Source organism: Pacificibacter marinus (assembly GCF_018860505.1).
In the GTDB taxonomy this organism is placed as follows: Bacteria; Pseudomonadota; Alphaproteobacteria; order Rhodobacterales; family Rhodobacteraceae; genus Celeribacter; species Celeribacter marinus_B.
The window spans coordinates 1-56938 of sequence record NZ_JAHKPU010000026.1 but is presented as its reverse complement, the minus strand read 5'-3'; the positions used below and the strand labels follow the sequence as shown (position 1 = coordinate 56938).

Genomic DNA, 56938 nt, shown 5'->3' with positions numbered 1-56938 from the left:
AACATGGCCCACCGAGGGTCGCCCTAAACTGCCGTCGATGTGCGAAAGGGTGGCGTCAAGAAAGCGTTTATTCCTCTGAGCGCCCTGTTCTGGTGGGGCTTTCACTTGCCTTGTAGCTTAAATCACCTTGAGGTCGAACGGGACATAAACACATTACGCGAGCCGCCGGCGCTATTGGCCATAAAGCCCGTCGCATTGTTGTTATCGTAGAACAGGAAACCGCCCCAAGATTTTTGCGGGCCGCTGTTAACCTGCCAGTAATAGCGAGGTAAATTTGCACAACCATTCAGACTCTCCGCGTCACCATCGGTCATCTCCGTTGGCGTCAGGGCTTCCATCGACATGTCGAATGGTGCGTCACCGTCTTCGCTTAGATTGTAGCGGATCGGATGCAGCGGCGCGGTCATTCCTTGTCCGCTCAGCATCAAGGTCTCGCTTGCATCGTCCCATGACAGTGTGACGTTCATCACATTTACACCGAGCGTCAGCCCCGTGCCATTTGCCGACATGCCCCAGTTGCCCGACAGGAAACGCCCCATATCCTCGTGGGTTTGGCTCGCGCCACCTTCCAGCCCGTCCTGACACACGGACAGCACAACGGCTTTTTGCGCAAGTGCGGGTGGGGCGAATGCGAGGAAGCTCGCTGTCATCAGGCAGGCAGTGCGGCGTGTCATGGAAGAGTTCCTTCTTAGGTCATGCGGTTGATGTCATTTCCAAGTCTGGAAACTACGGCATCTCGGAAAGTGTTGCAGGGTCAAGCCCCTTTGCAATCAGGCCATTGTCGATAGCGCAGCGGATCATGTGCCCGAAATAGAGCGCGGCGTTGTCAGTGCCTGTACCCGTCACATCAACGAGGTAGGAACCAAGCAGTGTGGTATGCCCACCGTAAGGCAAGATCGGGTAGCCATAGGGGCCATCGGTCAACAAAGCGGCGCGCATATTCGGGTCCGTAAACCCAATTCCAAATGTGACAGCCGCGGCAGGGTCTGCGTTGATCGTAATTGTTACACTTTGCTCGCCGGCGTAAACGTCGTCACCCTGACCGTCATCCGACGCATCAAAAGTGACATAGCTGACCTCGACAAAAGTGTCGGTGATGTTGGGCGTTTGGACCGCGAGCGTCTCGCTGCGTAAGCCCCACCCATCCATGGGCGGCGGCACAAGGCTCAACATATCTGTGCACGTTCCATAGGGCCAATTGACCTGTTGCAGGATTGGATCGCTGCGCACAAAGGCTTCGAGCGCGCCCTCATACTGGCTAAACCGCGTCATCTGCTCTGCGGCGGCCGCTTTGCTGCGCGCCGTGGCCTCCGCGATGCCCGCCATCAGGCCATCCACGACATAGGCTTCGGAGAAAACGGGGCGGTTGGGTACATCTTGGGCGGCAACGCCGGGAGCGCCAAGGATCAACCCGCATAGGGCCGCAATCGCAGTGGAAAAACTTGACACTCTAAAATCTCTTTTCTGGGTCATTGCGACATGAACGCCGTAAACGCGTCATAGAGGCCGCTATCCTTCATCGCCTGTGCATTCAAAGCGACAAGGCCGCATGACATGGATGCCTCTAAATAGAGATCGCTAGGCTGGAGCATATCAATGAATGGCTCGTGCTCCGCCAACGTAAGTATACTGAAGTCTGGGTGCGCGTATATGTAGTCGATAGATGCCTGCATGCTGGAAAACATCGCATTTGCCTCACCGAGCGCGTCTTGTTCTTTGAGGTGGTCATAGAGGCACCCGTAGGTCTCGACGTAGTCATCGGTCCACTTAAACGGCGGCACAATCTCGGCAAGGGACGGGTCAACGCGCGCATAAAGTTGCATGCTTGGCTCCCATCCAATGTTGAGAGCCTCTTCGTGCTTGTCGATAAACTCCGACCTGCTGAGTTGCGTGAAATCGACGGCCTCATGCATGGGCGAGTCTAAAGGCTCATCGGATTGCGCAAAGCTGGTGGCGGGCAGGAACAACGATAGGGCTACAGCATAACGAATTTTCATAAAAAGTCTTTCGATTGAATAAATTAAGGGCATAGAGCCGCGAATGGGTCATCCCCGCGCGCACAGCGCGGGCGCTCCGCAAGCTGTGATATTTGCCAGCCCACTGGATCATCTTGAGCGTTCCAAATGTAGATCGCACGGGTGATCATTGCGCTGATCGCATCATCTTCAACCGGCACTTCGAAATCAACAATCATGCGCTGAATGCTGATCTGGCACCATGTCTTGGACGCGCGGCTCACGTTGCCCGCTACAATTTCGTTGGTGATTGCCGTTTCGATCGGAGATGTCACGCGGACAACATTGCTGTCGGGCAGATCAAGATATGCGGTCGCGTCGAGCGGAGTGAATCCGTCAAGCGGATCGCCCATAAACGGTGCACAGGATTGCGCAAATACAGGCGCTGCAAAGCTGAGGCCCATGAGGATGACAACGGGTTTAAGCATCTATCTGCCCCTTATTCTTTGGCTAGGGCAAGCTTAACGGCATGTGCACTCCGTTTCTTGAACAAATCGGACAAACGCTTGATTTATACCTTCGCGACAAGACTGCGCAGCGTGCCATCGCTATCAATTTCAACTTTCGCAGGGGTCGTGCGCATATATTGTTTGAACATGCGGGTCAGGTGCGATTGGTCTGCAAAACCTGCGGCATAGGCCACATCGCTAATGGGCATATCTGGGGTTTGGGTACGCAGCTTGAGCGCCGTAAGAACGCGCTGACAAACAGCAAAGGTTTTCGGCGGCATTCCGACAATGCGTAGAAATTGACGGTGGAAATGTCGGTCACTCATTCCGAGGTTCTGTGCCAAATCTGCGATGCTAAGGGCACCGTTTCGAGCTTCGATCTGGCGAAGCGCCTCGGTGATTTGAGGGGGCACGATCACGGTCGAATCCTGCGTGAGGCGTTCAAGAATGGCCTCAAATGCGCGTGTCGTTGGCTGTTGTGTGATCTCTGATCCAAGCATGATGGCTTGGTTGCGTAGCGCGCCGATGTCTCGATCAAGAATGGAGAACGCCGCACTGCCTTGCAGTTCTGCCAAGTAATGCACGGCGGGGCCTGTCAGCGTGTATTCGGTATCAAATGTGGTCAGTTGCCCCGAAAAATGCACCGCCCCCGAAGCATAATCGTAGGCTTGATCATTGGCCGTCGCCATACCCGTTCCCTGCGCCAGCCACCCGATATAGGTAAATCCCGTCGGACGCGCGGGAACCGTTTCAGACACGGTTTCCCGTATCTGCGCACAAAGGATGCGCCGAACAAAGGGGCGTAGATGTGCCGGAACCATAATGTCATCATAATATGGCATGAACGTGTTCCTTTGTTCTAAGTGCAAAAATCAATGTATGTAATAATTGACATGATACCGCCTTCGCAGGGTTCCACAATGACGTTGTATCATCCGCATAGCAGACCTATGCGCCTATAGCTGCGAAAATCAGATTTGCGGCCGTTGCTGTCAAACCCCATTGTGTTTCGTTGTTACGGGCTAGGGGATGTGTTCATCTGTGCGGGGCATCCCCCATTTTTAAAGAGGGCCAGCCGTCGAATTCACGCGTGCAGGCGAAAGATCACGACGCATCGGGACACAGATGTGGCTATGAACGAGGATTTAAGCCTCGCGCAAGAAAATAACCGGATGCGCCGCGAGTATCATGTTCTCAAGACAGAAAGGGAGATCTTTAAAAACAACGCAGCTCTTTGCTGCTTAATTCGCAGTCTTTGGCACGTTCACTTCAAGGCCGTCAAATTCAGGGGTCAACAAGACCTGACACGCGAGACGCGAGGCGCTGCTAAAATCGGGAAGACAGTCCAATAAGTCTTCTTCAAAGTCTTCGGCTGGACCGACGGCGTCTTGCCATTTTTCGCAGATTTTAACATGGCATGTGCCGCAAATTGCACCGCCGCCACATTCGGCGGCAATGCCATTGATGTTATTGGCCAAAGCGACTTCCATCAGCGATTGACCGGCCAGAGCCGTCACTGTTTTGCTTTCGTCTTGGGTTTGGAAGGTAACTTTCATATTATGCCTGACTGTTGGCCAAGTTTGCGTCGCAAACTGGGAGGGAATGTTGGGTGTTCAAATATGGTGCGCGCATCAAGAGCCTTGTGGAGTTAACTCGCTGCTTTCTTGATGCCGGGGTAAAGATAGACTTTATCATCCGCATAATCGAAATCGGGGTCGTCCCAAGCGATCATCTTGCCAGGGTTCAGCAACCCCTTGGGGTCGGTTTCTTTTTTGAAGGCTAGCTGCAATTCATCAGTCTGTTTCATCCCGCCTTCTTCCAAAGTGTAGCGGTGCGGGTTGAACACAGGCACGCCCGCCTCATCATGTTGGCGCATAATTTCATTCAGGCGCGCATCAGTGGAATAGCGCACCATAGACAGGCCAAAGCAGGTGACATTGCCATCAAAGCGCAGGAACTCGAGGTGATGAGGGACTTCATCGCCAAACATCTCGAAGGTCTTGGCGACCAGATCTACTTGATTGGGGTAGGGGTAGAGAGACTGAATATAAGTCATGCCAGGTGCGACTTTCATCGCGCGCAAAGTGGTGTGGTTCCAGCTGAGTTCAAAGACAGCAGGAATGCCTTTAAGGTCATCAACCTCGTCACTGCGAAAGGCGATATGTGCGGGGTAATGTGCGGTGAAGGCCAAAAGGGGCATCATGGCATGAGGGGCGGCCATCAGCAAAACGACATGTTTGCCCTCGGTCATGAATTTTTGATGGCGCTTAAAGGTTTGAAATGGAATTGGGGCGGCAATGACTGAAATCAGTTTCGTCAGAATGCCATCTTGGCTGCCTAAGTCATTGGCGTATTTTGTCGCTTCAATGAAATCATCGAATTCAACAATCATATCGACCCAGTCATAAGCGGTGGCCAGTGGCATCTCGACTTCTGTGATGATCCCATTGGTGCCGTAAGCATGGGCGACTTTTTGCAAATCATCGCCGTGTAAATTGATGATACGCGGCTCCGCTTCCATCGTGATGATGCGCAGGCGGATAATATTGCCCGGATCGCGCAAACCGCCCCATTGGATCGATCCGATACCTGAGGACCCGCCCGCCACAAATCCGCCAATCGTGGCCGTATGCGCCGTGGAGGGATGCATGCGCAGTTCTTGCATAGAATGCGCGCGGGTCGCCTTGTCGATGTCGGATACAATGGCACCCGCTTGTGCCACCACGCGTCCCGGAGCGATTTCGCGAATCTCGGTCAGCGCGGTGAGATCCAGAACAACGCCGCCAGACAAAGGCATGGCTTGGCCGTAATTGCCTGTACCGCCGCCGCGCACCGTGATGGGGACATCATGGGCAAAACAGGCGCGAATGGTTTTCAGTATGTCTTCTTCTGTGTCTGGAATGACCACCAAATCGGCGATGACATGGTCCAGTTCCGGTTTCAAAATAGGTGAGAAATAAAAGGCATCTCGGCTTTTCAAGCGTACTAAATTTGGGCTGTCGATGATGTTCAGTCCGGCGAGATCGGCCTTTAGGGATTCAATGTTCATTTGAGGACTCCATGAGTGCGTCGAGGTCGCTGTAATCGGGAAGGGTGGTGTCAATTTGTGTGCCGTCGCGCAGGACGATCCGGTCGCTTTGCGGACGCGACAAAAGCTCGGTCCAACTGCGCGCACGAAACATGATCATATCTGCGGGCGCACCTGCTGCGATGGTCGGGGGAGCAATGCCCATCACACGGGCGGGGGCGGCAGTCATGGCAGCGGGCCACTGACCGACAGGATGGTCCAGATGTAAAACCCGCGTTGCCATGCGGTACACTTCGACCATGTCGAGATCGCCGTAAGCGTAAAACGGATCGCGGGTGTTGTCTGAGGCGATGGCCACATTAATGCCGCGTGCTTTCATCTCATGAACCAAGGTCGTGCCGCGCCAGCGCGGCGTGGTTCCATCATGGCGGCGGTCTTGCAAGTAAAGATTGCACATCGGCAAGGTTGTGATCGATAGGCCCGCCTTTGCAACAAGATCAAGGGTGCCAGATGCTATGTCGCCAGATTGACGCGCGAGCGAGCAGCAATGGCCGACGTTTATGTGGCCTGTGAACCTGTGGCGCAGTGCGGCTTGAGCGATAAGATGCAAGGAAACGGCATCGGGGTCGCCTGTTTCATCGGCATGAAAATCAAGATCCAACCCGTATTGAATGGCTGTCGCGAAGGCCTGATCGATCAATGCCTCGATATCGGGGACCATATATGTGACAGCCCCAAGCACACCGCCTGCTGCCTGAACACGTTTTGCGAGCGCGTCAAATGATGCCGTTTCGCGCAGGGCTTCGATCCCAACAAGACAAACAGCTTGCAAGGTGATGCGTCCAGCCCAAGCCTTTCGCAGAGTTTCAAACACGGGCCATGAAATACCGTCTTGTGGTGCTTGGGAATCGATGTGGGTGCGCAGGGCGCTGGTGCCATGGGCGTAGGCGCAGCGTAGGCTGAAATCCATTCTCGCCATCAGGTCATCGGCAGACCAATTTGCCACCGTGTCCGTCGCGACAGCCGAAAGCGCGCCACCAAAACTGCCATCTGGGTTCGGCTGGCGCGGCCAGATGTGCCCTTTGTCCAAATGGGTATGACAATCGATGAAGGTGGGGGTGATGATGCGACCCGCCAGATTGGTTGTCTCGCCCTCAATAGTGTGGACATCAGCCGTCACTTTGCGGATTTTCCCGCCTTGCAGCGTCACATTGACCTTGTGAAAGCCTCCGTCATCTGCCGGACCCGTTGGATGCGCCAAATGGGTGGCCAAATGGGTGGCATGAACGCGCGCGTTGGTGAATGTCATGGGGGAGTTGAAACGGGTCACAAGCACGCCTCTTGGGGTGAAAAAATGTCATCTGGATTGGTTTGCAACATATCTTGCAACAGGCTGCAAAATCCTTTGGCTGCCCAATTCGCACTGGCAGCCCCTTTGTCCGCGCTGGCAATCGCAGCATTTCCGATGGCACCCGAGGGGTTCAAATCTGCGGCAATCCAGCCGAATCCATGGGGGCCTGTGGCATTGAGGTATGTGTTCGATTGGGCGATTTTTGCATTCAGGGAGACAAAGTTTTCCGCCTGTTTCATATCAACCAAATCGGGACGAAAGTGCAGCATCAAAGATGTTTCGATATCGCCGCCGTGAATCCCGTGTTTAAGTTCGTGGCTGTCGTACAACCCAGCGGGATGGCCAAAGCGTAGCCAACTGGTTTTGGCAACAAAAAGGCCATGCTGTACACGCAAGCCGCGGGCAACAATGCCCATGATCTCTTCATTGCCACCATGTGAATTCATGATGATAAGTTTGCGGATGCCTGTGCGCGCCACCGCATGACCGAGCGCCATCCATGTGTCTATCAGAGCATGCGCGTCATAGCTTAGCGTCCCGCGTGCAAAGAGATGTTCGTCAGATTTTCCAATCCGTTGAATGGGCAAAACACGCAGATCGACATCGGCAGGCAAGTCTTTTGCAACGGTATCGATCATACCTTTGGTCAGTGCTGTATCCGTGCACAATGGCAAATGCGGCCCGTGCTGTTCTGTGGCGGCAATGGGCAGCATCGCGATCGTATTCTGTGGGTCAATAGTGTCGAAATCCCGCGTGGAAAAGTCTTCCCACCAAATGCGTCGCTTTATCATGCTGTCACCTGCTGCGCGGCAACGATTTCGACCTCAACGGTAAACTCAGGACGGGTAAATCCGCTTACGATCATCAAGGTCGAGGCTGGCATGTGCTCATCAAAAAAAGCATCACGCGCTTCCATATAAGGCGTCATATGGGCGCGATCTGTGACATAGGCATTCACACGCACAACATCCGTAGGGGACATGCCTGCCGCGGCAAGAATCTTGCCCGCATTCTCAAAACAAAGCGCAGCCTGCGCTTTGGTGCTATCGGGAATGTAACCTGTTTCGTCCATACCAAGCTGGCCTGAACACCAGACCCAGCGTGCAGGGGCCGCTACTTCCATCCCGTGTGAATATCGTGCGAATGGGGCGGGCAGGTCTGTTGGGGTCAATGCTCTGTGCATGTGGAGTCTCCGGTTTCGGTTCGGTTCCAGTAAACACGCGCACCCGAGATCGCGAAAGGCAGCAGACGTTATAGCGGTTATGGCTTTGCGCTTATGATGGCATGCGCAGGGTCTTTTGCGCTACGTGCCGCACGGTTTGACGCAACCAATGGCCAAAGGGAGAATGATGCGATTTTTCGTGCCAAAACAACCATGCGCTCATCAGGCCAAGCTCTGGTGGGGCTTCTAAAACAGTGACAGATAGCGTTGCTGCCATTTCTTCAGCAAAAGGGCGGGCTGTGGTTAAAACCAGATTGGATTGTGGGACAATCTGGCGAGCAAGGGCAAATTCGGGCACGGTTGCGACCACGTTTCTAGATTTGCCAAGTTGCAAAAGCTGGCCATCAATCGGCGTTCCTGCAACGACGGCCGCAGCGCTTGGTGAAATGTGGTCAAGCGTTAGGTATTCATCCAATGTCAGATGGTTTTGCCCCGCCTTTTCGTGTGAGTTGGCAACGACACAGGCGATGTCCGACTCGACCAAGGGGGCAAACCGTAGATTGGGGTAAGGATCCTGACGGCTGGAAATCACCAGATCAATATCGCCATCATGCAGTTGCTGTTTGATTTGATCTGGCGTTCCGGGTTGAATGATTTCAATGCGTGCTTTGGGGGAGGCGGTATTGATGGTCTGTATTAATGACGGAATTAGCAATGACCCAAGGCCAAAGTAAGCGACGATGCGAATTGTGCGATCTGATGTGGCGGGGTCGAATTCACCAGGTGGAGATAGTAAAAGGTCGATATCAGTTAGAACGCGGTCGACGGCCATCGATATATCATTCGCACGTTCAGTACGTACCATGGCGGCACCTGAGCGCACCAACAATGGGTCATTAAATGTATCACGCAACTGGCGTAGTGTTGCGCTGATGGCGGGCTGGCTTAAGCCCAGTTTGACAGCCGCGCGTGAAACATTGCTTTCGTGAAGCAAAGCTTGCAGCACACGCAGGTGCCTAAGATCTATTTTAGACGTCAACGCCGATACTCCGCTTTGATCCGGTTTCGCTGCCTTGAGATTCAATATCGCGCAGTGCGTTGCGGATCTCTATTTCAAGAATGTTAATGGCTGAATTGGTGGTTCCGCGTTCATGCCTTGCAAGACTTATTTCAGCATGAAGCATAATGGCCGATAAGGGCGCGAACACCAATGTGCGCCGTCGCAGGTCTTCGATCACATCTATAAGGGGAAGAATGGCGATCGCCCCGTGATGGCGCGCCATTTCTATGAGATTGCTCACAGAGTTCGATGAATGATGCGGCTTATAGTCGAGGCCCGCCCGCGCAAGCTGATCGGCAATCGGGCGATGAAGACGTTGTGAGGCATCGGGAAAAACAATCCCGTGATCTCTGTAATCTGCCAGACGTTTTGAGGGGGTATGCGCGATTGGATGATCGCTGGCAAAGACCGCTCCCACAGGGCTGGTGAAGCGTGCGGTCACGTTGATCGTCGGGTGATCGGGCAGGTATTGTGCAATGGCAATATCGGCTTCGCCCGATACCATCTTTTGCGACACAACGTCGGGTGTCGCGATTGTGAGGTCTATCGATATGCTTGGGTGATTGTCGCGTATCTCTGCTAGGATGGGCAGTAACACCCCATTGGCCAGTCCCTCAGTGGCGAACACATGCGCGACACCGCCATGATTGCCACGCAATCGTTCAATATGGTCCTGTGTTTTGCTGTGCTCTTTTAGTGTTTCGCGAATGTGTTCGATCAAGACCTCTCCCACGGCTGTCAGTCGCAGGGTCTTGGGGAGCCGTTCGAAAATAGGCGTGCCCATTTCTTCTTCGAGTGCGAGAATTTGGCGATTGATCGAGGATGCAGAAATGTTGAGGCGCTCGGCTGCTCGCCGAATAGACCCCGTCCGTGCGACCATGTCGAGGTATCGCAATAATCTTGAATGAAGCATCGGGACCTTTATGGGCGTTGAGGTGCTTGTGAGTAATGGCAGTCTGGCAGAACTTTACCGGTAGTTAAATAGCAACGCTATATTGCTCGTCGTTTGAGCGCTATGGCTGAGCTTATTATAGAAGAGAGCATATATTGAGTATGTATTGATCGATATGCCTGATGTGCCTTGGTTCAGTGTCGCCCATATGTTGCCTAAAATATGTACATTTACATTGTATTTTGAGTGAAAAACCTTCGATTTGATGGATTTTTGCTTGTCTTTTAGGTTTTTCATCCAGTCGGAGGTGGGCGAATGACGCGCGACGAGACAGGAGGTGTCGCGTAAATATGCGTTGACGCGTATGATGTTTAAATTTTGTGCACCGTTCTCTTTTTGCGAGCGCTCTGTCCGTAAAATGGTGCTGTCGTTTTGTTTTCTTGCCTCATATCAATTTTACACCGATCGCAAGGATGGCGGTAAGCAGGCAGAGGTTCTTAGGTTGAAACGCCAACTGTGCCGCTCCGTATATATCGATTGTGACATAAACTCGCCGGCGCGACAGATCCTAACTGCTGCCGGCCAACAGGAAGGAAAATTCAAATGAAGTTCCCACCTATTACACGCCGTGCGACCTTGGGCCTTTTGGCTGGTGGTGCCGCGTCATTGGTTGCGCCTGCGCGTTTTGCATCGGCACAAACAAACTCAGCCGTTAATTTCCAATTGTCTTGGCTGCCGTCTGTTCAGTTCGGCGGGTCTTACCTTGCAGAAGAAATTGGTGTTTGGGCAGAAAAAGGATTGGATGTCAGTCTGTTGTCTGGTGGACCTAATGCGCCGGTTGAACCTTCTGTTATGGCTGGGACTTCTTTGTTGGGGATCACTGCGGCAGATTACGCTTCGGCTGCTGTGGCTGAGGGGGCGACCTTTAAAATTATCGCCGTTGCTATGCAAAAAAATCCTTTCGCAATCGCGTCTTTGCCTGGAAATCCAGTCAATTCGCCTGCTGATCTGGTTGGTAAAAAGATTGGTATGGCTGTTGCGAACACGCCAATTCTGGCAGCGCTATGTGCGCTGAACGATGTCGATATCAATGAAATTGAAATCGTGCCAACGCAATACGACCCTGCACCTCTGGTCAGCGGACAAGTCGATTGTTTGCTGTGCTGGCTGACAGATTTGCCGATTGCGATGACAATGGCGGGCGTTGACAATGTTACTATGCTCTTGGCGGATCACGGTTATGCGGTGCATAGCCAAACTTATATTGTCACCGAAGATGCACTTGCAAACCAACGTGATGAAATCGTGGCGCTTATGGCGGGCGAGATCGCGGGTTGGAATGCATATTTCGCGGATACAGAGGCCGCAGCCGATCTTGTTGTGGCCAAATTCCCCGATTTGGGACTCGATCTGGAAACACAAAAAGTTCAGGCCGCAAAACAGGTCGATTTGATGGTGTCTCCGCTCACCGAAGAATTCGGTTTCGGTTGGTTCACGGACGAAACAGTTGCCGACAATATCGCCACTTTGGGGCTGCTTGGCCGAGAGGTCTCTGCCGATCTTTGGGATCGTTCCATTCTCGAAGAAATCTACGGGTAAACTGATGACCGATAAGCGCATTGATCAAACGCCCGTATCTGAGATAGGGCCGCCCAAAGTTGAAGCATGGGCTGTTAATAAAGTCTTTGGATATGGTGACGCGTCTGTTCAGGCTGTAAGTGATGTAGAACTTACTCTTGAACCGGGGACGACCACTGCGCTTGTCGGGCCTTCGGGCTGTGGAAAATCAACACTGTTGCGTATGGTTGCGGGGTTGGAAACACCCACATCTGGCGCCATCCGTATCGGTGGCGAAGAACCTCATCTTGTTGCACGCAAGGGACGTTTGTCCGTTGCGTTTCAAGACCCGTCATTGTTGCCGTGGCGCACGGCGGCGTCCAATGTCGCGCTGGCCCGTCGTTTGGCGGGGTTGCCCAAAGATCCTGAAAAAGTACAGCGTCTTTTATCGCTTGTCGGACTAGACGGGTTTGAAAACAAACGGCCCGCCGAATTGTCGGGCGGGATGCGTCAGCGCTGTGCCATCGCGCGCTGTTTGGCGACGGATGCACGCCTTTTGCTTCTGGATGAACCTTTTGGCGCTGTTGATGAAATGACCCGTCGCCGATTGAATCTTGAATTACCACGCGTTTGGGAAGGGCAGGGCACGACCACTTTGCTTGTGACCCATTCCGTGACAGAGGCCGTTTTACTGTCGGACCGCGTGATCGTGATGAGCCACCGGCCTGCACGCGTGAGTGCCGATATTGCGATTGATATTGAACGCCCGCGGCGGGCCTCGCATCTGACAAGTCCAAAGTTTCTTGAGCTTGTAACGCAGATAAATGCTGCGTTGGGAATCGTAGATGAACCCGAAGATGACGACTCACGTCTGGAGGCGCAGGCATGATACGGCAACAGGTTTTGTTGACCGAGCAAATGCGGACCTATGCAGGATTTGCCAGTCTGTTGATTGCTTGGGAACTCTTGGCCCGCTTTGCCTTTGGCCAACTCTATATTCTTTCGCCGCCCACGGCGATTGTCATGCGCATCATCGAAGACCTGCCGCTTTATACCCGCGCTTTGGGGGCGACCGTTTCCGAAGCCTTACTGGGATTTGTGCTTGGCAACCTCGCGGCGATTGTTTTGGCCGTTCTGGTCGTGACCATTCCACCCATCGAGCGCTTGGCGCAAGCGATTGCTTTGGTCGTCTTCTGTTTGCCACTTGTTGCGACAGGGCCGATTTTGCGGGTGATTTATGGTCCCGGATGGGGGCCTCAGATCACATTGGCCGCTTTATCAGTCTATTACACCACATTTGTGCCATTGGTGGTGGGGCTGCGTGCGGTGCCGCCAAGCTGGTTGGATTTGATTGCCAGTTATGGTCGTGGTCGTCTGACGGCGATGACCGTGGTACGCGCGCGTGCCTGTCTGCCCTATCTGATCGCCAGTTTGAAAATTGCAGCCCCTGCAGCGTTTTTGGGCGCGATTGTCGGTGAATTTACCGGTGCAGATCGCGGTATTGGTGTTTTGAGCATCCAAGCCATGCGCAGTCTTGATGTGGATGGCACTTGGGCTTTGGCCACGATTGCCTCTGCTGTGGCGATTATCGGATATGCTTTGGTCGGTTGGGCAGGGCAGCTGTTGTCTATTGGTGCGCCGCCATCGCTTTTGGTCTCGCCCGCGTCTAAAGCGCCAAAGGTGCTGTGGAAAAAACTGTTCATGGCTGTCGCCGCGCCGATTTTGTCTTGCGTTGTGATCTTGCTGTTGTGGCAGGTTTTCATGGATGGGCTTGAGTTGTCGCGCTTTTTTGCCAAACGACCCGGTGATGTCTGGGCCTATTTGGTGGCGGGATCACAGGCTGCGGCTCATCGAAGCGAATTGTTCGCGGCTTTACGTGAAACGATGGGCACCACCGTTTTGGGCTATCTGGCAGGTCTTGGCCTCGGCGCAGTTTTGGCCGCAGTTTTCTGTATGTTGCCAGCGGTAGAGAAAATCGCATCCCCTGTGGCGATTGCTTTGCGGTCCATTCCGATTGTGGCGACTGCGCCATTGTTGGTGCTGGTTTTGGGACGTGGGCAGTTGGGGATGCTGGGGATCGTGGCGATCATGATCTTTTTCCCCACACTTGTGTCCTGTCTGCATGGATTGCGTCAAACGCCCGGTCAGGTGATCGATTACTTTGATAGTTATCAAGCGCCACCTTTGACACAGCTGTTTTTGGCACGGGTGCCTGCGATGTTGCCGTCTTTGTTTGCGGCCGCGCGCATGGCTGTGCCTATGGCCGTTTTGGCGGCGACTGTTGCGGAATGGCTCGCGACAGGAACGGGCATTGGCAACCTTATGGCGCTGACCAGTTCGACCAGCAATTACAACATGTTGTGGAGCTGCGTGACCATTCTGACACTCGTTTCCGTTGCAGGTTACGCGCTGGTCGCGATGCTTGAACGGCGCGTTCTTTCCCACTTTGCCCCTGAACAGGTGATATAATGACTGACCAACCTTTCGGCCTTTCCAAGACGCTTGCGCTGTATGAAAGCCTTGTCGCGGATGTGGCATTTCTTGACACCGCACCTGTCGTGTTTGATGGCGCATTGGCGGCTGAGGTCGCTGCGACTTTGATTGGCGAGGCGCGTCTGCTGGACCGCCGTCAATTTGATACTTGGTATGATCTATGGGCCGAGGATGCGGCGTTTTGGATGCCTTTGCATCAAAGCCACCATCCTGCTCGTGATCAAGGACTTATCATGGATGACCACCGCCGTCTGCGCGAACGGGTGTGGCGTATGCATGATACATCGGCTTGGGCGTTGGTGCCCTATGCCCAAATCGTGCGCATGATTGGCGGGGTTGAGGCATGGCCTTTGCCACAGAGTTCCACCGATGTCATCGCCACCAGTGCGATCACCATCACCCATGAGCGCACCGGCAAGGTCACGGTTTTGGCGGGGCGGCAAATTCACCGTCTGCGCCGTACAGATGATGGGTGGCAGATCGTGCGCAAAATCATGCTTTGCCCCGCCATTTCCGCAGGAATGCCCCATCTGGGCTGGATCCTTTGATGACTGAGAAACGGGAGACACACTATGGGTGAAAATATGAATAAAAATGACCCTGAAACCAATCTTGAACGCGATATTTCCGACAGCTTGCGCCCTGACGCAGTGGTCGCACGCGGGCCTGATTTAACTGACGAGGTTGAGCATCTGATCCGCAAAGATGTGGTGCATCGCCGCGTTTATACGGACCCTGATTTGTTCAACATCGAAATGGATCGTATTTTTGGGGCGACGTGGTGTTTTATCGGCCATGAATCCGAAGTGCCCGAGGCTGGCGATTTTGTGCGCAAACGATTGGGCAAACGTCAGATCATTTTGGTGCGCACCCGCAAAGGCGAAATTCGCGGTTTGCTGAACCGGTGCAGCCATCGCGGCACCACATTGGTGGGTGAAGAAGAAGGCTGCGCCAAGCGTTTTACCTGCCCCTATCATGGTTGGGCATTCGATCTTGATGGCCATCTGCAAAGCCTGCCCGTGGCGGATAGCTACAGCAAACTATACGAGCGGCCTTTCGACTTGGGGCAGATCAAAGTTGTCTCGCATCGCGGGTTTGTCTTTGGCACGTTGGCGGCAGACCCTATGTCGCTTGATGACTGGCTTGGACCAGCAAAGCTGTGGTTGGATGAGCATATTGACCGTCACCCTGGGGCCAGTATTCGTGTTTTGAAAGCACCGATCAAACAAAGCTATAAGGCCAATTGGAAAATGGCGTGGGACAATGCGGCAGACGGTATTCATGCCACGTTCGCGCACCGGTCCTATAACCTGCTGGGTAAAGAGGCGGAAACCGATACGATCTTGTCGCGCAATCCCGCCGTGTCGCCTATGGTGGGCTATACCCTTGGCCACGGGCATTGTGTTGTCGATCAACGCCCCGGCATTCCTGATGGTCCATGGTCCACCATGCGACCACTGCCAACGCGTGAGGATCTTGAGGCCTCTTTGAAAGAGCGTGGCGGGGATATTCCGCGTGAAACATGGGATCTGATGACCGGTAATATGGTCAATCTTAACATCTTCCCGAACTTGATTTTTGTGGGCAACCAGATCGTTGTGCCTGAACCGATTTCTGCCGATGAAACCTTGATGAATTACTATCTCGTGATGGCGGATGAGACGCCTGAGGAAGTGAATCTGATGCGTATGCGCGTCGACGAAGACTTTATGTCTTTCGGTATTCCCGATGATTTCGAAATGTTCGAGCGGGTCCAAGAAGGCTTGCAAACCATCGAGGAAGAATGGGTGGATGTCAGTCGCGGCGATGATGCGGGCGATGTGGTCGACGAATATGGATTGGCTACAGGGGACCTCGCTTCAGAAGCGCCTATTCGTCATTACATGCAAGAATGGAAACGCATTATGGCGAAGCCCATTCCCACAACGATCCGCCGCGCGCGGATCGAAGACAGCAAGTTCATGAAAGCACAGAAACTCAAAGCGGAATCGGCTGCAGCAGCTGCCGCTGACGTAAAATAAGGACGACCAATATGACAACTGACAGCAACAAAGCCCTTGTGCGCGCGTATCACACCGAGCTGTGGGAAAAAGGCGATAAGACCTCTATCGATCGTTACTGGAGCCCAGAAGCCAAGGTTGAGATCACCGATTTTGACAGTAGCGCGATTGATGCCATCCACGACGATGTGACCCGTTATTGGGGCGCGTTCAATGATGTTAAAACCGAAATTCTGGCGCTGATCGCAGAAGATGACAAAGTGGTGTTGCATTGGCAAACGTCTGGCTACCACTTCGGACCTTATGGCGATGTTGCCGCAACCAATAAGCGTATCACTATGGCGGGTATGGATATTCTGCGCATCGAAAACGACCTTATCGTGGAATGCACATCCATGTGGGACGGCATGAGCGTTTACGACCAATTGGGCGTGCTCACCATAGGCTAAAGCTCATAAGGGGAACGACACCAGACAATTTATCTTTAGAATGGAGACCGATATGGCCGAGTTCACACTTCCTATCGTCGATATAGCGCCTTTTCTGAAAGGGACGCCTGAGGGCAAAGCAAAGGTTGCGCGCGCCTTTGCAGAGGCTTTTGAAAGCGTCGGCTTTGCTGTCATTAAGGGGCATGGCGTGCCAGAGAATCTAACAGGTGGGCTTTACGCGGCTGCAACCGCGTTTTTTGAGACGCCGTTCGATGCCAAAATGGCCTATTCCCCGCCCGAGGCCGCCAAAAGCCGTGGCTATTTGCCGATGGGGATGGAAAGCGTTGCCAAAACCCTGAAAGGGGAAACGCCGCCTGATCTGTGCGAGGCATTGGTGTTTGGCGCGCCACATCATGAGGGCGAAGAGGGGCATAAGGCCAACTATTACCCCGACACGCCCAAGGAATTCGCGGGGCTGGTGACAGAGTACACAACGGCCATTCTGAAGTTGAACGACGCTTTGATGCGGATGTCGGCTTTGGCGCTTGATTTGCCAGAGGATTACTTTGCGCCGATGTATGCCGATCCATCATTGACCTTGCGGTTTGTGAATTATCCTGACCAAGACACAGACCCGTTGCCCGGTCAGCTGCGTTACGGCGAGCATCATGACTACGGTGCGATCACCATTTTGCGCCAAGATGCAGCCCCTGGCGGGCTTGAGGTGATGGGACTTGATGGCGAATGGCATGAAGCCAAGGTCATTCCAGATACTTTTGTCATCAACGTTGGCGATCTGTTGTCGCGTTGGACGAACGATCGCTGGCGCTCCACCTTGCACCGCGTGTCCAACCCTCGGCGGGACTTGACGGGGTCTACGCGGCGTCTGTCGATGGTCGCCTTTACGGGGCCTGCAGGTGATACAAACGTATCAGCTTTGCCAAGCTGTGTGTCCGACGATGTGCCTGCAAAATACGATTCAGTGTCCGCTGGTGATTACATCATGTCGAAAATTCGCGCCTCTCATGATTTGGAAAAAACATAGGGCTCACATTGGTTCTAGAAGACTGAAAAACAACGCTCTGCACGTCTTACAAGTGCAGGGCGTTTTTTTGTAGGGTCTTCGCTTATTTGACGGTTATGTATTGTCGCTTCGGTGCCTTGTTTCGCGCTGCTGCGAGAGCGATTTTGTTGGTTGACCGCATGGATGATGCGGGTGTCACAGGTGCTAACAGATCAGACTTGCGATCCATATGGAAACGTGATTATCTCAATTTTGATACGACCTAGCGGGCCGCCATTTCTTTGTGCGGATTTTGCAGCAAGGCAATGTTCAGGCAGGCACACAGTGGACGAGACACAACTCAATTTCAAAGATATCGGCGCGCGCCTTAAGGCGCATCGTCTTGGCCGAGGTCTTGCGCCTGAGGAACTTGCTGTGAGGTTGAATATCTCACGTGCTGCGCTCTACCGTGCGGAAAAGGGCGAGATTGCCAAAATCGACATGCTTTCGGCCATCGCCAATGAACTTCATGTCTCACTTCCAAGCCTGTTGGGGGTTGGGATTGAATATGTCGACAACGCTGTGGGTTTTTTTGAGCGCATGCGTCAGGTCGAAGAGGATTGCGATCAGATTATCGGCCTGTTCAGCCCGATTTCCTATCTGGTGACGACTGAGCAATATGATGCCATTTTGAAAGATGTCCTGTGTGAATCTGTTCAAGGGTCTGAAGGTCAGGATGTTGACGCTATTTTGAGTATATTAAAGCAAAGAAAGGCGCGTTTCACTCAAAGGCGCCCGCTTTTGGCTTCGATTATCTCGGATGCGGATATCCGTAAGTTCCTCAAAGAAGGGCTGGAAGGCGCTGCGGAGCTGTCCGATGAGGTCCGTGCTCAACGTCGGAAAATGGCTCTGTTTGAGGTGCGCCATATCGTTGAAATGTTGCGCGTGCCCGACATTGGTGTGCAAATCGGCGTGGCGCGTGAGCCGATCCCGTCAACGTCCTTTCAAATTGTCCGGCAGGGCGGGCGTTCAGTTTTGACGATCAGCCCGTTCCGTCTTGGGCACAATCCAAATACACGTGTTGGCGTTGGTCTTATCACATCTGCGCCCGAAGCGCTTGATCTACATGAGGAGATCGCCAATCGGCTTTGGTCGACATCCCTGAAGGGACATGAGGCGGCTGACTATATCGAGGAATTGATCGCGCGCGAGGGGATTTGAGAGGCTGGTGTTGCCTAAATATTGATCAGTTTAGGTCGATATTTGAGTGATTTTATGATTCGTCTCATTTTTTAGACTTTCCATATTGACCTCACACCGCGTTTCAGGGGTTTATGTGTTCTATAAAGAAACTTAACAACGGGGAGTGCTTCATGCCTCAATCTAAATCTATTTTCTCTGCTGCCCTTTTGGCAGGTCTGACTGTCGCTATGCCGACTTTGGCGCAGGACTATGTGGCGCGTATTGGCCATCTTGAAAGCACACAGCAAAGCCGCCACGTCTTTCTTGAAAAAGTCGCTGATCTTGTGGCCGAGCGTACAGACGGCGATGTGGAATTTCAACTTTTCCCCCAAGGTCAAATGGGCAATCAGCGCCAGATGAACGAAGGTGTTCAACTTGGCACGCTTGAGGCCACTGTTGCGCCAGCTGCATTTTTGGGTGGTTTCAACCCGCTCGTTTCCATTCTCGATATTCCTTACTTGATCCCCGAAGATGCAGATGAAGCAGCCGCGCTGCGCGATGGTCCATTCGGCGAGGCCTTGCTGGATAGTTTTTCCGACAAAGGCATGGTGGCGCTTGATCTGTGGCCCAACGGTAAAAAGCAATTCACCTCAAATGAGCCGCTCGACACACTTGCGGATTTTGCGGGGCAAAAATTCCGTGTGATGGACAGCTCGATCTTGATCGAACAGTTCAACGCACTGGGGGCTTCGGCGATCGCATTGCCGTTCGGTGAGCTTTACACATCGCTGCAAACCGGTGTTGTGGATGGCGAAGAAAACCCGCTCGATACCATCAAGGCGATGAAGTTCTACGAGGTTCAAAAGAATGTGGTCGTGTCAGATCACGGTGCGATGGAAGATGTGATCCTGTTCAGCCCGATGTTCTGGGAAAGCCTGCCAGCAGACTATCAGGCCATCATCAAAGATGCTTTTTCTGAGGTGATCCCTGATTTGACTGCGCATAAAGCAGCCGCCGTTGACGCCGCTCTTGAGACCATCAAAGAGTCGGGCGCGAATGTGCGGATCGCAGACGAAGAAGAGCGCGCCGCCTTGCGTGGTGTGATGTTTGGACCGGCCTCGGATGCCTATGTCAGCAAGACCGGTGAAACAGGTCAGGCCTTGCTTGATATCTACACCGAAGCATACGGCGCACTTTAACAACACTTTGAGATCTGGCCCATTCGGGTCTCTTTGCTCCGCGGTTACGGCATAGCCTGACTGCGGAGTCCCTTTTTTCAGGTGATCGAAAGCCCATCCTATGAAAGCACTTACAGCGCTCCGAACGGTCGAAAGAACCGTTCTCATCGCCCTTTTTCTGATCATGGTGTGTCTTTACACTGGCTCTGTCGTGACCCGTGAAATCGGCGGCACATTTGCCAGCCGCTTTGCGTGGATCGAAGAGGCCGTGCGGATGATGAATCTGTTCTTGGTGTTCTTGGCACTGGGCCTTGCCCTTGAACGTGGCAAACATGTGGGCATCACCAATATGCGTGCGAAACTGCCCGCGCCGTTGCTGACTGTGGTGTTGAAAATTGTCGACCTCATAGGGATGGCCATGTGCCTTTATGTGGCGTGGCTGGCGCTTGATTTGGTGCAATTCGTGCTGAAAACAGGTCAGAAATCTCCGACCCTTGGAGTGCCTATGGGCTACATCTATCTCGCACCCGTTCTGGGCTTTTTGCTGTTGGGGCTGCGCTATGGGTTGAGCCTTTTTGGCGTCATTGATCGCTATCAGGAGGTCGCAGAATGATCCTTGCACTTATCCTTCTTTTCGCTGTCGTTTTGCTGGTCGCGGGCTTTGAAATGCTGTTGGTGCTGGGGCTTCCTGCGCTGGCTTACAAAGAAGCATTCTATCCCCGTTTGCCGGACGCCGCTGTGGTACAAAAGATTGTGGGTGGCATTGACCATTCGACGCTTTTGGCGATCCCGTTCTTTATTTTTGCCGCCAATTTGATGGGCTCCGGCCAAATCGCACGTCAATTGATCGGCGTGGTTAAGGCATTGGTCGGCCACACAAAAGGTGGCATGGGTCACGTTGTGGTTGGCGGTAGCATGGCCTTTGGCGCTGTGTCTGGTTCTGCCCCCGCGACTGTGGCCGCTATGGGGCGTATGGTTTATCCTGAGTTGCGCAAAGCGGGTTATTCGGACCGTTTTAGCCTTGGGCTTTTGGTGTCTTCGGCCGAAACCGCGCTGTTGATCCCGCCCTCGATCACATTGATTGTGTATGGCTGGATCACTGGGACTTCGATTGCCAAGCTTTTTGCGGGCGGGCTTGCCGTCGGTCTGCTGCTTGGGATCGCGTTTTCTGTCTATGTGCGCATTCAGGCCGCGCGCGATGGCGTGGCGCATGATCCGCGGATGCCTTGGATGGATCGGCTGCGCGAGATTTGGAACGCCAAATGGGCGCTTGGCATGCCAGTGATCATTCTAGGCGGGATCTATTCCGGGATTATCACGCCGACCGAGGCTGCTGCTGTCAGCGTGGTCTACGCGATCTTAGTCGAGATGTTTGTGTTTCGCGCATTGGACCTGAAAGGTCTGGCCAAGATCACCGAAGACAGCGCAGTGAACACTGCGATCATCTTTGTGCTTTTGGCGATGGGGGGGCTTATCGCGTATTTTGTGACACTTGCGCAAGTACCCAACGAAATCATCGCCTTTTTGGACGCCTCAGGCGCAGGAAAAATCACCTTTTTGATTGTTGTGAACATTCTGTTCTTTATCGCTGGCATGTTTATTGATCCCAACTCGACGCTTTTGGTTCTGGTTCCGCCGCTCTATCCGGTGGCGATGAGCTTTGGCATCGATCCGGTCCATTTCGGAATGCTGGTGACGCTCAATGTCAGCCTTGGCATGATCACGCCGCCCTTTGGGCTTGATATTTTCGTGGCCTCCTCGACGCTTAACAAGCCTGTTGAGGACATCATCCGCGGGGTGTGGCCATTCGTGTTGGTGAACCTCATCGTGCTTTTGCTGGTGACATATATTCCGCAAATATCTCTCTTTATTCCCAAGCTGATCTACGGCTGATCGAAGGCAGACTTATGACTCATCTCCCAACTGTTATGACTGTCCCTGTACCGCAGGGGCTGCGGCCACGCTGTTGCGAAGCCACATGTCGCGTGGTCTCGAATACGCCTGTGAATGGCGAATATCGTTTGCTGACTTTGGAGGCTCCTGCAGAGATCCTCGATTGCCAGCCAGGCCAGTTTTTTCAACTTTTGTGTCCTGCTCCATTGGGCGAGCAACCGTTTCTGCGTCGCCCGATGAGCATCTATGGCTATGACAAAGCAGCGGGCCGTTTGGAGTTTCTTTACAAAGTGACCGGCGCTGGCACGCGCGGCCTTGCCACGCTTGATCGGGGCGATGCGTTCAACGTTCTTGGACCGTTGGGGCAGGGGTTTTCAATGCCCGACGACTGGCAAAATCTGATGTTGGTGGCGCGTGGCGTGGGGCTTGCGACCCTCGCTCCCTTGGCGCGTATGGCCCAAGAGAAAGGTCGCAAAATGACCGCGATATGTTCGGCGCGTCGTCCTGAATTGGCGATGTCTGTGGACTTGTTCGAAAGCTACGGCGCCGAAGTTATTGTGGTGCATGACCAAGACGGAAGTTCCACGCCAGAGGCTTTGCGTCCGTTGATCAAAGCGCGGATTGAGGCCGGCCAAGTGGATGCGTTTTACACCTGTGGGTCATCGCGGCTTTTGCGCTTGCTGCAAGAGCTTGGCGCGCATCACGACATTTCCGGTGAGATTGCCATGGAGCAGCAAATGGCCTGTGGCCTTGGCATGTGTCAGGCCTGTGTGCGCAGTTTTCGGGTCGGGGATCGGATCATTCAACGCCGTGTCTGTCGCGAAGGGCCGGTGTTCCCTATTTCGGAGGCCATGTGATGAAAGATATGCAAAACGCCGATTTGAGAGTCCGTGTTGGTGCGCTCACGCTCGACAATCCAATTATGCCGGCCTCTGGCACCTTTTCCGAAGATTTGGCTGATGTGTTCGATCTTGATGTTTTGGGGGCGCATGTTCTTAAAACCATCATGCACGGCACCCGTGCGGGAAATCCCACGCCACGCGTGTGTGATCTGCAATCGGGAATGTTGAATGCCATCGGCATTCCGTCCAAGGGCATCGACTATTTCCGCGATGAGATGTTGCCCTATTGGGCGGGGTTCAAAGCGCCGCTTGTCGTGTCCATTTCGGCGCATTCCTATGATGAATTTGCGCACCTGTGTGCAGAGGTCAGCCTTGATGGGGTGGCCGCGATTGAGGCGAATATTTCCTGTCCAAATATCGAAGCCAACGGCAATGCTTTTGCCATGCGACCTGACACAACCCATGAAGTTGTGACGCGATTACGGGCAAAAACGGATCTGCCGCTTTGGGCGAAACTTACACCAAACACAGGCGAGCCAGCCGAAGTGGCTCGCGCGGCAGAGGCGGCAGGTGCAGATGCGCTTGTGGTCGCCAACACGGTACTAGGCATGTCAGTTGATATCGCAAACCGCCGCCCGCGCCTTGGCAATGTCATGGGGGGCATGTCTGGCCCCGCAATCAAACCCATCGCCCTGCGCATGACCTATCAATGCGCCAATGCGGTGGATATTCCTGTTATTGGCTGCGGTGGGATTTCTACACGCGATGATGTGCTTGAATTTCTGATAGCGGGGGCTGCTGCGGTACAGATCGGCACCGCCACATTCCAATCGCCCACCGCGATGGCGCGCTTAATCACTGAACTTGAAAGCTGGATGCAAGAGCAGGGCGTGGCAAGCCTTGATGAGATCATCGGGTCCATTGAGGCCCCGAACGCAGGGGTGTTTGAATGATGCATCACAGTACAGGGCACTCAAAAGACAGTGCATCGAACTTGGCCGCGCAGATGTTCGAAGACATTCGCGTCCTGTCTCAGGATGCGGCGGGGGTGAGCCGTCCGGCATTTTCCGCCAAGGAAAGTGAAACGCTTGCCTATCTCGCGACGCGTGCCCATGATGCGGGGCTTTGCGTCTCAGAGGATGCAGGTAAGAACCTGTGGTTTTGCTTGCCTGAGCATGAGGGCGCAGAGCATTACACGGTGATTGGCAGTCATGTGGACAGCGTGCCTATGGGGGGCAATTACGACGGGCTTGCAGGCGTGATCGCAGGTCTTTTGGTGCTCATTGAGGCGCATCGTGGTCGCCGCCAGTTGACCAAAGCAGTCAAGGTTTTGGCCATGCGCGGCGAGGAAAGCGCGTGGTTTGGGGCTTGTTACTTGGGATCAAAAATGTTGACTGGTAGCCTGCCTGCGGGTGAATTCAACGCAGCACATAAAGGCGATGGACGCGCGTTGCATGCGCATTTGGAGGGGCTTGGTATCGACACTTCTCCTATTGCGGCGCAACGCCCGATTTGTGATCTGAGCCAGATCGACGCCTACCTTGAATTGCACATCGAACAGGGACCGCTTTTGGTTGAGCGCAACATGCCCGCCGCCGTGGTGACGGGTATTCGTGGCAATTTCCGCTACCGTGACATTCATTGTATCGGGCAGGCGGGGCACTCAGGTGCGGTGCCGCGCGCCTATCGTCATGATCCGGTTTTGGCTTTTGCCGAATTGATGCATCGTTTGGACGGCACTTGGCAGCACTTGTTGAACACGGGGCAAGACCTTGTGCTGACCTCAGGCGTTGTGGGCACTGACCCCAGCCGTCATGCCATTGCACGTATTCCTGACGAGATCGGTTTTTCCCTTGATGTGCGATCCCAAGATGCGGAGACGTTGGGTCAGATGCGTGAGTATTTAACTGACGAGATGGATGACATCGCGCGCAGCCGTGGCGTGACCTTTGAACTTGGTGCGCCAGTGTCCGTTGCGCCAGCCTTGATGGATCCAGCTTTGGTTGACGGGCTTGCACAAGCGATGGAGACCATCACCGGTGAGGCGTTCAAAATGGCCTCTGGTGGGGGGCATGATGCGGCGGTTTTCGCGCAGGCAGGCGTGCCATCGGGCATGATCTTTGTGCGCAACCGCAACGGGTCTCACAATCCTGATGAGGCGATGGAAATCGCTGATTTTATGGTGGGCGTTGATATTCTTTCTACCTATATGGAGGCTGCATCATGAAGGAGCCTTTATCCATGTCACTCACCGCGCAGACCCGTCAGCAGATCGCCCAAATCACAGCGCTTGCTTTGCTTGATATGCATGCGGTGGAAGTGGCCAAGGATCGCCCCTTTATCCTATCTTCAGGTGTGGCAAGTCCGGTTTATATCGATGTGCGCAAAGTGATTTCTTTTCCCGCAGTGCGCGAAAAACTGATGGGGTTTGCGACGGATGTGATCGATGCCAATGTTGGCCGTGATCAGATTGACGCCATCGCAGGCGCCGAGACTGCGGGCATTCCCTTTGCCGCATGGATCGCTTTTGAAACCGGATTGCCAATGCAATATGTGCGCAAACGCGCGCAAGGGTTTGGCCCGCAAGCGCATATCGAAGGCGTTTGGGAACCCGGACAGCGGGTGTTGCTGGTCGAAGATTTGACCACGGACGGGGCTTCTAAGTTGCGGTTTTGCCAAGCTTTACGCGCGGCTGGGCTTGTCGTCGAAGATGTGTTTATGCTGTTCCAATACGATATTTTCGCCGAAACAGGCGCGGCGATGAAACGTGCGGGCATACGCCTGCATGCGCTTTGCACATGGGCCGACATTTTGGATGTCGCTGTTACTCATAACCGTTTTACCAAACAAGAACGCGACACCATCGCTGCGTTTCTAACAGACCCTTTGGGCTGGTCCGCCGATCATGGCGGCGCACGCAGCCTGACATTTTAACCTAAGGAGACACTCATGTTTACTTTTCTTCTCGATCTGTTGACAGAAAAAGGCCGTGGCATTCACGCCTATGCGGCCGTGGCCAAAGTCGCTTTTGAACGCGCCGTGTCAGAACCCGAACATGCCGCCGCCTTTTACGTGCTGGCAACCAGTGCGGAAAACTTCGTGGATTTACACGAACGCCAACCCCTTTCCAGCAAGGCCCTTGAGCAAAGTTTCGAAGCCTTTCGCGCCGATGTTGAAGCCTTTGAGGCCGCATCTACAGGCAACGCCGAGCAACGCCTGTCTGTGTTGACTGAAGTTGTGACATCAAACGTGCAACGAACGCGGTGAGCGTTGGTTTACGCCTGTCGAGCGCTGAAGTGTGCTCGGCAGGGGCCCTATACAAACGCAAGTATTCATCTCGTCGCCTCCTGCAATCAACAATCCGTTGGAGTTATACGCTAACTTTTTAACTGAATGCAGCGTTGTTACATTTGCGTTCGTTTATATGTTGAGGTGTTTTTGCTGGTCTTCCTGCCGTGTGCCTCTCACGGCAGTCCTGCTTGCAGCCATCATCAACATTGCCCCCCATTCAAAAAATTCGCTGTAATTTAAATCAGAAGCGATCACCGTATTTGCGCCTAGAGTGTGAGCTTCTTTTTTACTCGCTTCATGTCGTTTCACGCGCAACGTGTAGATTTTGACGTCAGGTCGGTCTTTTGGGGTGTGAAATTTAAATGCCAATGAAGTGCCTATATAGTTTATAGTTAAATATTATTGTGTTGGCTTGTGATGTGTTGTTTTTAAAAAAACTTCCACATTTCAACCTGATTTAACTTAGTTTATCTACCTGTGTTGCAAAGGTTGTGAGCGCTGGCGACATGCGTTTGTTAAGTTTTGCCTAAATTTACTTTAAGCTTGAATTATATTTTGCCGTGACTAACATGGTGCGAAATGCTTGGAGGGCTGAGGGTGGTGAAAAAATCTATGAATTGGGCGATGCACATTTTTGGTGCCGCGTCTGCAGCGGGGTTCGCAGGGATCGCTATTGTTGTATGCGCAGATGTCCTGATCCGAAATCTGGCGCTTGCACAACTGTCGTGGATTAGTGAGTTCATAGGGTATCTCATGATGCTGTCCACGTTTTTGGGCGCGCCGTGGCTGCTTTATGCGCATGGACATGTGCAGGTCGATATTCTGCCGCGTCTGCTTTCACCGACCAACGCATCCCGCTTGGCCATCGTTGCAAACGTTGCTGGTCTGGCTATCACCGGCCTTTTGTTCTGGCGCACGTGTTTGGTCACGCTCGACACGTGGCAGCTTGGCTCATTGGTTTTCAAAAACCTTATTTTTCCTGAATGGTACCTGCTTCTGCCGATACTGATATGCCTCGGAATGTGCTGCCTTGAGTTCATATTTCGCCTGACAGTAAAGGGGTATGCACAATGATTTGGTGGCTGACATTGACGGTCCTCGGCGCGGTTCTGGCGGGGCTTTTTGCCACGGGTCTGCCCGTCGCAATTGCATTTTTGGGCACAAACATTATCGGCGCTTGGCTGTTTTTAGGCGGCACAGCGGGGCTGGACCAACTGGTGCGCAATGCCTCAGGTTCCGTGAGCTCATTCTCTCTCGTCCCGATTCCATTGTTCATATTGATGGGGGAATTGTTGTTTCATTGTGGGCTGGCCTTTAAGGCGATTGAGGCTGTCGAGCGGCTGTTGAACCGCCTGCCTGCGCGTTTGGCTTGCGTCACTGTGGTTGGCGGTACGGCATTTTCTGCGCTGTCGGGGTCTTCTATCGCAAACACGGCGTTGCTCGGCAGTACGTTGTCACAAGACATGATGAAACGCGGCTATTCTCCGACGCTGGCGCTTGGCCCAGCAATGGCAACGGGCGGCATCGCGGTTTTGATTCCCCCCTCCACTTTGGCTGTGATGCTTGGCTCATTGTCAGGTATTTCGATCACTCAGCTCCTCATCGGCGGCATCGTTCCTGGCTTTCTTATGGCCGCAGGATTTCTGATTTACGTGATCCTTCTAGGCGTGTTCAATCCGAGCGCAGCCCCACGTCAAGACCAGACGCAGATTTACACATTTAAGGAACGCTACGTGCCGTTCTTTCGTGATGTGGTGCCGCTGTTTGGTATTTTCGTCGCCGTCATTGGCGGAATGCTTTCGGGCATTGCGACGCCAACTGAGGCCGCTGCGCTCGGCGCAATGGCCGCGTTCGTTGCGACACTCTGTTACCGCAGCCTAACATGGCCAAAGTTACGAGAATCCTTGATGGAAACCGCAAAGGTATCGGTCTCGATCCTGTTTATCATCGTCGCATCCACGACGTTTTCGCAAATTCTGTCCTTTTCTGGGGCAACATCAGGCATGCTGTCGCTTGTGAATGCGGTCGACCCAACGCCAATGACATTGATCCTGTCGATGTTGCTGATCTTGCTTTTGATGGGCTGCTTTATTGATCAGGTTTCGATGATGATGATCACTGTGCCCCTGTTTATTCCGCTGGCTCAAAGCGCAGGAATTGACCTTGTGTGGCTTGGATTGATGATGCTTGTCGTGATCGAGCTGGGGTTGCTGACACCGCCTTTTGGTATCTTGCTTATGGTGATGCAGGGGGCCGTCAAAACTGTTCCGCTTTTGCAAATATACAAGGCGGCGCTTCCGTTCATTGCGATCGAAATTTTCGTTCTGATTTTGATGATTTTCTGGCCTGATCTCACGACATTCCTGCCGTCACTCATCCGCTAAAACAACACTTTCACACAATAAGCGTATAAAAAAACCACCAACAGGAGACTTCCATTGACCCTATCACTTCGCTTGCTTCCGCTCGCATCAGCCTTTGCCCTGAGCGCATTCACCTGCGCAGCTCACGCTGAAGAAACCACCTTGAGGGCGATCTCTGCCTTTCAATCCAGTACTGTGTTTTATGAACCTTTTCAGCGTTTTGCTGATCGTGTGAATGAAAATGGCGCTGGGATTGTACAGATTGATGTCATAGGCGGGCCTGATGCGATGCCGCCTTTTGAGATCGGCAATGCGCTGCGCAATGGCGTAGTGGACATGGCCAACACGACCGCAGTGTATCATGCGAACCTTGTGCCCGAGGGGTTGGCGATGACACTGACGGATTTACCGATGTCAGAACTACGGGCCAATGGCGGCTATGAACTGCTGAATAATATTCATAAAGAAAAGGCTAATATTTATTGGCTGGGTCGCCTTACCGAAAACATCCCCTATCATATCTATTTGTCCGAAGAGCACGACAGCATTGACTTTAAGGGCCTGAAAATCCGCTCGGTTCCCATCTATCAGGCGTTTTTTGCAGGTCTTGGCATCAACCCGATGCAGACCGCACCCGGAGAAGTCTATACAGCGCTTGAGCGCGGCACGATTGATGGCTATGCGTGGCCAGCAACTGGCGTGTTCGATCTTGGTTGGCAAGAGAAAACAAAGACCCGCGTAGACCCTGGGTTCTATCAGGTCGAAACCGGCGTATATTTCAGCGAGAAAACATGGGAAAAGCTGACGCCAGAACAACGTGAATTTCTGGAAGCACAGATGCTTGAAACCGAAGCTGAATCTGAGCGTTTCGTAGAACTCGCTGCCACTGATTTCGTGCGTCAGGCCGAAGAGGGCATTGCCACCTTGACGTTGCCCGAAACAGAGGCTGAGGCCTTTATCGCGATGTCAGTAGAAGAAGGCTGGAAGCCGATTATGGCCATAAACCCAGAAGTTGGCGCGCAACTGCGTGAGGTGTTCTCAAAATAAGTGATGCTGACGCGTTTCACGGAAGAATGCGGACAGATAAAGGGCGGCTGAACTTAATCAGCCGCCCTTTTGCGGTGAAAAACCGACGATTAAGTGCCGATCACAAGCGCCCCGCCTTGCGCAGAGTTTCGCTTGGAGTGCAGCCGTATTTACGACGGAAATGTTCGGAAAATCGCCCGAGGTGATAAAACCCAAGCTGCATCGCAACATCGGTGACATTGGTGCCGGCCTCGGCGTGGCTGAGTTCCTGCCAAGAGCGTTCCAAGCGCAGATCGCGGAGCACTGCCATCGGTGATCGACCCCTCCCAGTCCGAAATGCCATCTGAAGCGCGCGTTCACTGACGCCTGTTTCGCGTGCCAAAATGCCAAGCGTGATCGGCTCTGCAATATGCGCGCTCATATACTCTTCGGCCATCCGCACAGCACGCGGCAAAGCGCCAGTTGTAATGCTTTGTTCGGTAAGGTTGTGCCGCTGGGTCTGTAAAAGCCCGACCATTAAGGTTGTTTCCAATTGCTGCCCCATAAGGCCGCCAGTGTCCAACATGCCATCGCCGCTCATCGCGTACTTCAGAAGGCCGAGAAAGGCTTTGCCTTCTTGCGCACGCATATCATTTGCGCCGCAGAACCTTAGGCTTTGCCCGTCAGGCAAGCCGAAATAACTGCGTGCTGTGCGCTGCAGCGCATCTCGGCGGACTTGAATCATCAGTTGTGTACAGCCTTCACCCCAAATCATGCAGGTGCTTTCGCTTGGATTCACAACGCCACTGCGACCTCCGCCGATCTCGTGGCAGTTTGCACCGTTCGAGATCGAGGCATGGCCGCTCAAAGGGTATTGAAATAGATAGAATTCTTTCAGGGCCCCTGGACTGATCATGGTCTTTGCCGAATACGTCATCACATTGATTGATAGATCGCTTCCTGCCAATCGATTGTGCCGTGCGTCGAAACCACTTTTGCCCATGGGTTCAAGTCGGTGGTCGCAATAGACCTGTGCAACGCGCGCGCGGGCTTCATCCACATCCTGAGAGGCGAAAAATGGTGAGTGGGACAGCGGAAAGTGCCGCAGTCGTCCCGTGTCTGCCAAATTTTGAATCGCCCCAGTATTGTCCATCGTCACTCATCTTGTTTTAGAGCTAAAGATAATTTTTTCGTATTCTGGATAGTGTTGACGCAATGAGGATAGCGCGAGACGCCCCCCTTTAGGCAAGGTTTTTTTACAAAACCATAACAATAGGGGAGACACCGATGCGAGGACTGAAGGATAAGGTTGCTATTGTACCCGGTGGTGCCACAAAAATTGGCGCGGCTGTGGTTCAGGCCTTTCGCATGCATGGCGTGAAGGTCGTGATCGCGGATATCGATGCAAAAAGCGGTAAGGCGCTTGAGGCGGACGGGGTGACTTTCGTCGAAGCAAACATTCGTTCGGATGAAGATATTGTCAAGGTCGTCACCACAGCAACCCAGACATATGGCCGGATCGATTTTCTTGTAAATGTCGCAGCGACCTATCTCGACAATGGGTTGGAAAGCACGCGAGCGGAATGGCTGGAAGCTTTGGATGTAAACATTGTTGGCTCGGTCATGTTGATGCAGGCGGCACGTGCGCAGCTTGCGAAAAACAAAGGCGCCATTGTGAATTTCGGCTCGATCTCTGCACGTGTGGCGCAGACCGGCCGCTGGCTTTACCCAGTGTCAAAGGCCGCGATTTTGCAGTTGACGAAAAATCAAGCGATGGATTTGGCCCCCGAGGGCATCCGCGTGAACGCCGTCTCGCCAGGGTGGACGTGGTCGAACATTATGGACGGTCTTACCAATGGCGATCGCGAAAAGACCGACAGGGTCGGCGCGGATTACCACCTGTTTCCACGGGTCGGGGACCCTGAAGAGGTGGCGCAAGCTGTGATGTTCTTGTGTTCGGACGAGTCCTCTTTCGTGACCGGCACCGATATTCGTGTGGATGGTGGTTATTCGGCGATGGGGCCTGAGGGCAAAAGTCCGGCTATCCCGCGCCTGATGGATTGATCCGCGACCACACATATCAAAACAAAAACAACAGGAGAAACACGCATGAAACGTATCACCATCATCGGTGGGGGTCAGTCGGGCCTGCAACTTGCTATTGGCCTTTTGCAAAAGGGCTATGACGTTAAGATTATTCAGGACCGCACCGGCGACCAGATTGCTGCGGGACGGGTTCTCTCGTCGCAATGCCAATTCGACGCATCCCTAGACCACGAACGCGCCCTCGGCATCAATTTTTGGGAAAAGGCCTGCCCACCGGTTGAAGGGATTTCTTTCACCGTGCCGGCCCCCGAAGGCGCGGGCAAGGCGCTGGAATGGTCTTCACGGCTTGATGCCAAAGGTCAATCGGTCGACCAGAGGGTGAAAATGCCGCGCTGGCTTGAGGAATTCAGCCGTCTGGGCGGCGATCTGGTGATTGCGTCTGCCGATATTGCCATGCTGGAACAGGAATCTAAAACTGCTGATCTGGTGATTGTCGCCTCTGGCAAGGGAGAGATCGGAAAACTCTTTGAACGCGATGCAGAGCGTTCGCCGTTTGATACGCCACAGCGTGCGCTGGCGTTGACCTATGTTCATGGCATGACGCCGCGCGAGAATTTTTCGGCGGTGAATTTTAACCTTATCCCTGGTGTTGGCGAATACTTCGTTTTCCCTGCGCTGACCAAAACCGGCCCCTGCGATATTATGGTGTTCGAGGGGGTGCAGGGCGGCCCTATGGATTGTTGGAAAGATGCGACCACGCCTGAGGCACATCTTGAGACCTCGCTGAGCATTCTTAAGACCTACTTGCCTTGGGAATATGACCGGTGTGGCAATGTCGAGTTGACTGATGAGAACGGTATTCTTGCTGGTCGTTTCCCCCCGACGGTACGCAAACCCGTCGCGACCTTGCCATCTGGGGCAAAGGTTTTGGGGCTTGGCGATGCTGTATGTCTCAATGACCCGATCACGGGGCAGGGCGCGAACAACGCAGCGAAGGCGGCAGCAGTTTATTTTGACGCCATTCTTGCACAGGGTGATAAGCCGTTTGACGAGGATTGGATGGTCGCGACCTTTGAACACTTCTGGGACTATGCGCAATGGGTTGTGCGTTGGACCAATATGATGCTCTTGCCGCCGCCCCCCTTTGTGCTGGACATCATGGGCTCCGCGCAGGTTTTGCCGGGGCTCGCACAACGCCTTGCCAACGGGTTTGACGATCCGCGTGATTTCTTTCCGTGGTTCGCTGATGAAGCGGCGGCGCAAGAGTATCTCACCAGCCTTCAGGCGGCGTGATATGGTGGATATCGCGACATTTCGTCAGGCCATGGGGCTTTTCCCAAGTGCTGTGACGCTGATCACCACAGGAAAAGATACGCTGAGGCGTGGGATCACGGCGACGGCGGTGTGTTCGGTCACAGACAGCCCGCCGTCGATCCTTGTCTGTGTTAATCGCAAAACCGGAACATGTCAGGAGATCGAGCGTTCGGGGAAATTTTCTGTGCAGCTTTTAGATAATGACCATTGTGATGTGGCGCTTTGTTTTGCTGGTGTGACAGGCGAAACGGGGGCCGATAAATTCACGCCCGCAGACTGGACCGCTTGCGCTGCGGGACTGCCGCGTCTTAAGGCAGCGTTGGCGAGCCTGTCTTGTGAGGTCACATCATCAAGCGAGAACGGCAGCCATGTGGTCTTTATCGGGGCTATAAAGGATGCGGCGCTGCGCGAGGGGGATGCCTTGCTTTATGCGCAGTCTCATTTCAGACGTTTAGAAGCTGTCTGAGAGAGGGCATTCCAGAGAAAAGACCCCTACGGGGGTCTTTTTGTTGGTTTTTTATAGCGATAACGGGAAGGATTTGCGCGGCAGTCTGTGAGCCAATGGGGTCGGAAAATTCATCAAGCGATTTTGCGAGGCTTCCCTTCGGCATCAACTGCGACAAGCAAGACATCTGCGCTAAAGATCTGCGTGCAGGTGGTTTTGGGGTTTGCCCATCCTGAAAACGAAAGGTCGAAGGATGTATTGCCTGTGCGCGTCAATGTTGCATGCACAGCAAATTCTACACCTGCAAGCAGCGGGGCGTGGAATGTCAGGTCTTTGATCGACACCATAAGCGCGTCACCGCCGCTGGCGTGCTGACCTGCAAGGCCCGCTGCAATGTCGAGTTGCCCCATGATCCACGCGCCAGTCACCGCGCCGCGCGGAGTTGCCTCGCTATAGGGGGCTGTTGTGATCAAAACGGGCTGGCCTTTGGGGAGCGATATATCAGTCATGAGGAATGACTGCCGTTGCCTCGATTTCGATTTTCGCCTCGTCTTCCATCAAGGCCACAACCTGAACGACAGCCATCGCAGGGAAATGTTTGCCAATGATGTCGCGGTAGGCAGCGCCGAAAGCCCGTAGGTTGTCATTATATTCTTTTTTATCAGTAATGTACCATGTCAAACGCACGAGATGTTGAGGGGTGGCACCTGCCGTTTCCAAGACTGCGACGATGTTTTCCAGCGTCTGGCGAAACTGACCAACCATATCGTGGTGTTGCCATTCTTGTTGCGCATTCCAGCCGACCAAGCCGCCTGTGAAAATCATCTTTCCTTCGGCCAATACACCGTTGGCGTAGCCTTTTGCAGGGATCCAACCATCTGGCTGAAGAAAACTGTGGGGCGTCAGGGCGCTCATAAGGTGACTTTCTTTTCATCTAGGGAAGGGGTGATGTAGTGTTGCATTGCAGCACGCGGGGCGTCTGGCCATGGATGGGATGTGTTGGTGGCAATATTTGCGTAGATAAGCGTCGCTGTGCATGTAAAGCGGGGCTCGCCCGCGCAAGAACATGTGATGACAAAGGTAACCGAGGCGTTTCCGATTTTTTCGACGCAGAGCGAAAAATCAAGCCAATCCTCAAGGCGTGAGGCCGCGTGAAAGCGGACCTCGATATTGCCCATCGGGGTGCCGTAGCCCTGTTTCATGACTGTGCTGGCCCAGCTGAAATCGATGGCGTCAGAAAAAAAACGCTCGCAGACTGAGGAGATCATTTCAAAATAGCGAGGGTAGAAAACGATTCCTGCGGGGTCGCAATGGTTGAATTCAACCTGACGTTTGTGTGTGAAAACCTTGCTCATGTTTCACCGCCAGACACAGAAATGCTTTGACCTGTGACCATGTCTGACCCTTCAGCACATAACCAAAGCACAGCCGCAGCCACATCTTGTGGCGGTACGAGGCGGTGCATGGGATTTGTGGCCTCTAGGCTTGCACGGGCTTCTTGCGCTGTGCGGCCAGTTTTTTCCACAATATTGGCGATAGAACGTTCGGTCATTTCAGTGTCTAGAAAACCTGGGCAGATGGCGTTCACAGTGATGCCTTTGCGGGCCAGTTCAAGGGCCACGGATTTGACCATGCCGACCACACCATGTTTGGCGGCCGCATAAGGCGCCACATAAGGGTAGCCTTTGATGCCTGCCGTGGATGCTATGGCGATCAATCGGCCCCAAGGCTTTTCTTTCATTGCCTTCGCACCCTCACGCAACGTCAAAAACGTCCCCGTGACGTTGACCGACATGATCCGTTCAAAGGCTTCAAGTTCGGTTTTGACAAAAGGCGCGCTTTCAGATGCGCCCGCATTGGCTACAACAATATCGGGGGCGGCTGCTGATATGGCTGCTGATATGGCTGCCTCGTCAGTGATGTCTGCGACAGTGGCGGTGATGTTTTCATGCTGCGCAGCAACTGCCTGCAACGGGGTCAAGCGCCGTCCGCAAATCGTGACCTGCGCGCCAGCTTCGGCCAGTTGCAGGGCGATAACCGCCCCCACACCAGACCCGCCACCTGTTACAAAGGCCGTTTTTCCGATCAAACTCATACCGCCATAGCCTTTTCACGTTCGGCCAATGTAATAGCTTGACGACGACCGCCTTCATAGGGGGCCGGCCAGTCTTGAGCTGTGTCGCCCAGCTCTACCGCCGCATGCAGGGTCCAATATGGATCTGCAAGATGTGGACGCGCCAGCAAGACAAGATCCGCACGCCCCGCCATCAGCGTAGAGTTGACATGATCCGGTTCATAAATATTGCCAGCGACCAAAGTCGGCACAGCCAATTCATTGCGCACACGGTCAGAGAACGGCACTTGGAACATACGGCCATAAATCGGTTGCTCGCCTTTGTCGGTCTGTCCCGATGACACGTTGATCGCATCCGCACCCGCATCTTTGAACATTTGCGCGATGGCAACCGCATCTTCAGGATTGACGCCCGCGTCGCCCATCCAATCATGTGCGGAAATACGCACTGTCATCGGTTTGCTCTCGGGCCATTCCGCGCGCATCGCGTGAAAAATTTCCAACGGATAGCGCATACGGTTTTCCACTGATCCGCCATATTCATCGCTGCGCTTGTTGGTGACTGGCGAGATGAAAGAGGCCAGCAAATAGCCGTGGGCTGCGTGCATTTCGATCATGTCAAACCCAGCTTTGTCAGCGGCTTTAACGGATGCAATGAACTGGTCTTTCACCATGTCCATATCTGCGCGATCCATTGATTTTGGCACAACGTTGCCATCCATTAAGGGGATGGCTGATGCAGACAAAAGATCCCAATTGCCTTCGGCCAAAGGTTTGTCGATGCCATCCCATGCCAAACGCGTAGAGCCTTTGCGCCCTGCATGACCAATCTGCGCACAGATTTTCGCAGGTGTCTCTGCGTGTACAAAATCGGTCAAGCGTGACCACGCGGGGACTTGATCCTCGCTAATACAAGGGCAGCCGGGGGTGATGCGGCCTTCTTTTGACACACATAGCATTTCAGTGAACACAAGGCCCGCGCCGCCTTTGGCGCGTTCGGCGTAATGTACAAAATGCCAATCGTTTGGAGTGCCATCGGTGGCTTTGTATTGCGCCATGGGCGAGACGACGACACGGTTTTGCAGTGTCATATCACGCAATTTGTAAGGGGCGAACATGGGGCTGCGACCAGCTGTGCCGCCCGCTTTTTTCTGGAACCATGCTTCAGCCTTGGCCATCCACTCAGGATCGCGCAAGCGCAGGTTTTCATGGCTGATCCGTTGAGACCGCGTCAGCAAAGCATAGCTGAACTGCATCATGTCAAGGGTCAGGTAGCGTTCGATATCTTCAAACCACTCGGTTGAATTGCGTGCCGCAGAGGTCACGCGCAGCACCTGCAATTTGCGTTCATCTTGGTAGGTTTGCAAAGCGTCTTGCAACGGCTTGCCAGCGTTCAACACATCCGCAAGGGCAATCGCGCTTTCCATGCCCAATTTGGACCCTGACCCGATTGAGAAATGCGCCGTGGCCGATGCATCACCCAGCAGTACGACATTTTCAAAATGCCAGTTTTCACAGGTCACGCGCGGGAATTGAATCCAAGCAGAGCCGCGAATGTGGGTGGCGTTTGTCATCAAGGGGTGCCCGCCAAGGTGCTTGGCGAATATTTTTTCGCAAAGTGCGATGCTATCTTGTTGATTTAAAGTGTCAAATCCGAATGCTTTATAGGTTTCAGGCCCGCATTCTACGATGAAAGTCGCTGTATCGTCATCGAACTGGTAGGCATGAGCCCAGATCCAGCCGTGCTCGGTTTTTTCAAAGATAAAAGTGAAGGCGTCGTCGAATTTTTGATGCGTGCCAAGCCAGACAAAGTGATTTTGGCGCATGTCAATTTCGGGTTTGAATTTATCTTGATAGATCGTGCGAGTCTTGGAATTCAGCCCGTCTGCCGCCACAACAAGGTCATTGGTTTGTTTCAATTCGGCAATTTTTTCATCCGTCAAGTCGGTTTCAAAGGCCAGATTGACGCCCAGATCACGTGCGCGATCCTGTAAAGCAATAAGCAATACCTTACGCCCGATCCCACAAAACCCGTGACCGCTTGATGTCATTTCTTCATCACCGCGTACGGTTTTTACATCATCCCAATAGGCGAAGTTGTCGCGGATCATTTTTTCGCTGATGGGGTCGTTTTCTTCAAAGTTCGACATCGTTTCATCGGACAAAACAACGCCCCAGCCAAATGTATCATCAAAGCGATTGCGCTCGTAAATGGTGATGTCATGGGCCGCATCGCGAAGCTTCATCGAGATCGCAAAATATAAGCCAGATGGTCCGCCGCCAAGAACTGCTATCTTCATCTTATTATCCCTTGCTGATTGGCGAGTGTCAGACTCGCTATAATGCTTTAAGTTTAAAGTTAATGAGTGATGGGATGCCTGTCAACAGATAAGCTGAGGGAATTTTGTGGCCCGTGGGGTGAGTAAAGTCGTTATAATGTATTGTTATTAGTGTATTTATTTTCCTTATGGCAAAGGTATGTGATGATTTTTGGATAGGGTTTTAAAATTTTTTGTAGCATTTCGTATAGAAAATGGGCTGTCCGCCGTTTGATTGAAACATCATTTGACTTTGGAATACATTTTAAACATAAATAAAAGTGAAGCGTGGCTTGCATGGGTCGCTGCCCTTTTGCATAGGGCGGGATTCTGCAATTTTTGAGAGGAAATCAATATGCCCTTTACGATGACCAAACCAATGCGTTTTGGCGATTGCGACCTTACAGGCATCGCGTATCACCCTGCTTATTTATCCTATCTTGTCGATGTAAACGAGGCAATGTTCGCGTCTTTTGGCGTGCCATGGAAAGAGCTCATGTTTGAGCGTCATCTGGGGTTGCCGAGTGTCAAAATGAACATCGAATTCAAAAAACCTGCCGTTTATGGCGATCTGCTTGAATTCAATGTGCATGTGCGCAAAATCGGAAAATCTTCGCTTGATCTTTACACTGTGGTGACTGTGGATGGCGATGTGATCTGGACGATCGAGCAGTTGATTGTGATGACCTCGACCAAGGATCATAAGTCACACCCATGGCCGGATGATTGCCGTGCGGGGCTTGAGAAATATTTGCACCCTGAATTGGCCAAATGATTTAGAGTGCAATTGGGTGGGCCAAAGATCATAGGCCCACCCATAAATATATAGAAATTATTCGAACCAGCTATCATCTATTTCAGGACGCGGGATCGCGCCAAGCAAGGCCTTGGTGATGTCTGATTTTGGGTGCTCAAAAACGGTTTGCACAGGCCCGCTGTCTACGATTTCACCGTGGTTCAAAACAATGACATCATCGCATAAATGACGGATCACCGATAGATCGTGACTGATAAACGCAACGGTCAGCCCCATGTCTTTGGCCAGTGTTTTCAGCAACGACAGAACCTGCGCCTGACTTGACACATCTAGCCCAGATACAATTTCATCGGCCAAAATAAAGCGGGGCTCCAATGCGATTGCGCGAGCGATACCAACGCGTTGCCGCTGTCCGCCCGACAATTCATGCGGATAGCGATCGGCAAAGGATTCAGGCAGTCCGACCTTTTCCAAGGCTTTCAATGCATCCGCGCGGGTGCCACCGCGGCGATACCGCTTCATCGGTTGCGCGATGATACGCCAGACTTTGTGACGCGGATTCAGCGATGACATCGGGTCTTGGAAAATCATTTGCAGATCGCGGCGCAGCGGACGCAGCGCATCTTCATCTAACGCACCAATATCTTTTCCGTCAAAAGTAACTTGGCCTGCGTCAGGCGCTAGAAGGCGTACCAATACACGGCCAAGAGTCGATTTTCCTGACCCGCTTTCCCCGACAATGCCTGTGATGCGTCCTTCGGGCAGGTCAAGCGTGAGGCCTTTCAGGACTTCAATGCGCGGAGCTGCACCAAACAGTGGCCTATGCGCGCGATCAGGGAACGACAGGTGCAGACCCTTGATTGAAAACAACGCAGGTTGTGGGGGTGTCATCACGTCGGTCATGGCTGCGCCCTTTTCGAAAATCTGTCGTCATCTGCCTGTATCTCGCGGTGTAATTCGGCAATCAACGCGGGTGGAACAGGGCGGAACGGCTCGATGCTGGCATTTGGGGTTGGGGTCGCGGCGATCAGCGCGCGGGTATAGGCATGTTCTGGATTTTCAAAAATGTCACGCGTGGGTGCATCTTCGACAACCCGTCCGCCAAACAATACTGTGACTTTTTGACTGATCTTGGCGACAACGCCCATGTCATGCGTGACAAAAAGAACGCCTGTGCCTGTTTCTTGTTGCAGTTCACGAATGAGGCGCAAGATTTCCTTTTGTACCGTAACATCCAGCGCTGTGGTCGGTTCATCGGCCACGATCAGGCGCGGAGAGGGCGCAAATGCGGCGGCAATCAAAATGCGCTGACGCATGCCACCAGACAGTTCATGCGGATAGCTGTTCAATACGCGGTCTGGATTTCGGATATGAACGCGGTCCAGCAATTCGCGGGTGCGGGCAAGCGCGCGGGCCTTGGTCCAGCCGTGGATGCGCGTCAGCGGATCCGTGATCTGCGGCCCGATTTTGCGCACAGGGTTCAGCGCGGTCAGCGGATCTTGAGGGATCAAAGCAGATGTTTGGGCAATCGTTTTGCGTCGCGTGGCTGGGGTCAGCGCATTCAGATGCGTGCCTTCTAGTAAAATCTCGCCTTGGCTGATTGAGATCCCAGTCGGCAGAATGCCCAGCACAGCCTTGCCGATCATGGATTTGCCCGCACCACTTTCCCCGACAAGGGCGCGCACCTCGCCGGGTTCTAATGACAACGAAACATCGCGCAGCAGACGGTGGCCATTGGGCAGGGTGACGTTCAGGTTAATGATATCAAGTGTTTTTGCGTGAAGATTGTTCATTTCAGCACCGGATCAAATTGTTTCTTTAGGCCTTCGCCAAGGGTCGAAAAGCTGAGAACGGTGAGGAAAAGTGCGATCAGCGGGAACAGCAAAACCCACCATGCAAAGTGAATTGCGCCGCGGCCTTCGGAAATCATCGAGCCCCAAGTCGGATCATCTGATGAAATAGACAGATTCACAAAGCTCAAGATCGCCTCGACGATCACAGCGATGCCCATTTCAAGCGCCAAAAGTGCAATGATTGACGGCAAAACATTTGGCAGTATTTCACTGAGCAGCGTCGCCATACGCCGTGCGCCGCCAATGCGCGCGCTGTCGACATAGTCCATCTGCGCCTGCACCATCGTTTCCGCGCGGATCACGCGGGCAAAGCGGGTCCAGTCAATCAGTGCAATTGCGAAAATAACCGATGTCAGCCCCGTGCCGATCACAGCCACCAAAAGAACGGCAAACAAAACGGGGGGAAAGGCCATCCAAATATCGACCAGCCGCGAGATAACGCGGTCCCACCACCCGCCATAGTAGCCAGCGATCAGCCCAAGTGTAGATCCGAAAATCCCTGTGCTAAAGGCTGCAATGACGCTGACAAATAGGGCAATCCGAGCGCCATAGATCATACGCGATAGCACATCTCGGCCCAGACTATCAGTGCCAAGCAGGTGTCCCGGCTCGGACCCGTCGATGAAAAAGGGCGGTAAACGTTCCAACATCAAATCTTGGGCGAGCGGGTCGTGCGGCGCGAAAATCGGAGCAAAAACAGCCGCGATTATCAGTGTGGCAATCCACAACAGTGGAAGCCAAAGGCGCAAATTTCTGACCTTGAACCGCATGGGGCGGGGGGAATATGTTGCATCAACCATTACGCAGCCTCGGGTTTAGAAAAGTGTAGGACAGATCAACCAGCAGGTTGATCACGGTAAACAAGGCAGCGAACAGTAAAACAATGCCTTGGATCAATGGCAGATCACGATTGATCACCGCATCAATGGCCATATTTCCGAGGCCTTCATAGGCAAACAGGCGCTCTACAATCACGGTGCCGCCGATCAGGAATGTGAACTGGACGCCGACCAAGGCCAAAGTCGGCAAGGCGGCATTTTGCAAGGCTTCGCGCAGAATGACGGATGTTTCCGAGAAGCCGCGCACGCGGGCCAGTGTGGTGTAATCTTGGTTCAAAACTTCTTTCAGGTTTTGTTTCAGCAACTGGGCAATCATTGCGGCCAAAGGCAGCGCAAGGGACATTGCTGGCATGAGCATATGTGAGAACGTCGAGCTGACAACATCCCACCGCCCGCGCAAAAGGCCCTCAAAAAAGTAAAAGTTGGTCGTGAAGTCAATATCCAACCGTGGATCAACGCGCCCCGAAATTGACAGGACCGGCCAGAGAACGCCAAAGAGCAGCACAAAGATTAACCCCCACAAAAAGTCGGGAATAGACAGCACTGCACCGGTGGTCAGGTCCAACCCGACTTCGGTGCCTGTGCTACGCTTGCGTGCGCCAATCACCGCGACAAGGCCGCCGAGTGCCAAGGCAATCAACAGGGCCATCAGCGACAGCTCTAACGTGGCGGGCAAACGCCCCAAGACCAACTCATCAACGGGTTGGCGCAGGGTGATCGAGGTGCCAAAATCGCCTTGTATCACGCCGCCGATCCAGATCATAAATTGATGCGGCAGGCTTTTGTCAAACCCGTAGAGTGCAGTCAGCGCTGCGATATCTTCCTCGGTGGCGCCAGGGGGCAGCATCATCGAAATCGGATTGCCTGGGGCAACACGTACCAGCGTGAACACGACCACGGCGACACCAAATAGGGTGATCGCGGTCGTGAGCAGCCGCACAAACACGGTTTTCAAAAGCATAGTAATCTTTCTGAGTTTTGGCCTCGGACTGCAGGACGCTCAGTCCGAGGTTTTGCCTAATGAAATCAGGCTTTGGTGATCGCTTGTGGTAGCAAATCACCTGAGGTGTAGGGCGTCACCGCCAAGGAAGACGCGTAGACAACTGGCATCACATATTGCAAAATCGGAATGACATAGCCCTCTTCAGCGATATAACGCGACACATCTTTGAAGCCTTGAATGCGGTTGTCTTCATCAGGCTCTACAAACAGCGGCCCGATCTTTTCAATCAAATCAGGGCTGTCCCATACCGCATGGGGTGAGGGGCCGAACATGGAAAAACCAGTCGATGTTGACGGGTCGCCGATCGAGTTGCCCCAGTTGTAAAATGCGGCAGGTGCCAATGTGTCTGTGGCGCGCAGCTCGTAGTGTTTCGCGATCTCGTAGACTTCGATCTCGGCCTCGATGCCCACCTTGCGCCACATGCCAACGATGGCTTGAATCATCTCATAATCTTTGGGTTTGAAACCACGAGTTGTTTGAATGGTAAAGGTCACAGGATTGTCCGTGGAATACCCCGATGCCGCAAGCAGTTCTTTCGCTTTTTCAACATCATAGTCAAAAGTAATGCTGTCGTCATAGGCCGCGTATCCGGGTGCTTCGAGTGTGGCCAATGGCACGCCATAACCACGTAGCAAACGGTCGATGATCAACTGCTTGTCGATAGCGTGATGCGCTGCGAGGCGTACGTTTTTATCCAGCATGACGTCGATGTCATTGAGAAAAATCATACCGATATCAGTGACCGGAATGGCTTCGCCAGACAGGCCGTCTTTGGCAATCAAACGGTCATATTCTTCATAAGGCATGTTCGAAGTGACGTCGGAATTACCTGATTCAATCTCGGCCACACGAGAAGCCGCATCGGTGACGAATTTGACTGTTACTGTTTCAAATTCAGGTGCGCCTCCCCAGTAGTCGGCAAAGGCTTTCAGGCGGACATATGCGCCTTGCTCAAAGGCATCGACCATATAAGGGCCAGTGCCGATTGGAGCTTTTTCGAACCCTTCGGCGCCGACCTCTTCGTAGTATTTCTTGGGCAAGATAAAGGCTGTGAGAAAGGCCATCCATTTGAACAATGCGGGTTCAAAGCTCAGCACATCTGCTGTGATGACATTACCATCTACGGTGAAGTTGCCGATTTTGGACCAGACGAATTGCATCGGGTTGCCCGTGTCAGGATTGGCTGCGCGTTCCAGCGACCAGATGACATCTTCGGGGGTGAAGTCATCGCCATTGTGCCATTTGACGCCTTCGCGCACGGTCATTGTGAGCTTGGTTTTGTCATCGCTAAAGCCCCAGTCGGTCAACAGTCCGGCGTCGAATGTTAAGTCGGGGCGCTGTGCAATGTAGCGGTCATAAACGGCGAGATAAATGGATTGCAGTGCAGGATTTACAGCTGCAGGGCCTGTGGTTGGGTCCCAGCTTTGGACAGGGACGTTATAGGCGATTGTCAGGCTGTCGGTCCCTTGCGCAGACAAGGGAATGCCACTTGCGAATAGGGCGGTCAGTGCGGCTGACGTTCCTATAAATCCACGGCGGGTAAGGTCTGATTTGGCAGTCATCTTGTATACTCCTGTTGAGAGGGTAAGGCTCGGTTTCCGAGTTCGTTTTATAGAGTCACTTTATGGATATTATTTCAAATATAAAGTAAAAACTGTGTGCGGAGTGATCGTCTTTTGCTATTTGATTGTTTGTGCAGCAAAAAAACCTGACGCGGCCCCCGTGCCCGCGCCGGGCCACGTCGCAGCGCCAATCAAATGCAGGCCTTTGATTGGTGTGTGCCCATCGGCAAAGCCGCGCAACGGACGGAATAAAAAGTTTTGGGTCAAGTGATGTGACCCGCAAATCTGATCGCCGCCCACAAGGTTGGGATTGTCTGCCTCTAAATCCTCAGGGGATACGACGTGCTGTGCAAGAATGGTGGCTCGGAATCCAGGGGCTTGCTCTTCGATCAAATCCAGCACGCGCTCCGACATTGGTTCTTTCGCATTATCCCAATTTTTATGAAGTATTTCACCTTTTGCATCACCTTTTATAGCGGCAGGCACAACGCGGGCCTGCACCCATAGGGTGTGTTTTCCCTCGGGCGCGCGAGTGGGATCAAATAGGGTGGGTTGTCCCACGACAAGCAAAGGCGTTTCAGGCAGCAACCCTGCAACAGCTTGCGCATAGGTCTGGGACGCGGTGTCAATGGACCGCCCAATGTGGACATAGGCAAATTCCTTAAGCGGTTCTGCCAGCCACGGCACTGGGGCATCAAGGGCAAGATGCAACATCATTGTTCCCGGTGCATGGCGGAACTTTTCCATGCCTTTATCAAAACGCGTATCGGCGGTTGGGCCCGCCAGACGCGATAGGTGTTTGGGCGCCAGCCCAGCAAGTATAATTGAAGTATCAATTATTTTCCCATTCGCCTCAACGCCGGTAACTTTCCCGTTTGTGTGGCAAATACGTGTGACTTCGGTGTTGCATTCAATCTGCCCGCCGTGAGATTCAATCATCGAAACCAGCGCGCGCGTGGCGCTATCTGCACCGCCTTTGCCGATAACCATTCCCATAGCTTGCCCCCCCATTGCCTCGAGATAGGGGAAGATCGCACCGCCTGCGATATCGGGGGCGAAATCAAGGTGCATTCCCCATGTGGACAGGGCTGTGCGCAAGCGGGGATCTTCAAAGGTGTTGTCCAGCCAATCGCGCGGAGAGCTTATCAAAAACTGGGCAACTTCAATGGCTTTGGATGTGCCAAGAGAGCGCCAGGTTTTCCACAGAAACTTTGCCAATGGCCAACGTCGCATCGGAGTTCCCAACAATCCGCCAACCACGCCAGCGCGTTCTGGAAATTCAGCCATCAAATTACGCCAAGTCTCTTTGTCGGCCTCGTTGGAAAAGCTGCTGAGAGTTTCTTCAAGGTCGGTTGTTACGCCGATATGGTCGCCCGGCTCTAGGGCTTGGGCGAACGGGTGGCTGATAGGGACTAACGCGAACCCGTGTCGTGCCATTTCTTCGCCGTGACGGGCCATGAATTGCGACCCTGCGAACATCGATAGGTTCATCGCGGCGATATCGTGGCGAAACCCTTTTTTCGTCAACTCTTCAGTGCGCACCGCGCCACCAGCGGTTGGGCCGCGTTCCAGCACCCGCACGGGTGTGCCGCGCGCGGCCAAATCCGCGGCCGCCACCAACCCGTTGATCCCAGCGCCAATGATTACAACAGGTTCGGTCATGGCCTACCTCGCAAAGCTTTTGACAGTTTCAAGCGCGCCGTCCAATGCATCGCCCTTGACATCATCAAGAGCCGCCACACGCAGGCGGCGCATCCAATCTGCTCCATCGCTGCGGCCTACGAGCATATCCAATGCGCCCATGACGCGGGCAAATTTGGAATGTCCGCGCACATGGGTGTCGGAATAGCCTTTAATCAGGCGGTAGTTTGTCAGGATTTCTATGGCCATTGCAGGATTGTCTTTTGCCACTGAAAGCACCGTTTTGAACCACGTATCGACATGGTCCATTTCGCTTTTATGGCGCAGCAATTTGCGGCGGTAGGGGCGCAGAGATGACACGATCCACAGCATAAGAAAACCGCTTAGACTATCGGTGCGCACGCGGCGGCCTTTGTCAAAATGCTTGGTGTAGAAAGCCTCAAGCCCTTTACGTCTTTGCAGCCAGCGTCCGATGCTGGTGGGTAATGTGGTGGTGAACTCTTCGAAACGCGGGTGAAAATATTCGGTGACCATCAAAAGTTGATCGTCTTTCACAACGACCTCGTTTTTGACCCGCTCCATACGCGAGGCACGGGTTTTGATATCGGCCACGCGCAGGATATCGTCGTAGCACAGAGCGCGCGCATAGTATTTGGCGGCACAAATGCTCAGATCAAAAGGCGCCACATCAAGAGCGGCGATTTGTTCGACCATATCTAGATAATCTGCGCCGTAGTCGATGTCTTGATAATCGACGACTTTTTGCAGACCCAAGCCGACCATCTCATGGGTTTCTTGCGGCAGGTTGGCGATGCGGACCTCTAAGGCCGTCCATTTCGATTTCAGATTTTTCGGCACATTTAGAACAGGCAGAATGACCGCAGGCGCATCTTCGACAGTGGGCGCTGCTTTGTCGCCTTTGGCAATGTCATAGGCATCACCGAATGCGCGCAGGCTGGCGTCGACGCCGCGCCCTGACGCGCGAATGACATCTTCGAAGCTTTCACGTGAAAAGGGCAGGGAGCCAGAGCCTGCAAGTGCCCCCAATAGAGACGATGAAATAACCGATCCTGCCGCTTTGGCGACCGTTTCCATATCAAACGCAACGACGTGATCTGCGGCGATGCCCATTGCTTCGATCACTTCTGCGCCGTCGACGCGGCCATCGCCTGCGTGGATTTTTTCCGACACAGCCGGGATACGGTGGGTAGAGGCGATCAACGTTGTGCGACCCGGTGTGACGAAGCCGCGCATAATGGCGCGTCCGCCCTCCATCAATTCGGAGGCCATTAAAATATCGACATCGCCAATGGATGGAGACAGCGAAAACACAGGTGTGCGGCCTGTATCGCGGCACATTTCGACGTAATAAATCGTCGCGCCTGTCCGCTGCGCCACACCCGCAACAGATGTGGATTGGGCGCGGTATCCGTTGGCTTCGGCCACTGCGACGATCCAGTTCGTCAATACGCCGCCGCCTTGGCCCCCCACCGCAAGGGCGGCAAGGGTGATGATTTTTTCTCCGTCAGGCCCGGGCGAACGGCGTGCGATGATAGGGGCTGCTTGCATGTTCATGATTTTGGTCCTTAGGCAAATGCAACGCGTTTGGCGTCGCGGCGGCTTTGTAGCCAAGAGATGATTTTTTGGCTTCGTTTCGCGCGTCTTTGTTCAGATGCGCTTGGGTTTGAAACGATTTCTGCTTGGAAGAAAGACGGACATAGCACGGCCGCGTCTGCCACTTCGCCGCAGTTGCCGCAGCCCACACAGGTTTGGTCGATGGCGGCGACGGGATCATCACGCAAGGGATCGCCTGTGTCTTTGACGGAAAGCGATGGACAGCCCGACAGACGCATACAGGCGTGATCGCCGGTGCAAATGTCTTCGTCAACGCCGAAACGGGGGCGCACAACGCGTTTGCCGTCTTTGGCGGCTTTGGCCAATTCGGGTTTCACGCGGCGCTGTTTGTTCAGCATGCATTCCGAGGAAGCAACAATGACCTTTGGGCCGGTTTCTTCGGTCGTGAGCGCTTCTTTCAATGTATCGCGGACTTTGGTCACGTCATAGGTGTGGTCGATGTGACGGATCCATTTCACGCCAATGCCCTTACAGGCGTCGACGATGGAATTCTGGGTTTGCTTGGTTTTATTATTGGCCCGCGAGGACAGGTTGTCTTGCCCACCTGTGGCGGCGGAATAGAAGTTATCGACGATCACGATCACATTGTCGGATTTATTAAACACCGCGTTCCCGATTGAGCTGGTCAGACCGTTGTGCCAAAACCCACCATCGCCAACAAAGGAAATGGATCTACGCCCACCTTCGTTTTCATTGTGAAACGCGGCTGCGGATGCTGGTCCAAGGCCGTAGCCCATTGTTGTCGAGCCCAGATTGAAGGGCGGCATGATCGAGAACAGGTGGCACCCGATGTCAGAGGAAATGTGGTGTTCGCCCAATTCTTCTTCGACCAGTTTCGTTGCCGCAAAAATAGGGCGTTCAGGGCAGCCTGTGCAAAACCCTGGTGGGCGTGCGGGCAAGTTTTTTGACAGATCGGGGATGGCGACAGCTTGTTCGTTGCCGGCCGTTTTTGCGACAGGCAGCAAGCTTGGGGCGTGCGCGGTCAAAAACGCGCCAATGCCATCAACCATAACCTGACCTGTATATTCACCGCCCATCGGCAGGTGACCTTTGCCCTCCAGTTTGACGGATTTCCCTGCTTTATAAAGGATATGCCCGATCTGCTGCTCGATGTAATTTGGCTGACCTTCCTCAACAATAAGAACCGCATCCTTGCCTTCGCAGAACTCTGTGATTTGGCTATCAACCAGCGGGTAAACGCAGTTGAGAACCAGCATATCCATATCCGTTTGGCCATAAATATCAGCCAGCCCGAGGCGGTTCAGCGCGCGAATGAGGGTGTTATAGGTGCCGCCCTGTACGATCAATCCAACCTTTGAACCAGCTTTGCCAAAGCGTTCGTTGATTTCTTTCTCTAAGATAAAGTTTTTCGCAGCAGGCAGGCGTTTGGTGAGCTTTTCTTCTTCATGCAGATAGGTCGCTGGGGGCAGAACAATACGGTTCAGGTCGCGCGCAGGGTTTTCCAGCGCGTCGCTGACTGTCATGGCGGGGCGTTTGTTGTCTGCGGCTGGGAATTGTCCGTGAACGTGACAAGACCGAATGCCCATCTGCAACATGACAGGCGTGTTTGACACTTCGGACAATTCAAACCCGTCGCCAACTGCTTTTACAATTGCGGGCAAGTTCGGCCGAGGGTCCAGCATCCAGACCTGTGATTTCATCGCAAACGCATAGGTGCGCTCTTGCATGATCGATGACCCTTCGCCGTAATCTTCGCCGACGATAATCAACGCGCCCCCCGTCACTCCGCCAGAGGCAAGGTTGGACAGCGCATCCGAGGCGACATTGGTGCCCACGACAGATTTATACGTCACCGCGCCGCGAATGGGATAATGGACAGAGGCGGCGAGCATGGCCGTGGCCGTGGCCTCGCTTGCGGAGGCTTCAAAATGCACGCCCAGATCGCCCAAAATCTCTTGCGCGTCGGCCAGCACATCCATCAAGTGTGAAATAGGCGAGCCTTGATAGCCCCCGACATAGCCCACCCCATTTTCCAAGAGCGCTTTTGTGATGGCAAGAATGCCTTCACCGGCGAAAATATCCCCTTCACCTTGTTTGAGTTTTTGAACTTCCTTAGCGAATGATCTTTCGGCCATTTGCGCTCTCCTTATTGGGTGGTTCTAGTGTTCCAGCACAGATTTTGATTAAAAATCGTGGTGGCGAATGTCGTAAAAGATGCGCTGCAACAGTTGGTTAAACGTTGCGCGCTCGTCTGCGGATAAGGATGACAGCATGGTGTCGCGCATGCCCAACATGGCAGGCCATGCCGTTTCATAAGCGGCGCGGCCAGTGTCGCTGAGGCTGATCAAACGCACCCTGCTGTCGCCATCGCGGGCTTCTCGTTTTATCAAACCGGCAGCTTCCATCGCGTCCAATGTACGTGACAGCGTGGGTTGTTTGATGACGGTGAGCACCGACAGTTCGGATATTGTGCAGGGGCTGTGATCGACAAGCACAACCAGCGCACGCATTTGCGCGACGGATACGCCGACGCCTTTGAGCGCTGCCTCGACACCTTTGTTGTAGCGGGCCATAATCCTGTTCATGAGGTAGGGCGTGAACTCTTCTAGGTCTTCAGTATGGTTGCTCATGCGCCCAACTCCTTGGCCGCGAGAAACCCTGATCCGCCAGACAGCCCTGGGCCGGGGTGTGTTGACGCGCCGATGTGATAGAGGTTTTTGATGCCTGTCTCGTGGCGCACTGTGTCGCTAAAGGGGCGCCACGCAAAGAATTGTTCGATTGAGCAGGCACCGCCATAAGGATCGCCGCCGACAAGGTTCATATTATAGCCCTGCAAGTCAGCGGGCGATATTGCGCGGCGGGTCACGATTTGGTCTGTGAAACCTTCGATGTGTTGCGCTAAAATCGCCTCAACACGGTCTGCATAGGCCTCGCGAATGGACTCAGACCATTGGCCGTCTGCGGGTGCTTCAATTTCGTTGCGCGCATCGCCTTTGATGTGGCGGGGGGCCTCGGGCATTTGCAGCCATAAGACGGTTTTGCCTTCTGGGGCGCGTGTTGGATCAGCGGCGCAGGGTTGGCCGACGCAGATGGTTGGTTGATCGGGTAGCATGCCGCGCTCGGCTTCGTTGCCAGCTTTCGACACGCCGTCTAGTCCAGAGGTGAGGTGCAACAACTGCACGTCCTCTAACCCTTCAGTTTTCCATTTCACAGGCCCGTCTAAAAGGTAATGAAGTTGGAAATTTCCATTACCATAACGATATTTACGCAGATCGTTTTGTTTTGTCGGGGTGGGGGCGAGTGTTTCATACAATTGGTTTGGCGTGACCGATGCCAGTACTTTGCCAGCCTTAATCGTTTCGCCGCTGGCAAGCTTTAACCCCTCGGCTTTTCCGTTACGCACCATCACCTCAGACACTTCGGTTGACGTGTGGATCGTTCCGCCGTTTTCTTCGATAATGGCGATCAGGCCGCGTACCATATTTGCAGCGCCGCCTTTGACGATGGGCGCGCTTGCCGCCTCTAGTGCGAAACCAATGACTTGACCCATTTGCCCCGAAAATGCTGCTTCGGGGGCAAGGCCAGCGTGAAGACACCACGGTGCCCAAAGCGCACGGGTCAGGTCGCTTTCAAAAGATGTTTCAAGCCATCCGCGCATGGACTGCAATGCACCGCCCATTGTTGTGGCTAGGCCGCGGGGTTTGCGTTTCCACGCTTCTTTGCCCAACAGTTTTAGGGTTGATTTTGACCATGGGTCGCCGCCCATAAGGCCAAACAACAGCTCTGCATCCGCGCCAAATGCGTCCAAATCGGCAGACAGTTGTTGTCCGTCTCCCGCATTTGCCGCATCAAACGCCGCGATATTTGCTGCGCGATCGGTTTTGTAGGTCAGGGCGCGGCCATCAGGGAGCAACACTCCCGTTGGCGTGCTTGTGGCGCAAAACTCGACCCCGTGGCGCGCCAGATCTGCGCCAAGTTCCGCATGGGCGCCGCCCGTGACCCAAAGAACAAATGTGGTGGCAAGGGGATCATAAGTGACCCCCTCGGCCAGTGTTTCAGAGCGCACGCACCCACCCGCAACGGTCTCTCGTTCAAACAGTGCAACCTTTTTGCCTGATTTAGACAGCAGTGCGCCTGCCGCTAAGGAATTGATCCCGCTGCCAATAATGGCAATATCTATCGGTGCTGTCATGGTGCTACGCTCGTCAGTTTATGTTGTGGGAATAAGCGCGAGTGCACGGATGGGTGAACCTGTGCCGTTCACAATTTTAAGCGGTGCTGTCACAAGGATAGCGCCTTTAGCGGGCAGGGCGCTGAGGTTGGTCAGTGAAGCAAGGCCGTAGCGATTGTGTTTGTGCAAAAGGTTGTGGGCAGGAAAGGGAATTTCAAAGCCCCCAGCCGCGCCTGCATCCGTGCCAATGCACTGCGTGCCCCAGCCCAGTGCTTTTTTCTCTTCCATCAAATAAATGATGGCTTCGGCATTTGGTCCGGGGGTGTGAGGGCCTGTTTCATCCGCATTCAGAAACTTGTCTGCATCGGTGTTGTACTGGTCCCAATCCGTACGCATCAGCACCCATTCGCCTTCTTTGATCTCGCCGTGCTCGGCTTCCCATGCTTTGATATGCTCAGGTGTCAGCAAGAAATCGGGATCGGCTGCGGATTCTTTCGTGCAGTCAATAACATTGGCTGGGGCGACAAAATTTTGCGGCGCGATGGTGTCGACAGAGCCGTCAGGAAAATCTTTGCCCGTGATCCAGTGATGTGGCGCATCGTAATGCGTGCCGGAGTGTTCGCCCAGCTTTAGCCAATTCCAAGCCCAAAACGGACCGCGATCGCCGTATTTTGAAATTTCGTGGATTTCGATCTTTGGCGTGTCATCGGCCAATTCGGGGGGCAGTTTCAAAAGTGGTGTATCTGGGCCCAATGGGGCCGTGCAGTCGACGACTTTAATGGATCCGTCCAGAAGGCTGGAGGCAAGGCTGGCAAGTGTATCTTGTGTGGACATTGATGTGGCTCCCTGAAGTGTTTTTGTAGTTTCTGATCTGCTTTATATGCAAATACATATATCTAAATTCTTCAAGAGGAAAGTTTAATTCAGGTCGGATTAATTTTGTGAGATATTGTTTTTACGATGTATTTTTTCCAATACGATCAAAATATACGCATAATTTTCAATTATTACTGGTATTTTTGGCATCTTTTAATGCTGGCGTACTGTGTGGGGTTAAGCCTGTAATGTGTTTGTTGTGATTCATCTCCTCAATAAAATGATTGAAGTCTAAAATAAATTCTGCCAACATTAATATATGGCGGCGTGGGTCGCATTTAATTTAGGGAGGCATTTAAATGAGTGCTAAAGTTGTTCCTGTCGTAACGCGTTCAAGTGAATTGGACGATGGTACGTTGCAATCTGGCGAATGTGTGAGAAAATCAGGCGTTAGCCCGCAACACACACCGGCAACAAAAATCTGGTTTGGCCGTGTGAGTAACGAGCCCGGTCACCGTTCGCCACCGCATCATCACGAGGAATGCGAGACTGGCGGATATGTCCTGAAAGGGCATGGGCGCATTTATTTTGGCGATGATTACAAAGAATACACCGATCTGTATGAAGGTGATTTTGTTTTTGTTCCCCCGTATATGCCTCATGTCGAAGTGAACATGAGCACGACTGAAGAGCTGGTTTGGCTGACCTGCCGGACGCCTGACAATTTGGTGACAAACCTTCCCGATGTGCCAGACGAGGCCCTCGAAGGGTATCGCCGCGCTTAATCCAGACATCTCCCCCTTCGATGAAAACACGTCGAAGGGGCCTTAGAAAGGACGCTTCATGAAGCTTCTTCGCTATGGGCCTGTTGGCTCTGAACGCCCCGCTATTTTGGACGCTGACGGAGAGATCCGTGATCTGTCGGCTCATGTGAGTGATATTGACGGGGCAGCGCTTGCGCCCGCATCGCTTGAAAAACTCTCAAAGCTTGACCTGTCCTCTTTGCCGCTCGTTTCTGGGGCGCCCCGAATTGGGTCTGCGATTGCGCGGCCTGGAAAGTTTTTGTGTGTTGGTCTGAATTACGCCGATCACGCGCGCGAAACAGGCAAAGAACCCCCCGCTGAACCCGTTTTGTTTTCAAAGGCCACAACCGCGCTGTGTGGGCCAAATGATAATGTTGAAATTCCACGTGGTTCTGATCGCACAGATTGGGAAATTGAGCTGGGCATCGTGATTGGCAGTCGCGCCAAATATGTGGATGAGGCGGATGCGCTGGACTATGTGGCGGGCTATGCTTTGGTTAATGATGTGTCCGAGCGTCGCTTTCAATCAGAGCGCGGCGGCCAGTGGGTGAAGGGCAAAAGCCATGACACCTTTGGGCCTGTCGGTCCGTGGATGGTGACAAAAGACGAGATCGCAGATGTGCAAAACATTGATCTGTGGCTTGATATCGACGGAGAACGTCGCCAGACGGGAAATACCAAAACCATGATCTTCGGGGTTGCGCATTTGGTGCATTATATCTCGCAATTCATGACGCTTGAGGCTGGTGATATCATCGCAACAGGCACACCTCCCGGGGTTGGCTTGGGGATGAAGCCGCCCACATTCTTACGTGAAGGTCAGGTTGTCACGCTTGGTGCAAGCGGGCTGGGTGATCAACGCCAGCTTATGGTGCAAGCATGAGTATCAACTTCGAACAAATAAAATCAGCCCTAACCGATTTGTCGGGCAAAACCGCAATTGTCACAGGCGGTGCACGCGGTCAAGGCGCCGTGGAAGCTGAGCTTTTAGCCACTGCTGGCGCGGCGGTTTTGATCTGTGATGTGCTTGAAGAGGATGGCGCTGCTCTTGCGGCGCGCCTGTCATCAGAGGGGCAGCGGGTGAAGTTTCTCAAGCTTGATGTCACCTCTGAAAGCGAATGGGCTGCGGCGGTTGAATGCGCTCAGTCTTGGACGGGGCGCCTTGATATTCTTGTGAACAACGCAGGCATCATCAATCGCAAAATTATCGGTGATATGTCGGTTGATGAATGGCGCAAGGTGATGGACGTCAATGCGACAGGCAGTTTCATCGGTATCAAAACCTGTGCGCCAGCTATGGCCGCAAGCGGTGGGGGAAGTATTGTGAATATTTCGTCCAACAGCGGGTTTTCGGGTCATTATGATCCTGCGTATACGTCATCCAAATGGGCGCTGCGTGGATTGACGCGGAGCGCCGCGATGGAATTGGCTGATGATGGTATTCGCGTGAATGCGGTTTGTCCGGGGTTGATTGTGACGGACTTGAACCGTGAGTCCGCCCATCTTGGCCCGATGATTTCCATGACGCCTGCGCAACGTGCGGGCGAGGCCGAAGAAGTGGCGCAACTTGTGCTCTTCTTGGCGTCGGAAGGATCTGGATTTATCACAGGCGAAGACTTTGTGATTGACGGCGGGTTCACCGCTGGCGCTGGCTATCGCCGCGTCGCAAAAGAAACCGGCATTTTGTAGAGCCAAAATGTAGGGCGAAAGAATAAGCGCGCGGCTTTTAGCTTCGCGCTTATTCCTTATGGCGAATATCCAGCATAATCGAGATGGCGCGTGCTGCGTCAGGTTCGGACACGTCTTCAAACAATTCGTTGATCCAGATAAGATGTTCCGCCGCCATTTCATCCATTAAAGCCCGCCCCTCATCGGTGATACGCACCAAAAAGGCGCGCCTGTCACTTTTAAGGTTCGTGCGCTCAGCAAGTCCTTCGCTGACAAGGCGATCCACGACGCCAGTAACATTGCCGTTTGACACGACGAGATGCTGGGATAGCTCACTCATTTTCATGCCTTCAGGCGTGACATGCAGCGTGGCAAGCACGTCAAATCGCGGCAGTGTTGTATCGTACCCCGAGCGCAACCGTTCACGCAGCAAGCCTTCAACGTGGCGTGTGGCTTTTAACATCTGCAGCCAAAGTCGCAGACGCTGGCGGGCAAGGTTTTCGGAGGCGGTATCAGGTTTGGACGGGCTATCCATGTAATATCCCTAACTAAGTTGAAGGTAAGAACTTATTTTATGTATAAATTTTTTAAGCTGTAGGTAAAGTTAGTTCTTGGTGTTTGTGTGGTGTTAGATGCCAAGAAAACCATTTCGCTTAAATGATGTAAAGCAATTTCGCGCATAAAATCCAATGCAGTTTTGGCTGCAAGTCGGTCCTGAAATCAATCTCGGTGCCCTCACGCTTTACCGCGACATCCCGCCCTTCGAAGAAATCTCTCAACAAAGTCACAATGACCGCATGCCAATGTAGAAAGATGGCAAACATGGGTCACAATTCAAACATGGGGCACAATAGACACGCACGTTTCGCAACGACCGTCCATTTTTCAAGAGGGGGAATTGATTCTCATGTAGGGGCAAGGCGTCAGTTTTAGCTGTTGCTTGCTCAAATGGGGCAGGCTCCCTGTTCCAAGGGCCCCTATCTGCAATGCTTTGATAGGGATTGAGACGGGTCCTGATATAATTTTTGCCATTTATGAAGTCTGCCTCACACCTGTGAGGCTTCTCGCTATATACTGACGAAACTGATTGCGGCGCGGGGCTATGGCGGCAATCGGATAAAAGCAGCACGAAACGGGAGGCATAACAGTGGTCAAAGCACTTGTTCTTGAAGAAAAGGGAAAACTGAACATTCGGGATTTTCCTCTGACGCAGACCTTGGGGCCTGCCGATGTTCGTATCGGCATCCGTATCGTCGGCGTCTGCGGGTCTGATGTTCATTACTATACGCACGGGAAAATCGGACCTTTCGTTGTAAATGAGCCAATGATCCTCGGGCATGAAGCCGCGGGCGTCGTTCTTGAGATTGGCGCGGACGTGACGCATTTGAGAGTCGGTGATCGGGTCTGCATGGAGCCGGGTATTCCCGATGCAACATCGCGCGCTTCAAAGTTGGGCATTTACAACGTCGATCCATCCGTCAGCTTTTGGGCCACGCCGCCCGTGCATGGGTGCCTGACGCCTGAAGTCGTTCACCCTGCCGCGTTCACCTACCGGATTCCTGATCATGTGAGCTTTGCGGAAGGGGCAATGGTCGAGCCATTTGCAATCGGGATGCAAAGTGCACTGCGGGCGCGTATCCAACCAGGAGATATCGCGGTTGTCACCGGTGCGGGCCCAATTGGTATGATGACGGCATTGGCCGCCTTGGCGGGGGGCTGCGCTAAAGTTTATGTCGCTGATCTCGCGCAGCCCAAGCTGGACATCATCGGTGCCTATGAGGGCATCGAGACGATCAACATTCGCCAAAAATCCGCAGCCGAAACCATCGCCGAGGCCACCGACGGCTGGGGCGCAGATGTCGTTTTCGAATGCTCCGGTGCTGCGCCTGCCATTTTGGGGCTGCCTGCACTTGCGCGTCCGGGTGGGGCTGTGGTTCTTGTCGGGATGCCTGTCGATCCTGTGCCCGTTGATATCGTTGGTCTACAGGCCAAGGAACTCAGGGTTGAAACGGTGTTTCGCTACGCCAACATTTATGATCGGGCAATTGCATTGATCGCGGCGGGTAAAGTGGATCTCAATCCGCTGATTTCTGCCACGCTGCCGTTCAAGGACAGCGTCGCCGCCTTTGATCGCGCGGTTGAGGCCCGTGAGACAGATGTTAAAATCCAGATTGATATGCTGAACTGATATGTAAGAGGTTTGACGCTGAAAGATATCGCGGACGATACTGCGTAACGATGTGGGGCATCGGGGCATTAAGTCTCCGGTGCCCCGTTTGATTCTAGGTGCCTTATCATTCTTGGGGGCAAAGGCAGCATGGTGGTTTGAGTGAGGCAATCACTGATACAAATTAAACCGCATCGCTTGCGGAAAAGTATCAGGGGTTTTATAGATTCTCCGGCTATCGCAAGCCCCGCATTTTCACAGGGTCATAGTGTTACTTCTGTACATGGGACATCTAATTTTGCCCAATATGTTCTGCGCTGCAGCGAGGTGGCGATGCCGTGCCTTGCGTCTATCATTGAGGCTCAAGGTGGAGTTTTCACCAGTATGGGTAAGGGTGGCGTCACGGTTATCCGTTTCGCACCGTGCGCTGGCACTATCATCCTGAATACGAAATCCATCTCGTGGCGACCATGTTGGAGAGTTCTCCCCTGGTCAGCTCATTATGACAGGCCCAAACCTGCCGCAAAACTGGATCAGTGATATTGGATCTGCCGAGACAGTGCCGCAGGGTACAGAGGTGATCCAGTTCCCGCAGAGTATTGTCGACAAGCTTCTTGATGCTTTCCCTGAGGCGGCTGCCGCACAGTCGCTATTTGGTCTTGCCACGGTTTAG

At 53.4% G+C, this 56938-nt stretch carries 59 protein-coding genes and 1 pseudogene; 29 read left to right on the top strand and 31 right to left on the bottom strand.

Annotated elements, in window-relative coordinates; all coding sequences use genetic code 11:
• Window positions 1–122: 122 nt before the first annotated feature.
• From KO503_RS09765 to KO503_RS09745, 5 genes are all read right to left on the bottom strand, one after another.
• The gene (locus KO503_RS09765) at window positions 123–674 is read right to left on the bottom strand and encodes a hypothetical protein (protein ID WP_215991368.1); all 552 of its coding nucleotides are present in this window, start codon (window positions 672–674) and stop codon (window positions 123–125) included.
• A 52-nt stretch (window positions 675–726) separates the two neighbouring features.
• A complete protein-coding gene (locus KO503_RS09760) occupies window positions 727–1449 on the bottom strand; it encodes a hypothetical protein (protein ID WP_215991367.1) in 723 nt (240 codons plus the stop codon).
• A gap of 20 nt (window positions 1450–1469) precedes the next feature.
• The gene (locus tag KO503_RS09755; protein WP_215991366.1) at window positions 1470–1997 is read right to left on the bottom strand and encodes a hypothetical protein; all 528 of its coding nucleotides are present in this window, start codon (window positions 1995–1997) and stop codon (window positions 1470–1472) included.
• Between the two features lie 23 nt (window positions 1998–2020).
• Window positions 2021–2443 (bottom strand): hypothetical protein, encoded by a 423-nt coding sequence (locus KO503_RS09750; protein WP_215991365.1) that lies wholly within the window; start codon window positions 2441–2443, stop codon window positions 2021–2023.
• A gap of 83 nt (window positions 2444–2526) precedes the next feature.
• Entirely contained in the window at window positions 2527–3306 is a 780-nt protein-coding gene (locus tag KO503_RS09745; RefSeq protein WP_215991364.1) for a helix-turn-helix domain-containing protein, read from the bottom strand.
• A gap of 261 nt (window positions 3307–3567) precedes the next feature.
• On the opposite strand from KO503_RS09745, the pseudogene KO503_RS17785 reads away from it, so the two are divergent.
• Window positions 3568–3705, top strand: a pseudogene (locus tag KO503_RS17785) (IS3 family transposase); the annotation flags it as partial.
• Here the strand turns inward: KO503_RS17785 and KO503_RS09740 are convergent.
• The 7 genes from KO503_RS09740 to KO503_RS09710 all read right to left on the bottom strand — a co-directional run bounded on the left by KO503_RS09740 (window position 3706) and on the right by KO503_RS09710 (window position 9978).
• Window positions 3706–4020, bottom strand: coding sequence for a 2Fe-2S iron-sulfur cluster-binding protein (locus tag KO503_RS09740; protein WP_215991363.1), 315 nt, complete (start codon window positions 4018–4020; stop codon window positions 3706–3708).
• 92 nt (window positions 4021–4112) lie between these two features.
• Window positions 4113–5513 carry an FAD-binding oxidoreductase gene (locus tag KO503_RS09735; protein WP_215991362.1) on the bottom strand — a complete coding sequence of 467 codons (1401 nt, stop codon included), beginning with the start codon at window positions 5511–5513 and terminating at the stop codon, window positions 4113–4115.
• Complete coding sequence (locus KO503_RS09730; protein WP_303506593.1) at window positions 5503–6822, bottom strand: cytosine deaminase; 1320 nt, start codon at window positions 6820–6822, stop codon at window positions 5503–5505. The genes KO503_RS09735 and KO503_RS09730 overlap by 11 nt, the downstream gene beginning before the upstream one ends.
• Entirely contained in the window at window positions 6819–7634 is an 816-nt protein-coding gene (locus KO503_RS09725; protein ID WP_252731025.1) for a creatininase family protein, read from the bottom strand. The genes KO503_RS09730 and KO503_RS09725 overlap by 4 nt, the downstream gene beginning before the upstream one ends.
• Window positions 7631–8026: a RidA family protein gene (locus tag KO503_RS09720; RefSeq protein ID WP_215991361.1), complete on the bottom strand. Its 396-nt coding sequence runs from the start codon at window positions 8024–8026 to the stop codon at window positions 7631–7633. The genes KO503_RS09725 and KO503_RS09720 overlap by 4 nt, the downstream gene beginning before the upstream one ends.
• Window positions 8027–8117: 91 nt before the next feature.
• Complete coding sequence (locus tag KO503_RS09715; protein ID WP_290122930.1) at window positions 8118–9044, bottom strand: LysR family transcriptional regulator; 927 nt, start codon at window positions 9042–9044, stop codon at window positions 8118–8120.
• Complete coding sequence (locus KO503_RS09710; RefSeq protein ID WP_215991359.1) at window positions 9034–9978, bottom strand: LysR family transcriptional regulator; 945 nt, start codon at window positions 9976–9978, stop codon at window positions 9034–9036. The genes KO503_RS09715 and KO503_RS09710 overlap by 11 nt, the downstream gene beginning before the upstream one ends.
• Before the next feature lie 582 nt (window positions 9979–10560).
• On the opposite strand from KO503_RS09710, the gene KO503_RS09705 reads away from it, so the two are divergent.
• From KO503_RS09705 to KO503_RS09630, 16 genes are all read left to right on the top strand, one after another.
• Window positions 10561–11556 (top strand): ABC transporter substrate-binding protein, encoded by a 996-nt coding sequence (locus KO503_RS09705; protein WP_215991358.1) that lies wholly within the window; start codon window positions 10561–10563, stop codon window positions 11554–11556.
• A 4-nt stretch (window positions 11557–11560) separates the two neighbouring features.
• Window positions 11561–12403, top strand: a complete 843-nt coding sequence (locus KO503_RS09700; protein ID WP_215991357.1) for an ABC transporter ATP-binding protein — start codon at window positions 11561–11563, stop codon at window positions 12401–12403.
• On the top strand, window positions 12400–13983 hold the full coding sequence (locus KO503_RS09695) for an ABC transporter permease (RefSeq protein WP_252731024.1): 1584 nt from the start codon (window positions 12400–12402) through the stop codon (window positions 13981–13983). Before KO503_RS09700 ends, KO503_RS09695 begins: the two co-directional genes overlap by 4 nt.
• Entirely contained in the window at window positions 13983–14555 is a 573-nt protein-coding gene (locus tag KO503_RS09690; protein WP_215991356.1) for an aromatic-ring-hydroxylating dioxygenase subunit beta, read from the top strand. The genes KO503_RS09695 and KO503_RS09690 overlap by 1 nt, the downstream gene beginning before the upstream one ends.
• Before the next feature lie 36 nt (window positions 14556–14591).
• Window positions 14592–16028, top strand: coding sequence for an aromatic ring-hydroxylating oxygenase subunit alpha (locus tag KO503_RS09685; RefSeq protein ID WP_215991355.1), 1437 nt, complete (start codon window positions 14592–14594; stop codon window positions 16026–16028).
• Window positions 16029–16039: 11 nt separating this feature from the next.
• Entirely contained in the window at window positions 16040–16456 is a 417-nt protein-coding gene (locus KO503_RS09680; protein WP_215991354.1) for an ester cyclase, read from the top strand.
• A 52-nt stretch (window positions 16457–16508) separates the two neighbouring features.
• Entirely contained in the window at window positions 16509–17480 is a 972-nt protein-coding gene (locus tag KO503_RS09675; protein ID WP_215991353.1) for an isopenicillin N synthase family dioxygenase, read from the top strand.
• A gap of 303 nt (window positions 17481–17783) precedes the next feature.
• Window positions 17784–18659, top strand: a complete 876-nt coding sequence (locus KO503_RS09670; RefSeq protein ID WP_215991352.1) for a helix-turn-helix domain-containing protein — start codon at window positions 17784–17786, stop codon at window positions 18657–18659.
• A 152-nt stretch (window positions 18660–18811) separates the two neighbouring features.
• A complete protein-coding gene (locus KO503_RS09665) occupies window positions 18812–19819 on the top strand; it encodes a TRAP transporter substrate-binding protein (protein ID WP_215991351.1) in 1008 nt (335 codons plus the stop codon).
• A gap of 100 nt (window positions 19820–19919) precedes the next feature.
• Window positions 19920–20411 carry a TRAP transporter small permease gene (locus KO503_RS09660; RefSeq protein WP_215991350.1) on the top strand — a complete coding sequence of 164 codons (492 nt, stop codon included), beginning with the start codon at window positions 19920–19922 and terminating at the stop codon, window positions 20409–20411.
• On the top strand, window positions 20408–21691 hold the full coding sequence (locus KO503_RS09655) for a TRAP transporter large permease (RefSeq protein WP_215991349.1): 1284 nt from the start codon (window positions 20408–20410) through the stop codon (window positions 21689–21691). Before KO503_RS09660 ends, KO503_RS09655 begins: the two co-directional genes overlap by 4 nt.
• A gap of 14 nt (window positions 21692–21705) precedes the next feature.
• A complete protein-coding gene (locus KO503_RS09650; protein ID WP_215991348.1) occupies window positions 21706–22548 on the top strand; it encodes a dihydroorotate dehydrogenase electron transfer subunit in 843 nt (280 codons plus the stop codon).
• On the top strand, window positions 22548–23486 hold the full coding sequence (locus KO503_RS09645; protein ID WP_215991347.1) for a dihydroorotate dehydrogenase: 939 nt from the start codon (window positions 22548–22550) through the stop codon (window positions 23484–23486). Before KO503_RS09650 ends, KO503_RS09645 begins: the two co-directional genes overlap by 1 nt.
• Window positions 23483–24760: a Zn-dependent hydrolase gene (locus tag KO503_RS09640; protein ID WP_215991346.1), complete on the top strand. Its 1278-nt coding sequence runs from the start codon at window positions 23483–23485 to the stop codon at window positions 24758–24760. The genes KO503_RS09645 and KO503_RS09640 overlap by 4 nt, the downstream gene beginning before the upstream one ends.
• A 14-nt stretch (window positions 24761–24774) precedes the next feature.
• The gene (locus tag KO503_RS09635) at window positions 24775–25467 is read left to right on the top strand and encodes an orotate phosphoribosyltransferase (protein WP_215991345.1); all 693 of its coding nucleotides are present in this window, start codon (window positions 24775–24777) and stop codon (window positions 25465–25467) included.
• A 15-nt stretch (window positions 25468–25482) separates the two neighbouring features.
• A complete protein-coding gene (locus KO503_RS09630; RefSeq protein ID WP_215991344.1) occupies window positions 25483–25800 on the top strand; it encodes a hypothetical protein in 318 nt (105 codons plus the stop codon).
• 153 nt (window positions 25801–25953) lie between these two features.
• Here the strand turns inward: KO503_RS09630 and KO503_RS09625 are convergent, their stop codons facing one another.
• The gene (locus KO503_RS09625) at window positions 25954–26193 is read right to left on the bottom strand and encodes a heavy metal-binding domain-containing protein (RefSeq protein WP_215991343.1); all 240 of its coding nucleotides are present in this window, start codon (window positions 26191–26193) and stop codon (window positions 25954–25956) included.
• 231 nt (window positions 26194–26424) lie between these two features.
• On the opposite strand from KO503_RS09625, the gene KO503_RS09620 reads away from it, so the two are divergent.
• The 3 genes from KO503_RS09620 to dctP are packed head-to-tail and all read left to right on the top strand — an operon-like array spanning window position 26425 to window position 29234.
• Complete coding sequence (locus KO503_RS09620; RefSeq protein ID WP_215991342.1) at window positions 26425–26898, top strand: TRAP transporter small permease; 474 nt, start codon at window positions 26425–26427, stop codon at window positions 26896–26898.
• Window positions 26895–28208: a TRAP transporter large permease gene (locus KO503_RS09615; protein WP_215991341.1), complete on the top strand. Its 1314-nt coding sequence runs from the start codon at window positions 26895–26897 to the stop codon at window positions 28206–28208. Before KO503_RS09620 ends, KO503_RS09615 begins: the two co-directional genes overlap by 4 nt.
• A 54-nt stretch (window positions 28209–28262) precedes the next feature.
• The gene (gene dctP, locus KO503_RS09610; RefSeq protein WP_215991340.1) at window positions 28263–29234 is read left to right on the top strand and encodes a TRAP transporter substrate-binding protein DctP; all 972 of its coding nucleotides are present in this window, start codon (window positions 28263–28265) and stop codon (window positions 29232–29234) included.
• A 100-nt stretch (window positions 29235–29334) separates the two neighbouring features.
• Here the strand turns inward: dctP and KO503_RS09605 are convergent, their stop codons facing one another.
• The gene (locus KO503_RS09605) at window positions 29335–30345 is read right to left on the bottom strand and encodes an AraC family transcriptional regulator (protein WP_215991339.1); all 1011 of its coding nucleotides are present in this window, start codon (window positions 30343–30345) and stop codon (window positions 29335–29337) included.
• A 134-nt stretch (window positions 30346–30479) separates the two neighbouring features.
• On the opposite strand from KO503_RS09605, the gene KO503_RS09600 reads away from it, so the two are divergent.
• Genes KO503_RS09600 through KO503_RS09590 form a run of 3 tightly spaced genes read left to right on the top strand, consistent with a single transcriptional unit; the run spans window position 30480 to window position 33018 of the window.
• Entirely contained in the window at window positions 30480–31256 is a 777-nt protein-coding gene (locus tag KO503_RS09600) for an SDR family oxidoreductase (protein ID WP_215991338.1), read from the top strand.
• Between the two features lie 45 nt (window positions 31257–31301).
• A complete protein-coding gene (locus tag KO503_RS09595; RefSeq protein WP_215991337.1) occupies window positions 31302–32531 on the top strand; it encodes a styrene monooxygenase/indole monooxygenase family protein in 1230 nt (409 codons plus the stop codon).
• Window position 32532: 1 nt separating this feature from the next.
• Window positions 32533–33018 carry a flavin reductase family protein gene (locus KO503_RS09590; protein WP_215991336.1) on the top strand — a complete coding sequence of 162 codons (486 nt, stop codon included), beginning with the start codon at window positions 32533–32535 and terminating at the stop codon, window positions 33016–33018.
• 113 nt (window positions 33019–33131) lie between these two features.
• On the opposite strand, the gene KO503_RS09585 is transcribed toward KO503_RS09590, so the two are convergent.
• The 5 genes from KO503_RS09585 to KO503_RS09565 are packed head-to-tail and all read right to left on the bottom strand — an operon-like array spanning window position 33132 to window position 37371.
• On the bottom strand, window positions 33132–33506 hold the full coding sequence (locus tag KO503_RS09585) for a hotdog domain-containing protein (protein ID WP_215991335.1): 375 nt from the start codon (window positions 33504–33506) through the stop codon (window positions 33132–33134).
• Window positions 33499–33912, bottom strand: coding sequence for a RidA family protein (locus KO503_RS09580; protein WP_215991334.1), 414 nt, complete (start codon window positions 33910–33912; stop codon window positions 33499–33501). The genes KO503_RS09585 and KO503_RS09580 overlap by 8 nt, the downstream gene beginning before the upstream one ends.
• Window positions 33909–34352, bottom strand: coding sequence for an acyl-CoA thioesterase (locus KO503_RS09575; RefSeq protein WP_215991333.1), 444 nt, complete (start codon window positions 34350–34352; stop codon window positions 33909–33911). Before KO503_RS09575 ends, KO503_RS09580 begins: the two co-directional genes overlap by 4 nt.
• Complete coding sequence (locus KO503_RS09570) at window positions 34349–35092, bottom strand: SDR family NAD(P)-dependent oxidoreductase (protein ID WP_215991332.1); 744 nt, start codon at window positions 35090–35092, stop codon at window positions 34349–34351. The genes KO503_RS09575 and KO503_RS09570 overlap by 4 nt, the downstream gene beginning before the upstream one ends.
• Window positions 35089–37371: a bifunctional salicylyl-CoA 5-hydroxylase/oxidoreductase gene (locus tag KO503_RS09565; RefSeq protein ID WP_215991331.1), complete on the bottom strand. Its 2283-nt coding sequence runs from the start codon at window positions 37369–37371 to the stop codon at window positions 35089–35091. The genes KO503_RS09570 and KO503_RS09565 overlap by 4 nt, the downstream gene beginning before the upstream one ends.
• A 373-nt stretch (window positions 37372–37744) precedes the next feature.
• On the opposite strand from KO503_RS09565, the gene KO503_RS09560 reads away from it, so the two are divergent.
• Window positions 37745–38164: an acyl-CoA thioesterase gene (locus tag KO503_RS09560; protein WP_215991330.1), complete on the top strand. Its 420-nt coding sequence runs from the start codon at window positions 37745–37747 to the stop codon at window positions 38162–38164.
• 57 nt (window positions 38165–38221) lie between these two features.
• On the opposite strand, the gene KO503_RS09555 is transcribed toward KO503_RS09560, so the two are convergent.
• From KO503_RS09555 to KO503_RS09505, 11 genes are all read right to left on the bottom strand, one after another.
• The gene (locus KO503_RS09555) at window positions 38222–39049 is read right to left on the bottom strand and encodes an ABC transporter ATP-binding protein (RefSeq protein WP_215991329.1); all 828 of its coding nucleotides are present in this window, start codon (window positions 39047–39049) and stop codon (window positions 38222–38224) included.
• Window positions 39046–39939, bottom strand: a complete 894-nt coding sequence (locus tag KO503_RS09550) for an ABC transporter ATP-binding protein (protein WP_215991328.1) — start codon at window positions 39937–39939, stop codon at window positions 39046–39048. Before KO503_RS09550 ends, KO503_RS09555 begins: the two co-directional genes overlap by 4 nt.
• Window positions 39936–40748, bottom strand: coding sequence for an ABC transporter permease (locus KO503_RS09545; protein ID WP_252731023.1), 813 nt, complete (start codon window positions 40746–40748; stop codon window positions 39936–39938). Before KO503_RS09545 ends, KO503_RS09550 begins: the two co-directional genes overlap by 4 nt.
• 43 nt (window positions 40749–40791) lie before the next feature.
• On the bottom strand, window positions 40792–41799 hold the full coding sequence (locus KO503_RS09540; protein ID WP_215991326.1) for an ABC transporter permease: 1008 nt from the start codon (window positions 41797–41799) through the stop codon (window positions 40792–40794).
• Between the two features lie 65 nt (window positions 41800–41864).
• Window positions 41865–43403 (bottom strand): ABC transporter substrate-binding protein, encoded by a 1539-nt coding sequence (locus KO503_RS09535; RefSeq protein ID WP_215991325.1) that lies wholly within the window; start codon window positions 43401–43403, stop codon window positions 41865–41867.
• Window positions 43404–43520: 117 nt separating this feature from the next.
• Window positions 43521–45065 (bottom strand): phytoene desaturase family protein, encoded by a 1545-nt coding sequence (locus KO503_RS09530; protein WP_215991324.1) that lies wholly within the window; start codon window positions 45063–45065, stop codon window positions 43521–43523.
• Window positions 45066–45068: 3 nt separating this feature from the next.
• On the bottom strand, window positions 45069–46619 hold the full coding sequence (locus tag KO503_RS09525) for an indolepyruvate oxidoreductase subunit beta family protein (RefSeq protein ID WP_215991323.1): 1551 nt from the start codon (window positions 46617–46619) through the stop codon (window positions 45069–45071).
• 11 nt (window positions 46620–46630) lie between these two features.
• The gene (locus KO503_RS09520) at window positions 46631–48775 is read right to left on the bottom strand and encodes an indolepyruvate ferredoxin oxidoreductase subunit alpha (RefSeq protein ID WP_215991322.1); all 2145 of its coding nucleotides are present in this window, start codon (window positions 48773–48775) and stop codon (window positions 46631–46633) included.
• A gap of 48 nt (window positions 48776–48823) precedes the next feature.
• The gene (locus tag KO503_RS09515) at window positions 48824–49270 is read right to left on the bottom strand and encodes a MarR family winged helix-turn-helix transcriptional regulator (protein WP_215991321.1); all 447 of its coding nucleotides are present in this window, start codon (window positions 49268–49270) and stop codon (window positions 48824–48826) included.
• Window positions 49267–50832: a phytoene desaturase family protein gene (locus tag KO503_RS09510; RefSeq protein WP_215991320.1), complete on the bottom strand. Its 1566-nt coding sequence runs from the start codon at window positions 50830–50832 to the stop codon at window positions 49267–49269. Before KO503_RS09510 ends, KO503_RS09515 begins: the two co-directional genes overlap by 4 nt.
• Before the next feature lie 18 nt (window positions 50833–50850).
• A complete protein-coding gene (locus KO503_RS09505; protein ID WP_215991319.1) occupies window positions 50851–51645 on the bottom strand; it encodes a cyclase family protein in 795 nt (264 codons plus the stop codon).
• Window positions 51646–51986: 341 nt separating this feature from the next.
• On the opposite strand from KO503_RS09505, the gene KO503_RS09500 reads away from it, so the two are divergent.
• Genes KO503_RS09500 through KO503_RS09490 form a run of 3 tightly spaced genes read left to right on the top strand, consistent with a single transcriptional unit; the run spans window position 51987 to window position 54119 of the window.
• Window positions 51987–52412 (top strand): cupin domain-containing protein, encoded by a 426-nt coding sequence (locus tag KO503_RS09500; protein WP_215944898.1) that lies wholly within the window; start codon window positions 51987–51989, stop codon window positions 52410–52412.
• A 58-nt stretch (window positions 52413–52470) separates the two neighbouring features.
• Window positions 52471–53313, top strand: coding sequence for a fumarylacetoacetate hydrolase family protein (locus KO503_RS09495; RefSeq protein ID WP_215991318.1), 843 nt, complete (start codon window positions 52471–52473; stop codon window positions 53311–53313).
• Window positions 53310–54119, top strand: a complete 810-nt coding sequence (locus KO503_RS09490; RefSeq protein WP_215991317.1) for an SDR family NAD(P)-dependent oxidoreductase — start codon at window positions 53310–53312, stop codon at window positions 54117–54119. Before KO503_RS09495 ends, KO503_RS09490 begins: the two co-directional genes overlap by 4 nt.
• A gap of 49 nt (window positions 54120–54168) precedes the next feature.
• On the opposite strand, the gene KO503_RS09485 is transcribed toward KO503_RS09490, so the two are convergent.
• Window positions 54169–54633, bottom strand: coding sequence for a MarR family winged helix-turn-helix transcriptional regulator (locus tag KO503_RS09485; protein WP_215944901.1), 465 nt, complete (start codon window positions 54631–54633; stop codon window positions 54169–54171).
• Window positions 54634–55245: 612 nt separating this feature from the next.
• Between KO503_RS09485 and KO503_RS09480 the strand changes: the two genes are divergently transcribed.
• Window positions 55246–56286 (top strand): NAD(P)-dependent alcohol dehydrogenase, encoded by a 1041-nt coding sequence (locus KO503_RS09480; protein WP_215991316.1) that lies wholly within the window; start codon window positions 55246–55248, stop codon window positions 56284–56286.
• Between the two features lie 481 nt (window positions 56287–56767).
• Window positions 56768–56938: a hypothetical protein gene (locus KO503_RS17780; protein ID WP_252731022.1), complete on the top strand. Its 171-nt coding sequence runs from the start codon at window positions 56768–56770 to the stop codon at window positions 56936–56938.

Coding starts and splice junctions, on each gene's coding strand:
- KO503_RS09765 (WP_215991368.1), bottom strand. CDS start 674: ATGACACGCCGCACTGCCTGCCTGATGACAGCGAGCTTCCTCGCATTC.
- KO503_RS09755 (WP_215991366.1), bottom strand. CDS start 1,997: ATGAAAATTCGTTATGCTGTAGCCCTATCGTTGTTCCTGCCCGCCACC.
- KO503_RS09750 (WP_215991365.1), bottom strand. CDS start 2,443: ATGCTTAAACCCGTTGTCATCCTCATGGGCCTCAGCTTTGCAGCGCCT.
- KO503_RS09745 (WP_215991364.1), bottom strand. CDS start 3,306: ATGCCATATTATGATGACATTATGGTTCCGGCACATCTACGCCCCTTT.
- KO503_RS09740 (WP_215991363.1), bottom strand. CDS start 4,020: ATGAAAGTTACCTTCCAAACCCAAGACGAAAGCAAAACAGTGACGGCT.
- KO503_RS09735 (WP_215991362.1), bottom strand. CDS start 5,513: ATGAACATTGAATCCCTAAAGGCCGATCTCGCCGGACTGAACATCATC.
- KO503_RS09725 (WP_252731025.1), bottom strand. CDS start 7,634: ATGATAAAGCGACGCATTTGGTGGGAAGACTTTTCCACGCGGGATTTC.
- KO503_RS09720 (WP_215991361.1), bottom strand. CDS start 8,026: ATGCACAGAGCATTGACCCCAACAGACCTGCCCGCCCCATTCGCACGA.
- KO503_RS09710 (WP_215991359.1), bottom strand. CDS start 9,978: ATGCTTCATTCAAGATTATTGCGATACCTCGACATGGTCGCACGGACG.
- KO503_RS09705 (WP_215991358.1), top strand. CDS start 10,561: ATGAAGTTCCCACCTATTACACGCCGTGCGACCTTGGGCCTTTTGGCT.
- KO503_RS09700 (WP_215991357.1), top strand. CDS start 11,561: ATGACCGATAAGCGCATTGATCAAACGCCCGTATCTGAGATAGGGCCG.
- KO503_RS09695 (WP_252731024.1), top strand. CDS start 12,400: ATGATACGGCAACAGGTTTTGTTGACCGAGCAAATGCGGACCTATGCA.
- KO503_RS09690 (WP_215991356.1), top strand. CDS start 13,983: ATGACTGACCAACCTTTCGGCCTTTCCAAGACGCTTGCGCTGTATGAA.
- KO503_RS09685 (WP_215991355.1), top strand. CDS start 14,592: ATGAATAAAAATGACCCTGAAACCAATCTTGAACGCGATATTTCCGAC.
- KO503_RS09680 (WP_215991354.1), top strand. CDS start 16,040: ATGACAACTGACAGCAACAAAGCCCTTGTGCGCGCGTATCACACCGAG.
- KO503_RS09675 (WP_215991353.1), top strand. CDS start 16,509: ATGGCCGAGTTCACACTTCCTATCGTCGATATAGCGCCTTTTCTGAAA.
- KO503_RS09665 (WP_215991351.1), top strand. CDS start 18,812: ATGCCTCAATCTAAATCTATTTTCTCTGCTGCCCTTTTGGCAGGTCTG.
- KO503_RS09660 (WP_215991350.1), top strand. CDS start 19,920: ATGAAAGCACTTACAGCGCTCCGAACGGTCGAAAGAACCGTTCTCATC.
- KO503_RS09655 (WP_215991349.1), top strand. CDS start 20,408: ATGATCCTTGCACTTATCCTTCTTTTCGCTGTCGTTTTGCTGGTCGCG.
- KO503_RS09650 (WP_215991348.1), top strand. CDS start 21,706: ATGACTCATCTCCCAACTGTTATGACTGTCCCTGTACCGCAGGGGCTG.
- KO503_RS09645 (WP_215991347.1), top strand. CDS start 22,548: ATGAAAGATATGCAAAACGCCGATTTGAGAGTCCGTGTTGGTGCGCTC.
- KO503_RS09640 (WP_215991346.1), top strand. CDS start 23,483: ATGATGCATCACAGTACAGGGCACTCAAAAGACAGTGCATCGAACTTG.
- KO503_RS09635 (WP_215991345.1), top strand. CDS start 24,775: ATGTCACTCACCGCGCAGACCCGTCAGCAGATCGCCCAAATCACAGCG.
- KO503_RS09630 (WP_215991344.1), top strand. CDS start 25,483: ATGTTTACTTTTCTTCTCGATCTGTTGACAGAAAAAGGCCGTGGCATT.
- KO503_RS09615 (WP_215991341.1), top strand. CDS start 26,895: ATGATTTGGTGGCTGACATTGACGGTCCTCGGCGCGGTTCTGGCGGGG.
- KO503_RS09605 (WP_215991339.1), bottom strand. CDS start 30,345: ATGGACAATACTGGGGCGATTCAAAATTTGGCAGACACGGGACGACTG.
- KO503_RS09600 (WP_215991338.1), top strand. CDS start 30,480: ATGCGAGGACTGAAGGATAAGGTTGCTATTGTACCCGGTGGTGCCACA.
- KO503_RS09595 (WP_215991337.1), top strand. CDS start 31,302: ATGAAACGTATCACCATCATCGGTGGGGGTCAGTCGGGCCTGCAACTT.
- KO503_RS09590 (WP_215991336.1), top strand. CDS start 32,533: ATGGTGGATATCGCGACATTTCGTCAGGCCATGGGGCTTTTCCCAAGT.
- KO503_RS09585 (WP_215991335.1), bottom strand. CDS start 33,506: ATGACTGATATATCGCTCCCCAAAGGCCAGCCCGTTTTGATCACAACA.
- KO503_RS09580 (WP_215991334.1), bottom strand. CDS start 33,912: ATGAGCGCCCTGACGCCCCACAGTTTTCTTCAGCCAGATGGTTGGATC.
- KO503_RS09575 (WP_215991333.1), bottom strand. CDS start 34,352: ATGAGCAAGGTTTTCACACACAAACGTCAGGTTGAATTCAACCATTGC.
- KO503_RS09570 (WP_215991332.1), bottom strand. CDS start 35,092: ATGAGTTTGATCGGAAAAACGGCCTTTGTAACAGGTGGCGGGTCTGGT.
- KO503_RS09565 (WP_215991331.1), bottom strand. CDS start 37,371: ATGAAGATAGCAGTTCTTGGCGGCGGACCATCTGGCTTATATTTTGCG.
- KO503_RS09560 (WP_215991330.1), top strand. CDS start 37,745: ATGCCCTTTACGATGACCAAACCAATGCGTTTTGGCGATTGCGACCTT.
- KO503_RS09555 (WP_215991329.1), bottom strand. CDS start 39,049: ATGACCGACGTGATGACACCCCCACAACCTGCGTTGTTTTCAATCAAG.
- KO503_RS09550 (WP_215991328.1), bottom strand. CDS start 39,939: ATGAACAATCTTCACGCAAAAACACTTGATATCATTAACCTGAACGTC.
- KO503_RS09540 (WP_215991326.1), bottom strand. CDS start 41,799: ATGCTTTTGAAAACCGTGTTTGTGCGGCTGCTCACGACCGCGATCACC.
- KO503_RS09535 (WP_215991325.1), bottom strand. CDS start 43,403: ATGACTGCCAAATCAGACCTTACCCGCCGTGGATTTATAGGAACGTCA.
- KO503_RS09530 (WP_215991324.1), bottom strand. CDS start 45,065: ATGACCGAACCTGTTGTAATCATTGGCGCTGGGATCAACGGGTTGGTG.
- KO503_RS09525 (WP_215991323.1), bottom strand. CDS start 46,619: ATGAACATGCAAGCAGCCCCTATCATCGCACGCCGTTCGCCCGGGCCT.
- KO503_RS09520 (WP_215991322.1), bottom strand. CDS start 48,775: ATGGCCGAAAGATCATTCGCTAAGGAAGTTCAAAAACTCAAACAAGGT.
- KO503_RS09515 (WP_215991321.1), bottom strand. CDS start 49,270: ATGAGCAACCATACTGAAGACCTAGAAGAGTTCACGCCCTACCTCATG.
- KO503_RS09510 (WP_215991320.1), bottom strand. CDS start 50,832: ATGACAGCACCGATAGATATTGCCATTATTGGCAGCGGGATCAATTCC.
- KO503_RS09505 (WP_215991319.1), bottom strand. CDS start 51,645: ATGTCCACACAAGATACACTTGCCAGCCTTGCCTCCAGCCTTCTGGAC.
- KO503_RS09500 (WP_215944898.1), top strand. CDS start 51,987: ATGAGTGCTAAAGTTGTTCCTGTCGTAACGCGTTCAAGTGAATTGGAC.
- KO503_RS09495 (WP_215991318.1), top strand. CDS start 52,471: ATGAAGCTTCTTCGCTATGGGCCTGTTGGCTCTGAACGCCCCGCTATT.
- KO503_RS09490 (WP_215991317.1), top strand. CDS start 53,310: ATGAGTATCAACTTCGAACAAATAAAATCAGCCCTAACCGATTTGTCG.
- KO503_RS09485 (WP_215944901.1), bottom strand. CDS start 54,633: ATGGATAGCCCGTCCAAACCTGATACCGCCTCCGAAAACCTTGCCCGC.
- KO503_RS17780 (WP_252731022.1), top strand. CDS start 56,768: ATGACAGGCCCAAACCTGCCGCAAAACTGGATCAGTGATATTGGATCT.